We start from the raw sequence: 55,682 nt of genomic DNA on the forward strand, positions 1-55,682 counted from the left end.
CGATGACAAGGTGGCGATCACCGCGCGGCTGACCGCCTACCGCTGAGCGGCCAGGCAGGTATCGCCTCGGGCGGCTCAGGCCCGGTCGCGGGAAAGGATCGTCACTGCCGAGACGGCTGTCGGACCGCCGATGTTGTGCGCCAACCCGATTCGCGCACCGTCGACCTGATTCTCGGCCTCCCCACGCAACTGGTTGAACAGCTCGTAGCACTGGGCGACCCCAGTAGCGCCCGGCGGGTGGCCCTTGGCCTTCAGTCCCCCGCTGGGGTTGATCGGGATCGCGCCGCCAACGTAGTTCTCACGTCCCTCGACGATCTTGTACGCCTCGAAGCGCTCAGCGAAGCCGAGGTCTTCGTAGCTGATCAGTTCGACACCGGTGAAGCAATCGTGCACCTCGGCGACATCGATGTCGCGGGGCGTGAGACCGGCCATCTTGAGTGCCGCCTTCGCGGCCCGCACCGTCGGGGGAAAGGTGGTCATGTCGTCCTTGTGCTGGTGCATGACCCGGTCCATACCCAGGCCGACACCACGCACCCACACCGGCCTGTCGGTATAGCGGTCGACGACATCCTCGGCGGCCAGGATCACCGCGGCGGCGCCGTCGGACTGGGGGGTGCAGTCATAAAGTCCGAACGGCTCGGCCACGATGGGCGCGGCCAGTGCCTGCTCAACGGTGATTTCGTAGCGCAGCTGGGCTTTGGGGTTGTTCAGCGCGTGGAAGTGGTTCTTGACCGCCACCATGGCCATGTGCTCCCGGGTCGCCGGTGACTCATGCAGATAACGGGTGACGTGCAAGGCGAAGTTGGCCGGTGCGACAAGGCCCAGTGGATAGTCCCACGCGTTGTCGCGGGTCATCGCGGCCCACTCCCAGAACGTCGCGTTCGTCGCCGTCTCGCGCACCTTGTCAGCGCCAAGCACCAGCACGACGTCGTAGAGGCCGGAGGCGATGGCCAGGGTCCCGTTTCGGATCGCGTCATTACCTGTCGCACAGGCATTTTCGACACGCGTGACGGGGATGTCGGTGAGATCGAGGGTGTCGGCGAGGATTCCGGACGGGAATCCATCGGTGGTGGACAGCTCCCCGAACCAGGCGGCCTCGATCTCGGACTTTGTGACGCCCTTGTCGACGTGGGCCACCGCTTCGGCATAGGCCATCGGCACGAGGTCTTTGATCCCCAGGCCGAAATGTTCGGCGAACGGGGTCATCCCGGCACCGACAATTGCGACGTTCCTCATGCCCGGGCTCCTTGTGCCGTGTGCCGTTCGGTGCGCCCCGGCCAGAAGGCGTACCCGTAGTCGGGGATGCCTGCACGGGTCGCGATCCTGCGCAATACCACCGCGCCCGCTTGCCCGATGGTGGCCTCCCCCGCCGGCACGCCGGTGACCTTGAGCAGGACGCGCACCGGAGTTTCGTCCAGCTGGACCACCGCCAGCGAGTACGGGCTGGGCAGGTCGGGGACCGGAATCCGGATCGTGGTGTGAGTGTAGACGGTGCCGGTACGCGGCAGCGGCTCGAGCCGGTAGTGGTCAGACAGTACGCCGGAATCGTCGACACGGACCCGCGGCGGGAACTGAGGGGCTGCGTCGATTCCGGGACGCTCGTCGAAAACCGCTGCTTCCCAGCGAATTTTCGGCTCGAACGCACGTGCGTAGGCCGGTAGCGAGATCGGGATGCCCACACCGTCTGCCACGCGTGTCTTGGGCAGGTCACGGGCGGGCACCTCGTCGCGGACGATCCGCGGTGGCGTGTCGGCGAGCGTCAGCTCGCCGACGCTGACCGCGGATTGTTCGATGGCGAACAGCAGGCCGGGGGTGCGGTTGTCGATCACGTCGGCCAACAACCGGATGACCGCGGCGGCCGACACCGTTGCATCGTCGAGTGCGGCGGACGTGTCGAAGCCTCCGCCGAGCTGTCCGGCCTTTGCCCCGGCGACCGCGGCCACGACGGGAGACCCGGTCAGACCCAGGCGTGCGACCGTGGCCCGCACCCCGACCTCGCGCTGCAGCCGGGGATCAACATATACGTGGCGGGAACCGTCATCGACGCGGGCCAGCATGGGCAGGCTGCGGGCCTGACGCGCCGCGGCGGCCAGCGTGGTGCCGGCCGGGCCGGTCAGCACCGCCGACGCCCCCGCCGTGGCCTCGTTGTCGTCGGCGGCGATCACCAGTGTGTCGTCCGGGGCGCTGACGAGTTGGTCCAGCAGCGCCGGCGCCCCGCCGAGGACCTCAGCCACCGGGGTGTCGGCCGGCAACGAGAGGCCGGCCAGCAGCACCGCACCGTTGCCGCCCTCCAGCAGCGGGAAGTTGCGCGACACCATGATCACCCGGTGCGCCGATGCGTCGGGATCGGCGGCCCGGCCGGCCGCCACCGCCATGGTCAGCGCATCCTCGTCGGGCCCTTTGACGCGGCGGTCACCGACCTGCCATGGCGGCAGATAGGTGCCGATCGAGACGACATGGGTCATAGTGCCTCGCTTCAATCCGGCGGGGCGGCCGCATCTGGTGCCCCATTAATAAGCTATATAGTTATAGCATTTCAGGACAAGGTTCAACCGAGGCAGAAGGAGATGCATCGTGGCCGACGGCGGCTTGCGCACCTTGAAGGATCGTGTTGTCGTCATCACCGGGGCGAGCCGGGGTATCGGCCGCGACATCGCAGTCCGCGCGGCTGCCGATGGGGCCAGTGTGGTCTTACTGGCCAAGACGGACACCCCGAATCCCAAGATCGCGGGTACCCTCGCCGAAACCGCCGAGGCGGTGCAGGAGGCGGGCGGTAAGGCGCTGCCCCTGATGTGCGACGTGCGCGACACCGAGGCCGTCGCCGGTGTTGTCGCACAGGCCGCCGAGACCTTCGGCGCCATCGACATCGTGGTGAACAATGCGGGTGCGCTCGATCTGCGTCGCACCCCCGCGCTACCGCTAAAGATGTTCGAGCGTCTGCTCGCGGTAAACGTTGAGGGTCCGTTCGCGGTGGTGCAGGCGGCTTTTCCGCATCTACGAGCCTCGGACAACGCGCACATCGTCAACGTGTCCCCGCCGCTGGACCTGGCGCCAGCATGGGTCGGCGCGCATCTCGGCCACACCGTCGCCAAGTACGCCGAGAGCCTGCTGACCCTGGGCTGGGCCGCGGAATTCGCGTCGATTCCCATTGCCGTCAATTCGTTGTGGCCAGCCACCACCGTCGCCAGCACCGGGATGATGGCGGCGATGGGCGAGGACGTCGTGCGGGCGCAGGCGCGCAGTCCACGCATCATGGCCGACGCGATGCACGCACTGGTAACCCGCCCCGCCGCGAACTGCAGCGGTCACTTCTATACAGACGAAGAGGTGTTGCGCGAGGAGGGTATCGAGGATCTGGCCCAGTACCGTCTCGCCGCACGCGAGGAAGACCTGACCCCTAACTTCTACCTGCCGTCCACACCGCGGCCGGCTCTCTAAAGGCCGTGTGCGGCTGTGGCCTCCACGCGGAGCTGCCGGCACGGCAACCTAACCCAATGAAAAGTTCTGTTATCAAGGAGGACTGTTGAACCTACAGCAATTCGACGGCGCGTCGGCCATAGTCAGTGGCGGCGCGGGAGGTTTGGGCGAGGCGACCGTGCGGCGTCTACACAACGACGGCCTGGGCGTGGTGATCGCCGATCTCGCCGACGACAAGGGTAAGGCGCTGGCTGATGAGCTGGGCGACCGCGCCGTTTTCGTCCGCACCGATGTCACCAGCGAGGACAGCATCCTGGCCGCTATCGAGCAGGCCAATCAACTTGGTCAGCTGCGTTATGGGGTCGTGGCACACGGTGGTTTTGGAGTCGCGCAACGAATCGTCCAAAGGGATGGCAGCCCAGCGGATTTCGGCGGCTTCACCAAGACGATCGACCTATACCTCAACGGCACCTACAACGTCGCTCGACTGGTCGCCGCCTCGGTCGCGACGGCCGCACCGCGCGAGGATTCAGAGCGCGGCGCGCTGGTGCTGACGGCGTCGATCGCCGGCTACGAAGGCCAGATCGGGCAAACCGCCTACGCCGCGGCCAAGGCCGGTGTCATCGGGCTAACACTGGCCGCGGCCCGTGACCTGGGATCGGTGGGTATCCGGGTCAACACCATCGCCCCGGGAACGATGAAGACGCCGATCATGGAGTCGGTCGGCGAGGAGGCGATCGCCAAGTTCGCTTCCAATGTGCCCTTCCCCAGGCGACTCGGCGCTCCCAGCGAGTATGCCGACGCGGCGGTGTTCCTGCTCACCAACGGCTACGTCAATGGCGAGGTGCTGCGCCTCGACGGCGCTCAGCGTTTCACACCGAAGTAGACCAGCGGCACACGCAGCCAGGTCGGCGAACGAGCGCCGACCTGGCTGCGCTGCAACTGCATCCAGATGCGCCGGCCCGATGTCGGCCTACAGACGGCCGGCGACGCGCAGGCCGGGATGCACCCAGCTGGGTGACCGCTTCTCCTTGAACGCACGAAACCCTTCCCGCGCTTCCTCACCCGCCAGGCTGGTCTGCATTCCGATGCGGTCGAATAGTCCCAGGTAGTCGTCCAAGCTCGCCTTGATCACGCTGCGCGCGCCCGGTGCAGTCCGACAGCACTGGGCCAGTAGGTCATGTGCGACGTGCAGCACGTCGTCGTGGGCAACCACACGACTGACGATTCCCCAGTCAAGCGCCTCCTGGGCGGTCAGTGTCCGCCCAGTCAGCATCAGGTCCCGAGTCCGGACGGGCCCGATGATGCGCGCCAACATCTGGCTGTAGTAAGTGTCGGCGATACCGCGGAACAGCTCGGGTACCCGGAACGTCGCGCGCTCGCTGACCACGGCCACGTCGCTGCACATCGCGATCTGCAGACCGCCCCCCTGACACAGGCCGTTGACCGCTGCCACAACCGGTTTTGACGACGTGCGAAGACTGTCAAACGGCGTCACATCCATGCCCAGGTTCGCCGCGAAGTCCATCCAATCATCCACGCCCCCCTGACCCAAGTCACCCCCAGGCGCGAACACATCACCGGTCCCGGTGATGATCAGACCAGCCAGCCCGGGATCAGCGTTGACTCTGCTGACGGCATACCGGATCCCGAAGTACATCGCCGGAGTCATGGCGTTGCGGGCTTGCGGCCGGTCCAGGGTGCATACGGCAACTGGTCCTTCCCGCTTGAACGAGAGATACGGAGTCCCGAGCCAATCCCCGTGCGGCGGACGCGGAGCGGCGGTATCACTGTTGTCCGGCATGTCGATCTCCTATCACTGCAGTGGCAAGGTCACCCCCAAGGAAATAACAAAATAGTTGTATGATTCAACCCGCCGGGGGTAACATCCCCAGGTAGATCTGAGCCGGCTGATCACAGAACCGCACCCTCAAGCCGCGTACCTCGATCACCAGCAGGCGACAAGAGGAGCAGGTCATGGCCGTACTCGATGGCCGGGTCGTTTTCATCACGGGTGCCGCACGGGGACAGGGCCGCTCGCACGCGGTCATGTGCGCCGAACAAGGCGCGAACATCGTCGGGGTGGACATCTGCCGTGACCTTGACGCGGTGCCCTACACGTTGGGAACTGCCGACGAGCTTGACGAGACAGCACACCTGGTCGAAAAGACCGGCCAGACTATGCTAGTCGGGACAGCGGACGTGCGCGATAAGGAAGCGCTACAGCAAGCCTTCGACGCCGGGGTGGCCCGTTTCGGCCACATCGATACGGTGATCGCCAATGCCGGTGTGATCCTGACCAACCCAGACGAGCGTGACGCTGCCGAATCGCTGCGGCTCGGAATCGACATCATGTTGATCGGTGTCTGGAACACCTTCCAGGTGGCGATCCCCCATCTCCGGGCACGCGGCCTTGGCGGCAATCTCGTGGCGACCAGCTCGACGGCGGCTCTGCTGGACCTCACCGACGGCCGTGGCGGCTCAGACGCCTACCTGATGTCCAAGCTGGCGATCACCGGCCTGGTGCGTGCCTACGCCAAACTCCTTGCACCCGAAGGCATCCGCGTCAACGCGGTGGCACCAACCGACTGCGCAACACCGATGATCACCGAAAACCCGGCACTGTTCAAGATGATCGAAGACAACCCCCACCTTGCCAATGAGATGCAGACAGCCCTATCAGACCTGCCGATGATCGAACCGCGCGACGTCAGCAACGCGATCCTGTCCTTGATCTCGGACGCGGGGCGCTGGTTCACTGGCAGCGTGCTGAAGGTCCACGCCGGCATGGACGTCCGCCGCTAGCGCAGCCCCCGTATCTGATGCCGAACTCGCATGGTCAGAGAGCGCGTACTCGATTGCGGCGCAGTCGACTAACTTCGACCCCAGCCCTAGCAACTCCAGATACACCTGAGGATCTCAATGTCACCATCGCCGCTCACGCCTGACGATCCCGCGACTGTCGCAGTAGTGTGCATCGAATGCCAGCAAGGCGTTCTCGGACCAAAGTCGGTCTTGCCGGCTTTGGCGGCCGACATCGGCGGACTCGTTCCGGCTCTGGGCCGAGTGCTCGACGCCGCCCGCGGCGCAGGCGTGCACGTCGTTCACGCCACCTACGTAGGCCCGTTGCCGGGAAGCTCCCCCACCGGGACCGCGCGGATATGGCGGGCATTGGGACCGGCCACCTCTGGGTGGACGCCCGATAGCCCAGAGTCACACGTCATTCCCGAATTGCTGGCAGCAAGCGATTTCGTGCTGCCCCGCCACCACGGTCTGTTTCCCACCCTGGGCACCGAACTGCTACCCCTGCTGCGGGATCTCGGTGTCGGTACGATCGTCCTGACCGGTGTATCGCTCAATTTGGCGTTACCCATCACCGCGGGGCATGCCAGCCAGGCCGGATTCAACCTCGTCGTCCCGCGTGATGCTGTCGGCGGAACCCCGACCGGCTACGCCGAACAGGTACTGGAGAACACTATCGGCCTGCTGGCACGGCTTACGACGGTCAACGACCTCGTCGCGGAGTGGGCCCGCCACTAGCCGGCCCGCGACATCCCTCGGCGGCCGCGCGGTGTCGCTGTGACGCTTCAGGCTTTTCAGTCGTGGTCAGGCTGGCCCGCGAGCAGATCGCGCATCTGCGAGTAGACGATCTTCGCTGATCGGGCGGGCATGAGCCGGGAGAGTTTGTCCAGTAGGACCGAATCGGCACCGATGAACACGTGGTAGGAACACTTTTCGATGCCGCGGACGATCTTGGCCGCCGCGACCGGCGATGGGGTCATCCTCATCGTTGCCGCCGTCGCCGCGTTCTCCGCCGCTGTCATCGCACCCGAATTGACCGCAATGCTGGTGGCGATGGCTCCCGGGAAGACCACGCTGACGCCAACGTTGGTGTCGCGCAGTTCGGAGTTGAGTCCTTCCATCAGTAGCTTCACTGCGGCCTTCGAGGCGCCGTAGATCGTTTGCCCCGGTACCGGCACGAATGAACCCATGCTCGACACCGCCGTGATGTGAGCCTCGGGACGCTTTAACAACACAGGCAAGAATGCCTTCGTCATGTTCAGAATGCCGTAGAAGTTGATGTCCATGATCCGTTCGATCTCGGTGAACTCCAGGTCGTTGACGCGCGCAAAGCGATGGATGACGCCGGCGACGTTGACGAGACCGTCGACGACGCCGTGCTCCTGGGCCACGGAATCGGGCAGCGACGACACCGCCATCCGATCGGTGACATCCAGGATGTGGGTGGAGATCCGGTCAGAGTGGTTGCGGCCGAGCGCGGCCGTCTCCTGCAGCGCAGTTGCGTTGTTGCCGACGGCGGCGACTCGTGCGCCCTTGCCTGCCAACGCGAAGACCACATCGCGACCAATGCCGCTCCCGGCCCCGGTCACGACAAATACCTTGCCCTTGATGATCAAATCCCGGCCACCTCACGACGTTTGGCCTTGGCGCACCTCGTCTGGTGATGTACGCGCGATCACTGCATCATACGGAATTGTGCCCCTGCGCCAGTGCTGATTTCGAGTGGCCCGAGACTCGGGTATCGGTCGAGACGTCGGGCGCGACGGGAAGTTGACGACACTGCGAGTAAGCGGCTACCCGGTTGTGAGACTCAAGAAGCCGGTGCGCAGCGGGTCGGTCCGCAACCGTCGCCGCGGGATGGGGGCGATGGACGCCCGTTGTGGTCCTGGCGATCACCGGTACTATGCTCACGTAGCTTACTAGGTTAGTCAGCACCGATGGATTGAGAATCGAGAAGATGAAGTGGGGATTGCCCTGGCCGGGCCCGCAGCGTGCCGCTGAGGCGGAGACCGCCGGAGCCGGCGCATTCTGCGCGGGTGAATTCAGCGACCTCAACGCCTACGTCACTTCGGCCGAAATGGCGCTGGCGACAACTGAGGCGGTGGTCGGTCCCGGTATCGCCTACGCGTTCGCCCGCTCACCGTTTGTGCACGCCTCCGCCGTCCGCCATCTGTCCAAAATCGCCCCCGGAAGGGTGTTCTTGGGCCTCGGCTCGGGAACATCGCGGATGAACCGGGATTGGTTCGGTGTACAGGCCGACCACCCAGCACCTCGGATGGCCGAACTCGTCGAGGTGATCCGGGCATTCCTGGAGGCCGAGAACGGCGAGACGATCCACTACTGCGGCCAGTACTACAACATCGAGGCCGACATCCGCGCGCCGGTCCTCGGCCGGCTCGACGTGCCAATCCTGATCGGGGCCTTCAACAAGATCATGTTGCGCACCGCGGGCCGCACCGCCGACGGCGTGCTCGGTCACGGCATCTTCACCGACCGCTGGTGGGACGAAGTCGTCGACCCTGAGCTTGCCCTCGGTGCGGCGTCGTCGGGGCGGGACGCCGCCGCCCTGCAGCGATGGGGCTGGCTGATAACCGCGATCGACGACAGCGACCCGCAGCGGGCCACCCGCGAAGCCCGCCTGCAGATCGCGTTTTATCTCACCGTCCGCACCTACGACTCGCTGGTCGAATTGCACGGATGGCACGACCAGGTCGCCGCGATCCGCGGCGCGTTCCGCAGCGGCCGCCCGGACACGATCGCCGAGCACGTCACCGATGACATGCTCTGGGCGATCGCGGTCTGCGGCGACACCGGCCAGGCCCGCGAGATGCTGAAGTCCCGCACCGCGTTGCCCGACACCGCTTTCCTGTCGCCACCGAGTTTTCTGGTCGGCCGCCGCCGGCGATCTGACTACGACGCTGCCGCGGTTCGCTTCGCCGCCGCGAACGTCGGGTAGCTACGGTCGCCAGGACCGGTAACCGATGCCGAGCGGTGCAGCACGACGAACAAATCCCTCGGCCTCGACGTGTACCTCGTCCGTCATTGCCCATTTTTCTGGCAGTTAACTGCCATTGCACGTGAAATATTATTTTTTATAGTGGGTTAGGTCGCTGCTGGTCTATTGACGTATGACATGCGACTGTCATATTTTGAGCGCGACAGTCCTGATGGGATCCGGACCGACATTTCGCAGTGCTGCGGTAACACCGCAGCCGGTGTGCTGGTTCACCCAGCGGTGCCGGGTGAATCCGGTGTTGGGTGCGGAGAAAGTGAGAGCAGAAATATGGGTCGACTGGACGATCGGGTCGCGTTCATCACCGGAGCCGCGCGGGGTCAGGGTCGCGCACATGCCGTACGGCTGGCCGGCGACGGTTGCGACATCATCGCGCTGGACATCTGTGCCGACATCGACACGATCGACTACCCGAACGCTCGGCCGTCGGATCTGGAGGAGACAGTCAAACTCGTCGAGAACACCGGCCGCAGGATCGTCGCTCATCAGGGCGACGTGCGCGATCATGATGCCGTCAATGCCGTTGTCGCCGCCGGACTCGCGGAATTCGGTCGCCTTGACATCGTGATCGCCAATGCCGGCATCATCCGCCTCACGTCGGGGGGAGACGACCGCCAGGTGTTCCGGGACGTCATCGATGTCGACCTGATCGGCGCGTGGAACACGGTGCACGCGGCGATTCCGGCGCTAATCGACGGTGGCCGTGGGGGTTCCATCGTCATCACCAGTTCCAGTGCCGGCCTGAAGGGCACCGGAACGGACGTGACCGGCGCGCTTGCCTATACCGCCGCAAAACGTGGCCTTGTCGGCATGATGCAGGTGTGGGCAAACGACCTGGGCAAGCATTCCATCCGCGTCAACACCATTCACCCCACGGGCGTGGCCACCGGGATGGTGATGAACGAGACGATGCAGAAGATGTTCGAGTCTGGCGATCCCGGTCTGGCCGCCATGCAGAACGTGCTGCCCATTCCGGTGCTTGCGCCCGAGGACATCGCAAATGCGGTGGCATTCCTGGTCTCCGATGAGGCCAAGTTCATTACGGGTACAGCCTGGCCACTCGATGCCGGTTTCGCCGTGCGCTGAGGCCGACACGCGGTCCGGTCCGCTCGGCCTGACCGCGCCCGCCGATCGGCTAACCGTTGCTGACCTCGGTGCGGATGCGCTTCTTGTCAATCTTGCCGCTAGGTAGCACGGGCAGTTCGTCGACGATGACGAGCCGGCGCGGCACCTTGTAGGACGCCAGGTTCTCGCGGACGACTTCCTGGGCCCGGACGAGGCTGAGCCCGGCGCCGGGCCGGAGCACGACGACAGCGGTGACCGCTTCTCCCCAGCGCGGATCCGGCGTTCCGACCACGGCGCAGCTCACCACCTCGTCGAGGCCAGACAATACGTCCTCGACCTCGGGCGAGTAGACATTCTCACCGCCGGTGATGATGACATCCTTTTTCCGGTCAACCAAGTACAGCAGTCCGTGCTCGTCGAACCGTCCGATATCACCGGTGTGGCACCACCCGTCCCGCAGCGTCGCGAGGGTGGCCGGTTGATCATTCCAGTAACCACGAAACACCGTATCGGCCCGCACGACGATTTCCCCGGGCTCACCCTGCGTCACGTCGGATCCGTCCGCACCGAGGATGCGCACCGAGATACCCGGAAACGGAAACCCGACCGATCCCAACCGGCGTACGCCTGCCGGCGTGTCCGGCGAATGTAATTCACGCGGCAGACTCGACACGATGCATTCGGTTTGGCCGTAGAGGTTGAGAAATCCGGCGTCTGGCATGGTCTGTATCGCTTGACGCAGCGTTGGCGCGGGCATCGGCGCGGCCGAATAGAGCACCGTGCGCACGTTTTCGAGTCCGGCCTGGGCGCCGCGTTCGTCCAACAGCGTCTGCAGCATGACCGGGGCCAGGTGCAGCAGGGTGATGCGTTCGGTCTTGGCCAACCCGATCGCTTCACGCGGATCGAACTGCCGTTGCAGCACCACCGATCCCCCGCGGGCGTGCAGCGCACCGATGATCGCGATCGCGCCGAAGTGAAACATCGGCATGTTGATGAGCGCGCGGTCGTCGCAGCCGGTGCGCATCTCAGCGTTGGCCGCGAAGGCGATTCGGCACAGCTCCTTCTGCCCGAGCATGCAACACTTCGACGGTCCGGTGGTCCCACTGGTGAAAAGCAGGCACGCGATGTCGTCGGGCCGCGCCACCAACGGCGGATCCGATGCGACACCTTGGGCGATGAAATCCTCGTACCCCACCATTCCCGACGCGGGCTGCCCACCGATGGAAACGACCTGGCGAAGTCCGCTCAATTGGGCAGCGCAGTCGTTGACGAGCGGGGCGAATTCCTCATCGCAGAACACGATCGACGGCGTCACCCGGCGCAGGGCATCGAGTACTTCTGACTTGGAGAACCGAAAGCTGACCGTTGCCAGCGTGATACCGCTGAGCTGAGTCGCGGCCAGCAACTCGCCGAATTCAATACTGTTGCGTCCAAGCACGGCAATCCGGTCCTGGCGTCGAACACCGAGGTCCACCATCGCCGATATCAGTTGAAGACTTCGTTGGCGTAACTCGCGGTGGGTGACCGCACGCGAGCCGAGCCGGTAGGCGGCAACATCGGGGAACCGCTCGGCGTTGTCGGCGACGATGTCGCCCATCGTCATCCCCGCCTCAGCTACGAGACGACGCGGTCTCACCCGTGGGGTTGCAGGCTGGGCGGGACTGGTGCCCGCGGGAATCTTCTGAGCTGTGTGGTGATCACGCCCGCTCAGTGCCCTACCGCCGTATTGTTGGTCCACAGTTCCTACTGTCGTGAGATATCGCGTGCGAGCACATCGGGTGGAGTTCGGCACATCCGACCCGATGTACCTGGCATTTTCGTCGAGTTGCTAGTAGCGTGCTGGCTGCTCGACGGGTCGCTGGGCTTCCTCGCGACAGTCCCCGACCCGCGCGTCGTATGAGCCGCGGTACGGATCCGGGGGCTTTGGAGGGAGCTCGAAATGGTTGACGTCACAGGCGATTCGCAGCACACCGACACGGTGACGCGGCTGTTGAGCCACTTCTCGGCGGGTGACTTCGACCAAGCCATCGCCTTATTCTCCGACGACATCGAAGTACGGCTGCCATTCCAGGATGAACGCACCGGGTTTTGGTCACATGCCGGTGGTAAAGACAAGGTTCGGCAGCTTTTCGCCGGGGTGGCTAGTCTGTTCGACCCCCATCCGCTGTACATCGACGAACTCCTTTCGGCAACAGACGGCAAGACCGTGATCGCCAAATATCACGGCGATTTCGCTGCCCGGAAAACCGGGAAGCCGTACCGGAACTCCTACATCGCCGTGTTCGAATTCAATGACGGCATGATCCGGTCGTGGACCGAATTCCACAACCCCATCGTGTTGGCCGAGGCGTTGCGCCCCTAGGGGGGTGGTGCTACGTCGCACGTGTCTCACGTGGCAGCCCGAGAATGCGCTCCGCGATGATGTTGCGCTGGATCTCTGAAGTGCCGGCATAGATGGTGCCCGCCATCGCATTGCACAGGTGAACAGATAGCCACGAGCTGGAATCGTTAGGCGCACCGGCGTCGTCGGCTCGGTAAAAGCGCATAGGAATGTCGCCCTCCCAATACAGCGCATCACGGCCGAGTATGTCGACCGCCAACCGCGTCGTGCCCTGGTGGTATTCGCTCCAATACAGTTTCGACACCGACGCCTCAGGGCCCAGGGTTCCGTCGCGCATGTAGGAGGCAAGGATCTTGTCCCCCATCGCCTTCATCACCGCAACCCCGAGATAGGCGCGCCCGAGGCGCTCCCGAGTACCGGGCTGTTGGTCGGCGCCGCGCTGCTTGGCCATCTCAAATACCCGCCCCAGCTCGTGGGCGAACAGGATCGGGTTGACCGCCGCTTCCTCGCCCCGCTCGTGGCTCAGGAGGGAATTGGCCACCCGCCAACCGTCGTTGACTTCGCCCACAACCAGATCCGCCGCGGTGCGCGCGTCGTTGAAGAAGACCTCGCAGAACTCCTTGGCGCCGTTGAGCATGGTGATCGGTCGAACATCGACACCCGGCTGATCCATCGGCATGAGCAACATGGAGATGCCTTTGGTCTTCGGCGCATCCGGCTGGGTGCGCGCCAGCAGGAACATCCAGTTTGCATTGCTCGCGTTTGACGTCCAGATCTTCTGGCCATCGATGTGCCATTCGTCCCCGTCCAGCGTGGCGCGGGTGCGCAGGCTGGCGAGATCCGAACCCGCCTCGGGCTCGGAGTACCCTTGGCACCACACATCCTCGCCGCTGATGATTCGTGGCAGGAAGCGAGACTTCTGATCGTGAGTTCCCCACGCGGCCAGCGTGTTTCCGATGAGCTTGACCGACACGGTATCCCCCGGCGTCCCGACAGGGACCCCTGCCCGGGAGAACTCCTCGACAACCACGAGGTGGTCGATTTTGGTCAGGCCGCGCCCGCCGTATTCGACCGGCCAGGTGACGCCGATCAGTCTGGCTTGCCCGATGAGCCGCCGCCAGCGGCTGACGAACTCGCGCCGCTGCGGTGCCAGGAGGGCGCCGACCCCGGCCCAATCCGCTGGCAGGTTGTCGTGGAGAAAGGCGCGGACCTCATTACGGAAGCCAGCGGTTTCGCCCGGCCGTTCCTGAGTCATCGATACCCCAAAGCATCCCGTCCAATAATCATCTATACATTAGACTATATTCGCCCTATCGCGGGCCGACGTCGCACGAGGAGGAACCGGTGGCCGTGCTTACCGACGAAGACCGGATCGAGTTCCGGCTCTGGGTTCGCGATGGCCTGCAGCGACTGGCTCCGCTGCCGCAGACCCGCAGTCTTGCCGAGTGCGGGCGACGTGCCGACCCTGACCTGGTCAAGAGCCTCGCGGAGCTGGGCATCTTCGGATTCGCAGTTCCCGAACAGTACGGCGGCGCCGATGCCGGGGCGTCGGGGTTGGCCGCGTTTCTGATCGAGGCGGGGCGCTGCCTGTTGCCGGTGCCGTATCTAAGCAGTGCCGTGCTCGCGCCCGCTGCGATCCGATGGGCCCAGGCCGAGACACAGTTCGCCGAGTTGCTGGCCGGCATCGCCGAGGGTGCGGTGCGGGTGGCACTCAGGGTAGGGCCGCTTGATGACGCATCGCCGCGGGTCACCCGGGAGGGCGATGTGTGGCGGCTGACCGGGGACGAGCCGACAGTGCTCGAGGCCGACGTGGCCGACTGGTTCATCGTTGCCGCCCACACCGACACCGGTGTCGGGATCTTTGTCGTCGACCGCGCCGACTCCGGGGTTGAGGTCACCAATCTCGGCTCCCTCGATGTGACCCGGCCGGTGGCGGCCGTGAGCTGGCGACAGGCGCTCGCCGTTCCGCTGGGGCCGATGGGCAATAGCGCGCCGGCGGGGACACTGCTGACCCGGCTGCAGGACCTCACACGCTTGGCCGTGGCGGCCGACGCCGTCGGTGGCGCCCAGCACCTGCTCGACATATCGGTCGACTACGCCAAGACTCGGATCCAGTTCGGCCGTCCGATCGGCGCGTTCCAGGCCATCAAGCACCGCTGCGCCGATCTATACGTGGCGGTGCAGGCCGCCACCGCGGCCGTGGAAGCGGCCTTCGAGGGGCTCGACCAGCCGCGGTCGTCGGTGCCGGTGCCGGCAGCCGTTGCCGAGATCACCGCGCTCGAGGCGTACTGGCAGGCGGTGCGTACCGCCATGCAGATACACGGCGGCCTCGCCCTGACCTGGGAACATGAGATAGGGCTCTACGTGAAGCGGGCCACCGCGTCGCAACATCTGTTGGGCAACCCCGACCAGGAACTCGCGCGCCTGACCGACCTGGTGCTCGCCGCAGACTACGACGTGGTGCAAGGACTCATCGGATGAGTGCCCGCGGGCGCTGGACCGACCTGCAAGGGCGACAGCTATGACCGATCAACGCAATTCGACGAAAGGTGTGCCGTGCGCACAATAGAAGGCCCCGACGAACTGCGGTCCCTGGTGGGCCAAGAGCTCGGCGTCAGTGACTGGTTGGCCGTCGATCAAGACCGGATCAACCTGTTCGCCGACGCCACCGACGACCACCAGTGGATCCACGTCGATCCGGCGAAGGCCGCCGAAGGGCCGTTCGGCACAACGATCGCCCACGGTTACCTGACTTTGGCATTGCTTCCCCCGTTGATGAACAACATCTTCGAGGTGACCAACAAACGGATGGGCGTGAACTACGGACTCAATAAAGTCCGATTCCCGGCCCCGCTGCCCGTTGATTCCCTGGTCCGGGTTCGGCTCGGCATCGCCGCTGTCGAGGACGTGCCCGACGGTGTTCAGGTCGTGTGGCAGGCCACCGTGGAACGTCAGGGTGGTGACAAACCGGTCTGCGTCGCAGAGTCGATCACCCGCCTGTACTTCTGAGTGCTCCTGCACCACCGACACCGAAGCCATCAAGGAGGAATACATGTCAAACCCGGTGCGACTCGCTGACCGAGTCGCCGTGGTAACCGGTGCGGGTCAAGGGTTGGGCCGCGCGATCGCGATCCGTTACGCCGCCGAGGGCGCCCGGGTGGCCGTCGTTGACATCAACGAGTCGACGGCGCAGGGTGTAGCCGACGAGATCACCGCCAGCGGCGGTACGGCGATCGCCGTACCCTGTGATGTGTCGCAGCGCCGCGTCGTCAACGACGCCGCGGCGCGCATCGCCGCCGAGCTGGGAACGATCACAGTGCTGGTCAGCAATGCAGGGCTGACGCGCCCGGCGATGTTGTGGAAAATGACCGACGAGCAGTGGTCCACGGTGCTCGACATCCACCTCAACGGTTCGTTCTACTGGCTGCAGGCCGTCGTCCCGGGCATGCAGGAAGCCAAGAAGGGCCACATCATCTTCACGACCTCCTCGGCGGGCATCAACGGGACAATCGGGCAGATCAACTACGCCTCGGCCAAAGCCGCACTGCTGGGCATGACGCGGTCGGCCGCCCGCGAGCTCGCCGCCTACAACATCGTCGTCAACGCGGTGGCTCCCGCGGCGGCGACTCCGATGACCGAGAATCTGCGGAGCAACGAGAAACTCAATGACAATTACCTGCAACGGATTCCGTTGAAGCGGTGGGCCGATCCCGAAGAGATCGCCGGCACCTACGTATTCCTCGCCTCCGACGAGACCGATTACATGACCGGTCAGGTGCTCGCCATCGATGGCGGCCTAGTGATGGTCCGGTGAGCGGGCAGTGAGGCTGGAAGCAACCGACCTCAGCGTCGAGGAACTACGGCTTCGCGACGAAGTCCGCGCCTTTCTGGCGCAGCGACTTCCCGCCGGCAGCTACGACATCGGCCTCGGCTTCGCCGCCGCCAGCGACCCGGCATTCTCGGCTGACCTGGGTTCGCGGGGATGGCTGGGCATGGCGCTGCCCCGCGAGTACGGCGGCGGTGGGCGCACCGCCGTCGAGCGGCTCATCGTGGTCGAGGAGTTACTCGCGGTGGGAGCGCCCGTCGGCTGGCACTGGGTCGCGGACCGCCAATCGGGACCCAACATCGCCGCCAACGGCACCGAGGAGCAGAAGCGCTACTTCCTGCCGCGCATTTCCAGTGGTGAATTCTCCTTCGCGATCGGGATGAGCGAACCCGACGCGGGATCGGATCTCGCTTCGGTGCGCACCAAGGCCGTCCAGGTCGGCGGTGGGTGGATGCTCAACGGGACGAAGATCTGGACCTCGGGCGCCGCCGAGGCCACCCATCTATTGGGGTTGTTCCGCACATCCGAGGACCGCTACCGCGGGCTGACTCAGCTCATCGTCGATCGCAACGCCGAGGGCCTGACCGCCTCGCCGATCCCGTTCATCGATGGCACCCGCCACTTCTGTGAGGTGTCCTTCGAGGACGTGTTCGTTCCCGATTCAATGCGATTGGGCGAGGTGGGCGCCGGCTGGGGCCAGAACACCGCCGAGCTCGTGCTCGAACGCGGCGGCGTCGACCGGTGGATGTCGGTGATGCCGGTGCTGCAGCACTGGGCAGAAAACCTGTACGGCGCGGTGCCCGGGTGGGCACAGGCCGAATTGGGTTCGGTTACTGCACGCTGCTGGGGATTTCACGGATTGTCGCTGTCGATCGCCCGGGCGGTTGACCGAGGCGAGTCTCCCACCGTGGAGGCTGCCCTGGCCAAGGAGATGGCCACCCGATTCGAGCAGGAATGCATCGAGATCGTGCTGCGGCATTTCGGGCGCACACCCGAACTGACGTCCTCCGACCCGTATGAGTCGCTGCTCGCCAGGGCTGTCCTCACCGGGCCGGCGTTCACCATCCGAGGCGGCACCACCGAGATCCTGCGCAACATCATTGCGAAAGCGTTGGTCAAACCATGAGCCAAACCGTCCATCGCGATTCCGACCTCGTTGGGCTGGTCCGGGATTATTTCTCCAAGACCTTCACCCCCGAGGTCATCGCCGGCGTCGAACGTGACGGTCCCTCACCACAGCTTTGGCGCTCCGTCGACGAACTCGGTTTGCCCCTCGTCGGCATCGACGAGGACAGCGGCGGCTCTGGTGGATCACTGCTAGACCTGCTCGCGGTGATGGAGGGCGCCGGTCGCTATGCGGTGCCCCTGCCGCTGGCCGAAACCAGCCTCGCTGCCTACCTGTTGGCGCGGGCGGGGGCCGAGTTACCTGCCGGACCGCTTGCCGTCGTACCCGATCCGGGTGAACTCGCCCTTGCCGGCGGGCGACTGACCGGAACAGCAGCCCATGTTCCCTGGGTGCGTGGCGCCACCCGCATCGTGGCGGTGGTGCCCGATGAATCGGCCCGGGTACAGGTGGTCTCGATCAACCCCGAGCACCTCGATGTCACCGCGGGAGCCGACCTGGCCGGGATGCCGCGCGACACGATCCGGGCCCTCGACGTCGCGGTCAACTGCTACCCCGCCGAGACGGGTGTCGACGATGTCCTGCTGCGCGGAGCATTGCTGCGCGCAGCACAGATGGCCGGTGCGATCACTGCGGTGTTCGAACTGACCAAAACCTACGTTGGACAGCGGGTCCAGTTCGGCAAACCGATCGGTATCTTCCAAGCCGTCCAGGCGCACGTCGTGGAACTTGCCCAGGCGTCGGCGCTGACAGCACTGTCTGTCGACCGGGCCGGGGCCGCCGCCCTTCGGGGGCCGGGGTCGTTTGAGATCGTCGCGACGAAGTCGCTGGCCAACCGCCATGCCGGCCTGGTGACAAGGGCCGCCCACCAGGCGCACGGCGCGATTGGGATGACGCAGGAGTACTCCCTACAACTGTTTTCACGGCGCCTGCACACCTGGCGTGGTGACTTCGGCGACGAGACGACGCTGAACCTGCGCCTTGGCGCGGCCATAACTGAACGGGGCGGATTGACCTCTGCCGTGACATCCGCCGGTTCCACGATCGGAGTTTGACATGACCCGCAACATCACTGTGAGTACCGACGACCATGTCGCGGTGATCGAGATCAACCGGCCTCCGGCCAACTATTTCGACCGTCAGCTCATCTGCGAGATCGTAGATGCGACAGGCGAACTGCACGCCCATGGCACACGGGCGATCGTCCTGTGCTCAGAAGGCAAGCATTTCTGCGCCGGGGCGAACTTCGCCGACGGCGAGATGGAGGGCGATCGGTCCCGTTCTTCGGGGCTGCTCTACCGCGAGGCGATTCGGTTGTTCGACGCCAAGGTGCCAATCATCGCGGCGGTGCAGGGCTCCGCCGTTGGCGGAGGCTTGGGGTTGGCCTGCGCAGCCGACTTCAGGGTGGCCACCCCATCGAGCCGGTTCCACGCGAACTTCTCGATGTTGGGCTTCCACCAGGGTTTCGGGCTCTCCGAGACGTTGCCCGCCATCGTGGGCGCCCAACATGCGATGGACCTGCTCTACACCAGTCGACGCATCGATGGTCAGCATGCCTTTGAGATCGGACTGGTCGACCGGCTGGTGCCGGACGCGGAACTGCGGACCGAAGCGCTGAACTGGGCAGCCGAGATCGCGGCGGCCGCTCCCCTTGCCGTGCAGTCGATCCGGGAAACGCTGCGGGCCCCACTAGCGAACCGTGTTCGCGTGGTGCTGGAGCGTGAGCTCGATCAACAGCAGAAGCTGTGGGCCACCAACGACAGCAAGATCGGCATCGCCGCCAACCTGGCCCGCGAAAAGGCGGTATTCACCGGTCAGTAGCGGCGGCGCGTACCGGCGCCGGTCACAGCATCTCGAATGCGGCGTCCACCTCATCGCCATCCAAAAATGCGCTGCCGACGACTTCGGTGAGCGCTTGGTGACCACCGAGAAGTGCGTCCAACGCGGCGGCGCGCTCGACGTATCGGTGAATGTCGCTTTCCCTGGTCAGGCCGATCGCACCGAACACCTGCACCGCGTGGCGCATCAGCACCGCTTGCGCGTGCCCGGCGCGGATCTTGGCGATCAGCGCCGCCCACACCTCTGCGTCGCTTCCCGCGACCGCGTAGGCGTTGTCGAGCACCGCTCGGGCGCCGGCCATGGCTACGTAGGCCTCCGAAAGCCGGTGGCGGACAGCCTGAAAGGAGCCGATCGGACGTCCGAACTGGACCCGGGCCGCGGCGTGCGAAGTCACCAGGTTAAGTGCGGTGTCACAAACCCCGAGGATCTCAGCCGCCAAGGCGCGCCGTCCTGCCGCCACGGCGCGATCCCAGTGCGCTGCCGCGCAGATGGCCTCAACGTCCTTCGGCACGACGGCGGTCACGATACGCCAGCCGCTGTCGAAGTCGAAGCCCCCCAGGGACTCGGCCGACACGCACAAGTCGGCGGCCGTCAGCGCAATGAGTCCCACTGCTCCACCGGGCAGCGTCGCGGCGATCACGGCCTCGTCGATGTCGGTGAGCGACCCGAGGCTCAGCCCGACGATCGGCTCGTCGCAGCGCAGCGCCACCGATCCCTCCGGTGGATGCGGATAAATGACCGCCCGACGCCGGCCGGTCGGCAATACCTCGGACAGCTCTGCCAGCATGACGTCGTCCAACGCGCGCGAGGATGCCAGTGCCCGACCGTGTTCGGTGAAAAGCAGCGTGACGGCGGTGGCGGGATCCTCGGCCAGAACCTCGGCCCAGCCCAGCTCGGCGAGCAGCGGCGCGATGTCCTGGGCCCCGGTCCGCTTTTCGAAGAGCTCACGCAGCGACGCGGCAATCTCCTCGCGGGTGGCGGCGTCGAATCCCGGTGTCTGTACGGCGCTCACGCGGTTCGTTCCTTGGGCAGGTTCAACACTCGGTCGGCGATGATGCCGCGTTGCACTTCGGCGGACCCGCCCATGATCGTCGAGGCCCGGCTATACCACCAGTCGTCCCGCCATCGCGCCGCCAGAGGACCCTCGCCGAAGAGGAATTCACTGGGCAAAAGGTCGCGGGCGGCGTCGTGCAGGCCGGTCTCAACCGTTGCCAGCAGAATCTTGTCCACGCTGGCCTCCGGACCGACGCTGTCCCCGGCGGCGAGCCGGCGCACCGTGTTGGCGCTGCGCGCTTTGAGCGTGGCGATGTCGGTGTAGCACTCACCAAGCCGGCGCACGCCGCCATCGGGCAGTCCGTCGACAGCGTCACGCAACTCTCGCAGCTTGCGACCAGCGACAGTGGCACTCAACCAGGCATACATCGCCCGTTCGAACTGCAGCAGAAACATCGCGACCTGCCAGCCTTGTCCCTCATCGCCCAGCAGGCGAGATGCGGGCACCTCGGCGTCATCGAAGAACACCTCGGACAGTTCGTTCTGTCCACTGGCCATCGCGATCGGACGGATCTCGACGCCGGGAGTGTCGGTATCGACCATCACCATCGTCAGCCCGCGGTGCCGGCTCTCCAACGACCCGGTACGCACCAGGCAGATCAGACGCCGGGCGGTAGCCCCATGGCTGGTCCAGATCTTCTGGCCGGACAGCACATAATGATCACCCTGCCGGCGGGCCCGGCACCGCAGCCCGGCCAGATCGCTACCGGCGTCGGGCTCAGAGAACGACTGGGCCCACCATTCCTCACCGGCGAGATAGGCGGGCAGGAACTGCGCGCCCAGCGCCGGCGCGAACCGGAGTACCGCCGGCCCCAGGGTCTCCAGCAGCATTTGCTGCTCGGGTACATCCACACCCGCCGCGCTCAGTTCGTCATACAGCACGGCGCGATGCCGCTCGTCGCCGCCGCAGCCGCCCGCATCGACGGGCCAGCCGTACCGATTCCATCCACCCTCGAACAGCCGCGCCATCAGCGCCGCATGCTCGGCCATGTGCGTCTCGGTCGAGGGGTAGCAGGAATTGCGCCACCGCTGCAGACTCGGGTCCTGCCCCAAGTACTCACGCACGGCGCGCCGATAGGCGGAGACGTCGGCGGTCAGCTCCGTCCGCATTGCAACGCTGCTCGAGGTCACTATGACGACTTCGCTTCCGCCGCCCTGGCCGCGGACCGTTCCAGGAAGCGGTTGACCAACGCCTGGTGCTCGGGGGTCTCGAACGAGTCGTACTCCTCAGACAGCGCGTACTCCAGCACCCCGGCAACCGCGCGCTTGATGTGCATGTTCAGCGCCCGCTTGGTGCTTTGCACCGCTTGCGGAGGCAGCTTGGCGATGCGTTGCGCCACGGCCAGCGCCTGATCGAGCAGGTCCGCGTCGGGCACCACCCGGTTGGCCAGCCCCAGCGCCACGGCCTGTTCGGCCGGGATGGGCTCACTGGTGAGCAGGTACTCCTTGGCCCGTAACATGCTCATCAGCAGCGGCCAGGTCGGTGCGCCGCCGTCGGCGGCGGTCAGACCGACGCTCACGTGCGGGTCGGCCATGTAGGCGCTCTCGGCGATCAGCACCACATCGCTGAGCACGGCCAGGTTGCAGCCCAGGCCCACGGCGGGACCGTTGACCGCGGCCACGACGGGCAGCGGGAAGTCGACCATCTCGGTCAGTAGCCGCCGGGCGCCCTCGATCTCACGACGGCGCCGGGGCCGGTCGTCCCAGAGTTCGACGAAGTGCTGGAAATCGCCGCCTGCGCTGAACGCCCGACCCGCGCCGGTCAACACCACCGCGCGCGCATCCTCGTCGGCGGCGAGGTGGCGCCACACGGACTGCAGCGCGATGTGCAGGGGTTCGTTGGTCGCGTTCAGCGCTTCCGGTCGGTTGAGGGTGACCACGCGAATGGCGTCGCGTTCCTCGATCAGCAACTCAGGCTCGAATGGATTGTGCATGTGCTCCCCACTTATGGCGCCATCGGCAATCGGCATGAGCGCCCGCCGGAACGGTCTTTGGGAATCCTAACCCTTAACTTGACGCCCTTGTCAAGTAAGGATGTTGCTAGTCCCTAGATAGATCGTGATTACCCGTATTTATCCAGCTCAAGATGGCAATGGACAAGAACCGACGCTTATGTCAACTCCTCCCGTATTCCCGCGGACTGTGCGGCGGTGAAACGGGACACCGAGCACTCCGCGCGCAGCGCGGTCTCTGCTGCCACGCCTGCCACCGCGTCGCCCACTTCAACCTCATGCCTCGACGCCCACCGGCGCCTTCGTGGCGTACGCCGCGAAGTCCGGCTTGCGTTTCTCGGCGAACGCCCGGGCACCTTCCTGCCCTTCGGGCGACTCGTAGAAGAGGTCGACCGCGGACAACCCGAGGTTGCTCAGCCCCGCCTGATGATCGGTGTCGGCGTTGAACGACTGCTTAAGGAAGCGGATGGCCGTGGGGCTCAGCGCGGCGATCTCGGCCGCCCAGGACTTGGCTTCCTCGAGCAGCCGATCGGCTGGGACCACCGCGTTGACCAGACCCCAACGCTCGGCCGTTTCGGCGTCGTACTGCCGGCACAAGAACCAGATCTCGCGAGCCCGCTTCTCGCCGACCACGCGTGCCAGGAAGGCTGAGCCGAAACCCGCGTCGAAAGACCCGACCCGTGGCCCCGCTTGACCGAACGTGGCGTTGCCGGAGGCGATGCTGAGATCACACAAGACATGCAGCACATGACCGCCTCCGATTGCGGCCCCGTTCACGGCGGCGATCACCGGTTTCGGGATGTCGCGAATCAGCTTGTGCAGATAGCCGATTTCGAACAGCCCGCTCTCGGTAGGGCCGTAATCACCGGTCTCCGCGCGCTGTTTGACGTCACCACCCGCGCAGAATGCCTTGTCACCGGCGCCGGTCAGGATGACTGCGCGCACGGAGTTATCGGCCCAGGCCGAACGAAAGGCTTTGATCAGTTCCTCGACCGTCTGGCCACGAAAGGCGTTGTAACGCTCGGGTCGATTGATGGTGATGACGGCGGTGGCGTTTTCCACCGAGTAGGTGATGTCGTCGTAGTCGGCCATTGGCATTCGCTTTCGGTCGTGGATCAGTGGGAGGGCAGTACAAGGTCGGCGGCCAGCGCCTGCAGGCGGTTCTTGTCGACCTTCCCGCCGGGATTGATGGGAAGTTCGTCGACGATCAGCAGGCGTTCGGGGAACTTGAATTTCGCGAGACCGTGGTGGTCGAGAAACTCGGTGAGATCCGACAGCGTGGGCGGTTGGGCGCTGGCGACCACGACAGCGCAGGCGCGTTCGCCCAGTCGCGCGTCGGGCACGGGGACAATCGCTACCGCCGCCACGGCATGGTGCTTGATCAGAACCGTTTCCACCTCGAGCGGAAAGATGTTCATTCCCCCGCGCAGGATCATGTCCTTGGCTCGTCCGACGATTCTGAGGTATCCGGCATCGTCGAACTCGCCAAGATCTCCGGAGCGGTACCAGCCCTCGGGATCCCAGTTGGCCAAGTCGTAATCCGGCTGGTTCAAATATCCATACGTGTTGTTGGCGCCGCGCCAGACCACCTCACCGGTCTGGCCCTGAGGCACCACGGAGCCGTCGGGTCCCCGCAACTGGACTTCCTCGCCCTCGCAGACTCGGCCGACGGTGTTCCATCGCGCCCACTCGGGATCGTCGAGGGTTGTCATGGTCGGCACACCGCCATCGGTGGTTCCGTAGACGTTCTGGACTTTGCAGCCCATCCGCCGTTCGACCTCCTCGGCGACGCGGGGCGGCAGGGGTGCACCGGCATTGTTGAACCGCGTGAATGCCGAGAGGTCGGCCGACTCCAGATCGAGGTCGAGCATCATCACCATCTGGGTCGGTATCGCGGTTGCGAAGGTGCACCGCTCGCGTGCGATCAGTTCCAGCGCCGGCTGCGGGCGCCAGTGCTCGAGCATCGCGCTCGTCGCACCGATCAGCAGCGGCATCAGGATCGCGAAGATGTAACCGGTGGATCCCTGCCCGGCCGGTGCGATCGCGGCCGCCACGTCCTCGCGGGTAAGGCTCAACGCCGGGGCGGTCTGGTGCACCAGCAGCGTGATCATGTCGTTGCCGCTCCACAGCGACGCCTTCGGCACACCGGTGGTACCCGACGAGCACATCACGTGCGCCGGCTCATCCGGATCGGCACGCAGTCGGTGCGCGGTGGCTGCGTCCAGCGGTTCGGTGGCGCGGATCAGCGCTTCGAACCCATCGGCGGCTCCCGTCCGGGCGTAGAGCACCTCGCGTAGATCCGGCAGCGTCGACCTCAAGTCGTCGTGCAGCGCCCGGACGTCGATATCACCATCGGATTCCACGCCGATCAGCACCTGCGCACCGATCGTGTCGAGCAGTGCGCCGACCTCAGCGCGGCGCCATCGGGTGGGCATGGCCACGATGTAAGCGCCGATGCGGTTGGCCGCCAGGTGGACCAGGGGTATTAGGCCGCAGGTCGGCAGCTGCACAGCAACCGCGTCACCCGGTTTGACGCCGAAGTGCAGCAGCAGATTGGCCGCCCGCCGGCTCAAATCCGCCAGCTCTGCATAGGTCCAGCGCACATGGTCGTCGATCAGCGCTAGTCGATCCGGGTCGCGGGCGACATGCTCGTCGAATACCTCAGGCAGTGTTTGGTCGCCCCAGATACCGGCTTGGCGGTACCTGCGTGCCTGCTCCTCGTCATGCCAGCGGTGGATGACCTTGTTCTTCATCGGGTGAATCCCGCTGCCACCATTGTGTTTCGCAGTCGTCCCACACCCTCGACTTCGGTCTCAACGATGTCTCCGACCGCGAGGTAGCGAGGCGGCTTGCGGATGAAGCCGACGCCGGACATGGTCCCGGTGAAGATCAGGTCGCCGGGATAAAGCGTGCAATACATGGATAATTCGGCCACGATGTCAGGCACCGAATAGATCATCCGTGACGTGCGGGCGTGCTGGACTTGCTCACCATTGACCCAACAGGTGATGCCGATGTCGTCGGGATTAAGAAATTGATCCGGCGTTACCAACCACGGCCCGGTTGGGCCGAAGGCCGGGTAGGACTTGGCCAAACCCCATTGGCTGGCGGCCATCTGGCGCTCCCGCTCGGAATAGTCTTGGCCGCCCATCACTCCGGCGACTTGATCCCACACCTCGCGTTTGGCCACGCGGTGTGCCAGCGTACCCATGACAACCACCAGTTCGGCTTCCCAGTCCACCGTGTTCTTGGGAAGCGGGACGTCGGCGTTCGGCCCGACGATCGAGGAGGGGAACTTCGAGAACACCTCCATCACCTCGGGCAGGGTGAAGTCGGCTTCTTCGGCGTGATCAGGATAATTTGCACCGATCGAGAACACCTGGCGCGGCCTTGGTGACGGCGCTCCCAGGCTCTGCTCGTCGATCGGGTCGGCGGGAAAGTCGACACCCGACGCCGCCCAGCGCCGGAATTCCGGCCACCGGTCGTAGACGGCCGCCGGATCGGCCGAAAACAGGCCGTTGCTGGCCTTCTCGACGTCGATGCCACCGCCGGCGACCACCAACGTTAACCTGCCACCAACATTGGCTACACGCACCAGGATTCACCTCCGCGGCCGATTGGCCGATCGATTTCGGTCTTCACAGAATGAAACTGACCTTTCCCTGCGGCCGGAGTTCCTCGCAGTCCAGCGTGGCCCGACGCTCCCGGATGCGGAAGCCGCCGTCTGCGCCGCGTACCAGCACATGGCGGTACTCACCGGTGAACAGGTGTGACGCGCTGCGCCGGTACCGGTAGACGGCGAAGTTGGACAACACCTCGAAGCCGTTCGCGCCGTTGTCATGGACGCGCACGTTGGTGATCAACCGGCGGGTCCGGGAGCGTGGTCGCTCGACGAACGCCATCTCACTTTCCAGGCGCTCCACTCTTCCCACGATCTGTGGGTAGGAGTCGGCGATGATGAAGACGGTCTTGTCGGGAGTGGTGGAATCGATTGCGTCCGTGGACGGAACGAGGTATGAACAGTCCTCGGTCAACAGCTGCAACCATTCCGGTAGCTTCCAGGCGTCCAGTAACTCGGCCTCGTGATAGAGGAATGATTCGACTTCGTATGCGGTGTCGCGGTCAACGGTCGCCGGATGGGAAGACAGCATCTTGGTCATGACTGCTCGGCCCCTGCCATGGCGACCTCGTCCGTCCCGACAACGTCCGTCTGCCACTGCCGCCAGAATCCACGCATCTGCTCCTCGTCGGTCAGACTTGGAACGTCCTTGCCTATCCCCTTGGAGACGATGTTCCACTCCGTGCCGCGCACGCGTCCGTAGGCTTCCTGGCAGGCTTCGATGACCTCGTTGTCGTCCGGAGTCGCGAAACCACCCGGCCCTAGGAATTCCAGATACCCCTGGATGCGGTGTTTGCGCAGTTCTGGGTCCTCGCCGACGGGGGCCAAGCACCACGCCGTGACATCGGTGTGGTCGACGGCGACCGGGTCGAGCACCCGCAACTGCAGCGATGCGGCGTCGATGATCAAAAGGTTGGGATAGATCAGAATGTTCTTGGAGGTCTGCCCCACGAGTTCGGCGGTCTCGTCGCCGAACTTGTCCACCAGCTCCGCGGCGATGGTGCGGACCCGCTGCTTGGCCTCTTCGCTCATCACCGCAACAGTTTTCGCGACCGACCGGCCGAAAGGCGCCTTGTAGCGCATCATTACGTGTCCGTTGCCAAGGCTCAGACCCACTCCGTCCAAGCCTCCGCCGAGATCGTAACCCCGGCTGTTGAGGTAGGCGAAATACGTCTTGTGCACGGCCATGCCGTGGTAGCCGTCGAGACTGTTTTCGACGATGAGCTTCCAGTTGCCGCCCATCCGGTAGATATGTGTTCCCTCAACCACTTCCATCTGTCCGGTCAGTGATTGGTCGATGACGGCATCCAGGTATGGCAGCACCGGACCGAGGTAGTCGCGCAACGGCTGGGCGTCACGGTTGAACGTGGCGAAGACGAAGTCCCGGTACACCTCGAACCTGGGCGAATCCAGGCTGAAGTTCGCGGGATCGAAACTGGGTGGGAACGATGCGCGCTCGGCGACACCGATCAACTCTCCCGAGTTCTTATACGTCCATGCGTGATACAAGCAGCGGAATCGCTCGGCATTTCCCTTGGGCTCGCGACAGACCAGCGCACCCCGGTGACGGCAGGTGTTGAAGAAGACCCGAAGCTCACCGCTGTTATCCCGGCACATGATCAGCCGTTCTCCGACCACCGTCCGCGCGACGAAGTCACCCGGGCGAGCCACCTCGGTGGCGTGACCCACGTACAGCCACTTATTGGCGAAGATGGTCTTCTGCTCGCGTTTCAGATGTTCCTCGTCGGTGAAGACCGACCGATGTACCCGGAAATCCACACCCGGGGTTTCGACGACCAGATCCTTGTATCCGTTGCCAGTCATGCGAGCGTCGACCCCCCATTCACACCGACCACCTGGCCGTTGATGAATCCCGCCTCATCGCCGGCGAGAAACTCGACGAGAGCGGCAACCTCACTGAGCTCCGCAGGCCGGCCCATCGGGATCTGGGAAACGAAGCGCTGGGTCAGTTCGGGCTGCTCCCGCAGGAACCGCTCGAATTCGGGCGAGCGGACAGCCGGAGGCGCCACCACGTTGAAAGTGACACCCTGCTTGCCGAATTCGCGGGAAAGGCTGCCCGCCACCGCATGCACGCCACCCTTGGCCGCGTTGTACATCGCATGGTCCTCGAGGCCGTTGCGCACCGAATCGGCGCCGATGAAGATCACCCGGCCCTTGCCGGCCTCGAGCATCACCGGCAGCGCGGCCAGCGTCGATCGCAGCGCCGTCCACAAGTTGCGATTGATGGTGGCTTGCAGGGTTTCCTCGGTGTGGCTGAGCGTCGGCCGGATGACTCCTCCGCCGGCGTTGTTGACCAACACGTCGAGGCGACCGAAGACCGAGACCGCTTGCCGTACCATCTGTTCGGCCGCTTCCCGGGTGCTCAGGTCACCGACGCTGGTGATCACCGGCGCGGCGTGGTCGCCTTCGAGCTTGGCGGCCAGTTTGGCCAGGCCCTCGTCGTTGGTGTCGGCCAGCACCAGCGATGCGCCCGCCGTGGCGAATCGCTCACTCAACGCCGTCCCGATACCGCCCGCGGCGCCGGTGACGATGACACACTTGCCGGTGAATGCGCCCATCTCAGCTGTCCCCTGCCACCTGGTAGACGCCGAAGACCTTGTTCGAGGTGAACAGGTCGGTTTCGATCATCTCCATCCACTCGGGACGAACGCCGAGGCGGTCGACGGCACCGGCAAGGCAGAACCAGTTCAGCATCTCGTGTTGCCCGGCCCGCTCGACCTCCTGAAGGGTTACATCGCGCCAGGCGGCCGGTTTGTCACCGTTAAGTTGCGCGAACAGCTCCCGGTCCCGGGCCGTGTCCGGAAGCAGGAAACGGCTCGCCTCGTTGAGGAAGGCGTGCGACCAGCTCGACGAGGCGACCAGGGCCACCCGTGACTTGCTTTGCAGACAGATCTCGGCCACCACGGCACCGAGGTCGAAGCAGCGAGCCGGCGCAGGTGCCGGTGGATCCAGTTCGGAGATGTCCTTGGGCATGCTGCTCAGATAGGCCAAACCGCCCTTGTGTTTGACCAATCGACGGCCATAGCAGTTGATGGAGAAGAACAACGACGCATAGGGGAAGCCGTCACCGGCCCAGTCGAGGTAGCGCAACGTGTTTGCGAACGCGGCCGGCATCGGACGGTCGGGCAGGGGCTGGTAGCTGTAGGCGATATCGAAGCCGCGGCTTAGCAGTTCGGTGGTGAGTTTCTTGCCGGCCCGAGGCGCGCCCTTGATCGGATACGGCGTGTCTTCTGGCTCGCCCCACGCATTCGGCCGGCCCTTGTAGAACGGCCGTTGCCATAACCGCGTTTCCAGGTCGTCGAAAGCACATACCGCGAACGGCGGCACGCAGTCCTCATGGAACAACTCATACTGATCGTCACCCCAGATCAGCACGACGTCGGGCGCGAAGTCGTCGAGAGCGTCACGCACGCGTTGAAAGTTCTGACGCAGCTCCTCGCGGTGGGCTGCCGCCGCGGCCAGGCCGTTGTCGTCGCCCAGTTCGCGCACAAGCAGACTCGAGAGCGCGGCCGGGTCGCGCTTCTCGTCCGGCAGCTCAGGATCCCGCAACGCCCACCGAAATACATCGGCCATCCGCTCGTCGGGCAGCGCGAGCGGCGGGAAATGTGTGGCACCTACAGCCAGTACAGCACCCATGATTCGGTGATCCTCCTTGATCGCTGTTCAAGCCCCTGCGCCGCAGCGCCGAACAGATCCAGCTCCTCACCAAACTTGCGGCGGTGTGGGGAGCGCTGAATCTGATGAACGAATAGTATCGATAATACACATATTCTACAATATGTTTCATAATGCTGAGTTGTATTACCATCGTTGTTACCGAGCACGCCTGTCCAGCAGGGCGACTGAGTGCCAGAAAGGGAGGCGATACCTTGGCTACCAGGGCGACGACCGAGGCGAAGATCTTCAATGGAGCTTTGCGCGCGCTTGCGCGTCAGGGACCGAAGAAGCTGGCAATGAGCGACATCGCGGCCGAGGCGGGGGTATCGGGTGGCACGCTCTACCGGTACTTCAAGAACAAGGAAGACCTCCTCGAGGCGCTCGGGGATCACTTCGTCATGAGGTTGCGCGGGATCTTGCAGGGGGCGATTGCCGAACAGCCCGATCCCGCCGATCGTCTGCGCTTGGTCGTGGACATCATGTTGCGTTATTGGCAGGACAATCCGGCGACGGTCCAACTCGGCCAGCTCGAGCCCGGTTTCGTGATCGCATATATCAAGCAAGTTTCACCGCAGCTGTCCGCCGTCCTCCATGACGCTTTGGAGCCCGCTCTCGCCGAAAGCCCGGCAGTCCGGCTCGGCTTGGCGACACCGGACGAGATCGTGGACCTCATTGTGCGAATGGCTTTTTCGCATTACTTCATGCCTGCCAAGGACTATCGTGAGCTGCGCGACCTGCTGGTCGCGCTCGGGAGTTCGGCCGGGCTGGAACCGAAGAAGGCCCGGACCAGGGCGGGTCGCAAGGCCGCCAGCTGACGGTTACGACTGCTTGGCGCCGACGACATTGCGCAGCACACCGATGCCTTCAATTTCCGCCTCGACGACATCGCCTTCTCGGAGGAATCGGCCGTCCTCCATCCCGACACCGTCCGTGGTGCCCGTGAACACAATGTCACCCGCGTTGAGGGCGACCCTCGCGACGACGTAGTCGAGACACTCATCGAGGTTCCAGATCATCTTCGCGGTGCGATCATGTTGGCGCTCTTCACCGTTGACGCGTAAAGAGATGCCCACATCGATCTGGCCCGGTCCGCCGAACTCATCCTTGGTGGTGATCCACGGCCCCACTGGGGTCGCTCCGGTGAGCGCCTTCATCGTGAACAGGTCCAGTCCGCCCATAGGCGACGCGGCGTCCCTGGCACTGACGTCGTTGCCGACGGTGTAGCCCAGCACGGCGTCGGTGAGGTGCCCGTCGGCCTTGCTCGCCGGCCTGGCCATCACAGCGACCAGCTCGACCTCGAAGTCCAGCTGGTTGGTGATCGCGGGATTTGCCAATTCGTCGTCGTGCCCGATGATGGCCGCTTGCGGTTTGAGGAAACCCACGGTGCTGGGTGGGCGCTCGGTGACACCGAGCTTCTCCAGGTGAGTCCAGTAGTTCATTCCGACCCCGACGATCGTGGACGTTGGGGTGATGGGCGGCAAGAGGCGCACGTCCTCAAGCGCCACCGGTGGACCCGCGAACTCGAAGGCCGCTTGGCCCTCGGATGCGGCGGGGCCCCAATCAGCTATCTCACCGCGGACCGGCTGTACCGTACCGGCTCCGATATCGACCAGCGCCCACGAATCATTGTCCTGGAAGCGGATTCTCGCGATTTTCAGGGTGACCCCTCCAGCCGTATGTCCACGTGCACTGTCTGCCCGATCCCGCGATCAAGGAACCGCGGGCGGGCGCGGTAGACCAACCCGAAGTCGCTGCGGGTGAACTGCCCTCGTCCGATGAAGATCGGCCTCGCAGCGCCCCCGTCGTGGATGAACCGCTCGGCCTGAATCCGCAGTGGTACGCGGCGGGTAACGCCCATGAAGGTCAGTTCTCCGTCCAGCAGGAAGCCTTGCGGATTGCCGCCGGTATCAGGGGTGACTCCCGTCGAATGGTATTCCGCGGTCGGATGGTTCGCTATGTTTAGCAGCGAAGCTGCGCGAATCGCCTTGTCACGGCCCTTGCTCTTCGTATTGACCGAGCCAAGGTCGATCGTTGCGATCACGGCCGAAGCCGTCGGGTCATCGGCGACAACGATCTGTCCCTCGACCCGCAGGGTGCCGCGCACTGTCTGCACACCCAGGTGCTTGACCGTGAACCTCAGCGTCGACCGGACCGGATCGATCGCCCATGTACCTGCCACATAACCCGGAATCTCTGTCGCAGAAGGCAATTCGTAACCCTGCCTCACAGATAGATGGCGAGGTTTTGCACGCCAAGCGTGGCCTGCTCGAAATAGATGGTGCGCGACGCGATTTTCCATTCATCGCCTCCGCGGAGGATGTCGACCCGCCTGGCCGGAAGTATCTCGAGCTTCGGGTCGTCGTAGCGAGATCGCAGCAAGACGATGGAGCTGTGCACTTCGTACTCGCCTGCCAAGCCCGTCTGGTAGGCCCGCACCTTGTGCACGATCCGTTGGGTGCGTGACAGCGGATTCTCAGCCCAGGCGCTGTCGGTCTGCGTCATCCGCATGATCTTGAGCATCAGCGTCATGATGTTCTCGTTGAACAGATACATGTCTGATTCGAAGACGCCCATGTTCCGGTGATCACGTGTGGTGCGCACCGGTGCCCGATAGACGATGTCGGGCGCGAGCAGACCGGCCCAACCGGTCAGGTCATCGGAGTCCAGCAGTGCGGACTCGTCTTCGAGAAACGCTACGATCTCGAAATGGAGCGGATCGGTCATCGGGATTCGTGCCCCGCGCGGTATCGGGTAGCTGACACCCGATTGGGACTGGGTTTCGATGTCCGGTGCGGCCTCTGCAGTCACCACGGTCTCCCTTCCATGAACTCGCTGTAGCGCAGCCAGAAGTTCCACTGCGTGTCGTCCTTCGGGAACCCGGCGTAGACCTGCCCGGGCCCCGGCCAATCGGCGGGCTTGTTCTCACCGGTGATCGCCTGATAGCGAAGTTTCGACTGGCGGCCCAGAGCACCGCGTGCGGCATGGCTCTGCATCGGCCAGGTGTCGGTGTCGTCGGCCTCGACGAAGCCGCTTATCCCGAACGTCGCAGCGGTCATCAGATTCATGGATTCGGCGAGCTCTTTTGGTGCGTCGCGTTCGACCAGAGTCCAATGGAACAACTCGAAGTGGTCCGGTCCCTTGGGAACCCACACCCGCCAACTGAAGAACGCCGAAACGGTTCCGTCCGGGAACTGGAACGGCATCGCGAAAACTGCGACGTTGGGAAACAGCTGACCCACCTGCGGGGTGAACTGCGTAAGCACTTGGAGTTGCCCCTCGTCAAAGCGCTGGGGCAAGTCCTCGACCATGTCGGGCGACATTCCCGGCGGTGGCGCCAGCCGTAGCCGCTCCATCGGTGACATCGCGGCGAGATTCTTGCCCTTCATTGCGGTGAGGTAGTGCTCTTCGGTCAGGTCGAAGCATCGTACGAAGTGGCCATTGAAGCCGGCGCTCACACCGGCCATCGCCGGCTCTTCCGCCGCCGCTCCCAGCAGCGCCAATTCCTGCATCGAACGGTGCAGCGACAGGGTGTGGAAAATGTCTCCGGCAAATTGCTCGGCAGCGCACTTCCAGTTGGCGGGGATGATGAAGCGCTGCGGATGACCCAAGACTGTCATGCCGCGCCGGGTTCGGTCGAACATGAGGTCCCAGTACCAAGTCATCGGGCCGAGGTATTCGCGCAGCGACGGCGCGCTGTCGTCGAACGTCACGAAGATCATGCCCGTGTAGGTGTCCACCCGCCCGCGGCGCAAGCCCAACTCGCCTTTACTGCGCAATTCGCCGTGCATGCTCTCCCGAGCGATGGGAGACGCCAGGAAGGCGCCGTCCGACTTGAATACCCAGCCGTGGTAAGGGCACTGAAACTGCTTGGCACTGCCGGCTTCGAACCGGCACACGCGTGCGGCACGATGGCTGCAGACATTGAGTACCGCCGTGATGCTCCCGTCGGCCGCCCGGCTGACGATGACCTGGTCCTCCCCGACGTAACGCACCACGTAGTCGTCGGCGTTGGGGATTTCATCCTCGTGGGCTACGACCGTCCAGGCCCTGGCGAACACCTGTTTCAATTCCAGCTGGTAGAGCTCGGGATCGTTGAGCACGCGCAGCGACACCTCGCGATAGTCCTGGTCGATCAGCTCTGACAGTGGGGTCCCGTCCGCGAGGACCAGTCCGGTTCGAGCGTGTTTCACCTCGTCGATAGTCACGACGCTCTCCTTACTTGTTTTCGGACCCGGGGCTGCCGGGCAGTGAGTCGAAGACCGAGGGGTCTGGCGGCCGGGTGTTCAGCCGGGGTACGTGGAGGCCCCCGTCGACCGGGATGGTCGCGCCGGTGATGAAGCGCGCCTCGTCGCTGGCCAGGAACGCCGCCACCGGGGCGATGTCCTCCTCCGGATCACCCATCCGTCCGCAGGGGATCATCAGCGGAACCGCCTCGAGCAGTGCAGGATTGGCTGACACCATCTCTTCGAAGGCAGCCGATGCGGCGATCGGTGCGATCGCGTTGACCAGGATGTTGTGCCTGGCCCACTGGAAACCGGCGGTCCGGGTCAGAGCCTGCACACCGCCCTTGGCGGTGTTGTAGTCGCCATGGACCCAGTTTCCGTTATCGGCATCGATCGAATAGAAGTTGATGATGCGTCCACCACCGCGAGCTTTCATGACGGGGAACGCTGTCTGCATCCCCCACCACACGCTCCACAGGGCGACTCCGAGCATCTGCTCGAACATCTCGTCGGTCTTGTGCTCCAGCGGAACGTCCGGGGTCAGCGAAATCGCGTTGTTGACAAGGATGTCCAAACCGCCGAAGGAGTCTTGGGCGGCCGCGACAGCATCTTCGATGTCTCCCTTACGGGACACATCGGTCTGCACGAACAAGCCCTCGCCACCGAGCGCGCCTAGGTCCTCGGCGACCCGCTTACCCGCGTCGGCATCGAACTCGGCGATGACCACCTTGGCGCCCTCGCGGGCGAACCTGCGGGCGATTCCCCGCCCGATGCCCTTACCGGCGCCCGTAACGACGGCAACCTTTCCCTGCAGACGGCTCACCGGTTAGGCCTTGCTCTTGGCGTCGATAACCTCACGGACGCGCGCCCGGAAGTTGGGGTCGTGGGTGTGGCTGAAGTTCACATTGCCGCTCTCACCGTCGAACTCGTGCAGGCCGGTGAGATCCCGCTCCGGGTCGGAGAAGTCCACTGCATAACCGCCTTCGCGGACCGCCACGATCTCCCACCAGTTGCCGTCGGGGTCGGTGAAGTAGAACGACGTGTCCCCGTGCATGTGTCGTGGCTCGGTGATGGTCTTGAGGCCCCACTCGTCCTTGAGCTCGAGCAGCCTCTTGTGGGCCGCGTACACCTCTTCCTCGCTGCCCACGTCGAGGCCATTGTGGGCCAGCATCGTCATGGAGCTCTCCTTGCCGGTCTCCACCACCGCATAGGCGTGGTTGGTGTTGAGCCGGATCATCATCGAGCGGGCGCTCGGTTGGATCACCTCGAGGCCGAGGACCTCTTCGTAGAAGCGGCGTGACCTGGCGATGTCGACTACCTCTAAGGTGCCGTGACCGAGCCGTTGGACCTTCAGCACAGGTTCGCCGGTGAACTTGTCTGTGATTCCGGGCATTACAGGTTCCTTCCTATTCCTGGCCGAGTTGTTCGGGCCGGTCACACGCCGGCTTGCAGTGCCTGCATCGCCGCGGCCATCTGGGCCGAATCCATGTATTCGTCGATTCGCCGGATCCGACCGCCCGACAGGGAAATGCGCTGAATCGCCGGAATGGCCGCCACTTCGCCGTTCGGTAGCGTCACCCGCACGACGTGTCGCTGAACGCAGGTGTCATCCGTGAAGTCTCGCCCGACGATGTGGAATTCGGCCCGCATGGCCGCCAGCCCCGCAAGTGCAGCAAGGGCTTCGCTTTTCGGTTGTTCCTGCTGGGTGTAGTTGTGCCAGACCACCGCGTCGTCGGTGAACAGTGCTTCGCAGGTCGTATGGTCCCCGGTTGCCAGCGCGGTGAAGAACTTGTCCACCGTGGCCTGCACGCCGTTGTGTTTGTCGGCCATGATTCTCGCTTTCTGTGATCAGGGCTGTTACGGCCACACCTTCGGGGTGAAGATCGCCCGTGCGATTCGTTCCGAAATTCGCCAGCCCTCGGGCGTTTTGGTGTACTTGTCGTGGAACTCTATGACGCGCCCGTTGTCGGTGGCGTAGACGACCGGCTCACCATGTTCCGACGGCGGTCCGTGGTAGACCATCGAGCAGACGACGGCCTGGGCCGAGTCCGGACGTACGTTCGTGAAGTGGAAATTGGTGAGTAGGTGCCGCGTGGTCGCCTTTGGCCGTTCTCGCATGCCCTGGCGTAGCTCGTCGTGGCCGTGGTGGACGTTGCCGGCGCGGTCGAAGACTGCGTCGGGGGTGAACAACCCGATCATCGATTCGAAATCACCGTTGTCCATGTAGTAGGCGAAATCGTTGTTGAGGCGAACCAGCTCCCACTCGGTCGTCATCGTCTCGGTAGAAGTCATGTGCTCTTGAGAGCCTGACTCAGATCAGGGCCGACGGAGGGACGGGTTCCTCGACGAGCAGAGCGCCGACGATCTGGTAGATCTCCGGGCTCGCCGCGACGTGCTGTGCCGCGGTGCGGATATCGCGGAAGCGTCGCTGCAGTGAGGAGCTGCTGTACATGGCATTGCTGCCGGCCAGGCCGAAGGCCTCGTTGACGATTTCCACGCACTCGGTGTGGGCCCGCGCCACCATCGCGCGCTGGCGCACCGCGGCCATCGTCGTGATCGGTTCACCCGCGACCGCGGCGTCCCACATCAACTGGGTTTCCTTCTCGGCGAGCGCACGCACGGCCGCCAGACGGACGTCGAGCAGACCCAGTCGGAACTGGAAGACGGTGTCCTCGGCCAGTCGCATGCCGGGGTTGAATGCCGGCCGTTTGGTCTTGGCGAGCTTGCGCACGTCATCTAACGCACCCTGGGCGATGCCGAGCACCACCGCGACGTGGGTCGGCCCGAGCGCCAAGCGGGTCGGTAGCCGGAACATCGGCGTGTCCACACCGGAAGCGCCGAAGAACTCACCGGTGTGGTGCTCGGGCACGAACACGTCCTTGAGAACGAAGTCGTTGCTGTTGGTCGCCCGTAGCCCCACCGAGTCCCAGGTATCCAGGAACTGGGCCTGCGCGGTCGGCACCATGGCGAGTTTCATCTCGGGGACGCCCATGTCGGTCATCCGAGGCTGGCCGTTGTCCAGGACGATGCAGTTTCCCATCACCCACTGGTGCTCGTAGCTGCCGCTGGCCAGCGGCCATTGGCCGTTGACGATATAACCGCCCTCGGTCGCGACGGCGACGCCCTTCGGGGCAAAAGCCCCGCGTGCCATAGTGTTTGGCCCGTCGGGATAGATCTCGTTGTCGAGCACCTCTTTGGAGAGGCGGGCGAATACCGGTGCGAAGTCGGCGCCGATCATCACGGTCCATCCCGTGGAGGCGTCCGCCCGCGACACCTCCTCGATCACGGCCATGGCCTCGGGCAGGCTCATCTCCTCCCCGCCGTATTGACGCGGGACGAACATGCGGAAGGCACCGGCATCGGCGAGCCGCTTGAGCAGGTCGGCGGGCACCACCTTGGCCTTCTCGATCTCGTCGGCCCGCTCGGCGATTTCCGGGGTCAGCGCCCGGACGGCTTCGAGCACGGTGGTCGTATCCGCCGCAACGGTTGTCATGCAGTACCTCCAGGTTGACAAGGTCCACCCCGTCGACCACCAACGCAGCCGCGGACATTGTTGAATAAATATGTTGGGTTGAACACTAACCGTATTATGTGTCCCGAATCACCGCGCAGTCAAGTAGCAAGTGCTACGGACCGATGACTGTAGTGCCAGTATCCCGCAGCACGTGGCATAATTGGAACAAGTTGGTCACAGAAGACATAATCTTCACATTTTGTCTTAACCAATGCTCTAGGCCTCAGCGGTCGGAGCCCATCGTGGAGGGGCCGTAACCATGGCAGAAAACGAGCAAACCTTGATGATCACCGTCGACCGGTCCAAGTGCTGCGGCTATACGCTTTGCGCCGCTGAGGCGGCTGACGTGTACTCGATCGACGACGAGGGCTTCGCCGTCGCACCCGCGAGCGTGCCGGCCGAACTCGAGGATCAAGCCCGCCGTGGCGCGGCCGCATGCCCTGACAGCGCAATCATTCTCAAGCGCAAGAACGCCACCGGCGAGGGCACGGACAGTGCGTAGCCCGGCGGCCGCGGAGGAATTCGAACGTGACCCAACGGTGCGACGCACGGGCTTGCCGGGTGGCCTGCCCCACGGTGGTCGTCACTCGGACGTCCCATCACGGGTCCACCCCTGCGGCCTCCTAACAGGGAATCGCGCCACCCTGGATGCTTACTGCCGAGCGCCCGCCGTGGCACCAGCCTGCGGCAACTGTTCGAGTTCGTGCAGAGCCGACGCGGCGCTGGTCTCAGCACCGATCAGTTTGCGGCATATCAAGATGGCTTTCGGCCAGTTGACGGTCACGGCGCCTCGGAGCAGCCCGCTCTCGTCGCTGTAAATTGCTGCAGCACGCGGTTTTTCACCGCGCAAGTTGCCGATGAGCTGTAGGAGTTCGGCTCGGCCCGGTCGGCCGGCGATCTGGATCTTCCAGTCGTACTGGTCGCTCCAGACGTACTCCGTCGGTGCATAAGGATGCAGCTCATCGGGGTGCAGGATGTTGTGGGCTACACAAACCGCCTGCTCGGAGGCGTTGGTCCAGTGCTCAACCCGGACATCTTCACGATGCCGCGGATGATGCCAACGGGCGACGTCACCCACCGCGAAGATATCGCTGTGATCGACTGCACGGCAATACTCGTCGCACACGATCCCGTCGTCGATGAGCAGTCCCGACGATGACAGCCAGGTGTCGTTGGGGCGGGCGCCGATACCCACGACGACGGTGCTTGCCGGTAGCACCTCGCCGTTGGTCAATGTCACGCGCAGCTTCCCGGCCGTGCCCTCGACCGCCTCGACACCTTCGCCGAACCGGGTCCGTACGCCGTGGCGATGGTGCAGATCGGTGAACATGGCTCCAAGTTCCTCGCCCAGAGCCCGGCCGATCGGCGCGTGCAGAGGGTCGATGATCGTGACGTCTCGGCCCGCCGCGTGGGCGGTTGCCGCCACTTCTGCGCCGACGAATCCGCCGCCGACCACCACCACGGGACCCGATGACGAGGTGAGGTCGCGGGCCAGTCCCCGGCTGTCGTCGAGTGTGCGGACAACGTGCACGCCGGATTCGACCGGCCACGGGGACGGCCTCGCGTCAGCGCCGGTGGCCACGACAAGAACGTCGTAGGGCATTCGCGTGCCGTTGGCAAGGACGACTTTCCGATCAGCGACATCGAGGCGTTCCGCGGCACTGCCGAGGCGTAGCTCGATGCCGGCGGCCTCGGCGTCGTCCGCTGTCAACAGTCGCACCCTGTCCTCATCCCATGCGCCGGCGAGGAACTGCTTGGAGAGCGGCGGCTTATCGTATGGGAGTTCGGTCTCCTTGCCGATCAACACGATGCGACCGTCGAATTGTTGTGTTCTCAATGCCCGGGCAGTTCGCACCCCGGCAACTGAGCTTCCGACGATGACGACAGTCCCGCCGGCCATCAGCACGACCCTTCCGAGACACTCTCCTGCAACAGGTATCCCCTGCCGATCCGGGCATTCGGCGTCAATTTCGGCATGGCATCCCCGCAATCCGGCGATTTTGGCGTCGTTGCGGTAGGAGCAGCCGTGATACGGGCAACGGAAATGCGAGGTGCTGCCCATCTCGGCCCGGCATACCTGCATCCCACGGGTCAGAGCCCAAGCGACCGGGCGATGATCACCTTCATGACCTCGCTGGAGCCGGCGTAGATTCGCGACACCCTTGCATCGGCATAGGCCCGCGCGATCGGGTATTCCATCATGTAGCCGTAGCCACCGTGCAACTGCAGACAGCGGTCGATCACTCGGCCTTGTAGTTCGGTGCAGTACAGCTTGACCATGGCCGCATCTGCCGCTGACAGCTTTCCGTCCTCATGAGCCAGGAGGGCCCGGTCGAGCAGTGACTGACCGGCCTCGATTTCGGTGGCGCAGGCTGCGAGTTCGAATTTGGTGTTCTGGAATGACGATACTGTCGTACCAAACGCCTTGCGGCCCTTGGTGTATTCGATAGTGTCTCGTAACGCCTTGGCCGCGGCGGCCTGACTGTTCACCGCAATCGAGAGGCGCTCCTGGGCAAGGTTTTCCGTCAGGTAGGCGAACCCTTTGCCCTCCTCCCCTAAAAGGTTCTCGGCGGGCACCACTACATCGTCGAAGATCAGCTCCGCCAGGTCCTGTGACTTCAAGCCCAGCTTCTCGAGCTTGCGGCCGCGGATGAGCCGAGGGCTGTCGCCTTCGATCACCAGCAGGCTCAGGCCTTCCCGGCCGGCTTCGGGATCGGTCTTGACGGCGGTGACGATGAGGTCAGCGTTGGCGCCGTTGGAGATGAACGTCTTTGAGCCGTAGACGATGTAATGATTGCCGTTGCGCACCGCGCGGGTGGTGATCGCCTTCATGTCGGAACCTGCGCCCGGCTCCGACATCGCCAGCGCGCTGACCGCGTCGCCGGATACCAGCCGCGGCAGCCACCGGCTTTGCTGCTCGGCATTGGCGACGTTGAGGAAGTACGGCATCGCAATGTCGGTATGCATTCGCAGCCCGCCGAGCGCGACGCCGGCGTGCTGGGATTCCTCGGTCAGGATGACATTGAACAGATAGCTGTCCTGACCGCCCCCACCGAATTCTTCGGGAACCTGGATACCTAGGAGGCCGAGCTTGCCTGCAGCGGTCCAGAAATGTCGCGGCGGCGCCCCGGCCTGCTCCCACTCGGTGTACTCCGGAACCACCTGCTCGGCGTAGAACGCGCGGACGGTCGCTCGAAACGCCTCATGGTCATCGTTGAACAGGGTGCGCTGCACTTGTTCGCCTCTCTGCCGCTTTGGCAATGCCGGTATTCGGGAAGATTTCAGATCTGGATCCAACGTCGCAGCTGGGAGCCACAACGCGACAAGGCGATGTCGGTGCGCTCGGCCAACCCGACGATCAGGAGTCGATGTCTCAGGACGGACCGCCTCCTTTCGCTTCGGGCCGCGCCATCCGGGCCGCTAGGTGGTATGGATCGAACTGATTATACATAATTACTATTTTCTGTACATTCGTGCAGGCATGCCGAGAAGCGCCGGGTGGCAGCCGATTATGGGGCCGTCATAGTGTCCGACTATGGAGGAGACGACCTCAAGGGCCGGCTCAACGCACTCACCGGAGGCGGCTTGGCGTTGTCGTCGACCCCGGTCGGCGGCCGGTATCCCGAACCCTGCCTGCATGCGATGCGGCTGGGACGGGCGCGACGTCGTGCGCGGCTGCGCCGCGGTCGAGATCCCGTGTATACCGCTGAACCTTGTTCTGCTCAAGGGAATTCGGATGATAGGTTTCGAGAACCGGACCATCATGGATCACCTGCCCGATGTCGTGACACGGCACCTCAGCGAGGTGCTGCAGATGCTCCTCGGCAAAGAGGCTTCATGCCGCGTGCAGTTCGGCAGCTAAGCGCGTCACGGCCTGATCTTGCGCGGAACCAGTATTGCCCTTCCGATCCGCGATGCGATACGCCATCCCTCTGGTGTGCGTGTGTATTTGTCCTGAAACTCCATGAGTCGACACTCATCGACGGCGTAATCCGCCGGCTTGCCGTCCTCCTGAGGCGGCCCGTGGTACACCATCGCGCAGATGACGCCCTCTGCGTATTCGTCGGAAACGTTGAGGAAGTGAAAATTCGTCAGCTGATGTCGCGCGGTCACCTTGGGGCGCTGACGCATAGCCTCCCGGATTTCATCACGGCCGCGATGGATGTTGCCTGCCCTGTCGAAATGCGCATCAGTGGTGAACAACTGGATCATCGATTCGAAGTCACCGTGGTCCATGAAGTAGGCGAATGCGGTGTTGAGCTTCACGAGCTCCCACTCGACAAGCGCCTGGTGCACTCGTTCCGCTGTCGCGGCAGATGTTTCCATGTCACAACCTCACAGATGTTGATTTACGTTGACCTACAGGGATGCTCGGCGAGCGTTCGCCGCAAAAATCCACCTAACGACCACAACACAACCGCCGCAGTGATCGTATGAATATACTCTATTGAACACTACTCATATTATGTGTTCATACATGCCTAATGGTCAAGGACGGGCGCCGGGAGAACGGGCCGGACCCAAGTCATTGCGCCTGCCGCACATGCCATCCCCGACAAGTCTTAAGCCGGCGCTGTTTCTCATCGGCGCCCGCCCATCCTGGCTCAGGACGCGTGAGAGATGCCCGTGCACAGCCCGGCGTGCGACAGCGTACTCGCCGAGAGGGGGCCGCCGATCATCCCGAAATGTGGGCCAGTTGGCAGCCTTGATGGGCGATCACGATGGACTCGCCCGCGGCAACCCGATCAAAGTACCGTCCTGCATGGGATCGAAAGTGACTGAGATCCACGACGACCGGATGCGGTGGCGATACGACCGGCTGTCCGGCGCCCCTGGCCGGCGCTCTTTTTGGCATCGCGTCGATTCTGGCCACGATCCGACCGCGGCGCTTCACATGCAAGCTGTCGCCGGCTGCCACCCGCCGAAGGTAGGCGCACGTAGCACCGCGCAGCTGGCCGATCCCGATCGTGTGTTCCATGACCATCTCCCCAAGTGACCCGGCGGTGCGGGGGTCAACCGGTAGCTAAATATATTCCTATATAGCACCTCGGCGACGCAGGCCCTAACAGCGGCGGGCCATCGGCGCAGCTCGTGCGGTGACGGCACGTTCAGCGTTGGTGATCGGTCTGAAGTCCCTCTCGCACTTCGTCTGTGTTGAATCTGGCAAACATGGCCACGCCACGGGATCGCACACACCCGCATGTGCGCACAGACCCACCGACGCTAACCCAATGACAAGGCACGCAGGTTGTCCCGCAGGGAGGCTCATGTCAACGTGACCCGGCGGAACGCCGCTGACGCGGTGGCGATGATGCGGCCGTCGGCAGCTTCGTCGATCATGGTGGCCTCGACACCGAACCGCGGCCCGTGCGGGTTGACTACGACGGCACTGGCCACAAACGGGCCGGTGTAACCGGCCCGGACAAACATCACCGTGTAGTGCTCTACCTGCAGGTCCGTAGCGCCCAGGATCCGTTGGAGTTGGTCGGTCATCGCCGCTTCCAAGGCGATGTTGATGGGTCCCTGGTGCAGCGCCGAGTGCGGCGAGGCGATCTCAGGTGTCACCTTCGGGATTTCCAGCGTGCCGTCCGCCCGCTTGCTGATGCCGAACACCTCGCGCAGCGGCGGCAGATCCGGGGTGTCGGCCAGGTCATCGATCGGGTTTTCCACCGGGTAGAAGCCGGGCGGTACATCACCCAGGCTCACCCCACTGCCCGTCGAGATCGCGATGACCCGGCTGTGGTCGGCGGCGTCGACGACCCGGGCACGGCTGAAGCCCATGGTGCGACCCACGCTGATCACGTCGCGAATCACCTCTAGGCGCGTGACGTCGTAGGCGGGATCGAGGATGTCGTAGGTCATCGTCACCGGCGCGGGCACGCATTCGTCGTCGCGCCACCACGGTTCGGGCGCCAGGATCGTCAACGGGCCCGCCGTGATACCGCCCGATGAGTTGCGCATATCGTGGCGCAGCGGCATCGCTTCCTTCTCCACGCCGGCATCCAGGTGCGGTGTCGTTTTGCCAAGGTAGGTATAGCTTTTCAGGGCTCGCCAGGACTTCTCGAAGTGCTTCCAGTGCTCTTCGGGCGTCACGGTCCTGATGTCGCCGTAAGAATCGTTACCCACCTGACCTCCTTGTCGTGGGGCGCTAGCTGCCGATCGAGTTCACAGGCCGAGGTCGCGGCCGATCAGGTCTTTCATGATCTCGGTGGTGCCGCCGAAGATGGTCATGATGCGGGTGTCCACGTAGTCGCGCGCCACCCGGTACTCGTTCATGTAGCCGTAGCCGCCGTGCAGCTGCACGCAGGCGTCGACGACTTTCTTGGCGAGCTCGGTGCACCACCACTTGGCCTTGGCGGCTTCCACCGCCGTCAACTCGTTGTCCCGCACCGCCAGCAGACACCGGTCGATGTACTGCTCGGCGATCTCCAGCTCGGTGTCGAGCTCGGCCATCACGAAGCGGTTGTGTTGGAAGCTGCCGATCGGCTGTCCGAATGCCCTGCGGTCCTTGGCGTACTGAAGGGTCTGCCGCCAGGTCTCGCGGGCGCCGGCGACTGCGGAGATTGCGATCGACAGTCGCTCGGAGGGCAGGTTGTGCATCAGGTGGTAGAACCCTCGACCTTCGGCGCCGAGCACATTGGTCGACGGGACCCGGACGTTCTCGAAGTGCAATTCGGCGGTGTCTTGTGAGGGCAATCCCATCTTGTCCAGCTTGCGCCCCCGGGTGAAGCCCGCCATGTCGCGCTCCACCACCAGCAGTGTGAATCCCTTGTGTCCTGCCGCGGGATCGGTGCGCGTGACGACCACGACGAGATCGCAGTTGATGCCGGAGGAGATGAAGGTCTTGGAGCCGTTGAGGATCCAGTCGTCGCCGTCGCGGACCGCGGAGGTGCGGATGCCGGCCAAGTCGCTACCCGCGCCGGGCTCGGTCATCGCGATCGCCACGATGGTCTCCCCACTGATGATCCCCGGCAGCCACCGCTTCTTCTGCTCGTCATTGGCCAATGTGCTGAAGTAGGGGCCCACGACATCGTTCTGCAGGCTCAGCGCGGGAACAACGTTGCCCCACTTCGCGAACTCCTCATTGATGACGGCGTTGAACCGGAAGTCATCCGAACCACCACCCCCATACTCCTCGGGCATATTGAATCCGATCAGGCCGTACTTAGCCGCCGCGAGGTAGGCCGAACGGTCGACGATGCGCTCGCGTTCCCACTTCTCGGCATGCGGTGCAACCTCACGCTCGATGAACTGTCGCGCGGTCTCCCGCAGCTGTTCGTGCTCGGCCTCGAACACCAAACGCCTCATCCTCACACCCACTTTCTCGCCGGTCCGCAGCCGCGACGGGCCGGCTCGGCAACGCCCTGTCGATCACCTATAATCCGATATATGGTTATCTGATTATCGTAGGGTACCTCCGGTGTGAGGACTCGCTGGGGTGCCGGATCGTCAAACCCGGTGCGACCGACGGGACCGGCTGGACTCGTTATCGGTCGCTGAGCAAGCACTTGGAAACTGGCCGAGCAGCCGTTGGCGTTATGTTGGTCGTGATGCCGAGCCAGCGAGTTGCATTGAGCGCCAATGTGATTGTTTTTCGCCGGTTCGCTAGGAGAGCAGGTCGATGACGCGGTCCCGGTGCTGAACCTTCGTGAGATAGCGACGGGCGCTGGTCATGTGGTCCCGCCAGGCTTGTTCGGCGGCTTCGCCGTCTCCGGCGTGGATGAGGGCCGCGATCTTTTCGTAGCTGCGCAGCGCGCGCCGGTTCGCCCGCGCGAGTTCTGGACTGTCAGACCCGATTTCAGCGACAGTCGTGGCCAGTTCGCGCTCGATGATCTCCGAGAGCATGCCGATAACCGCGGCCAGGGTGTGGTTGCCGGACAGCTCAACGAGTTTGAGGTGGAAACTCACCCCGGCACTGTGGAATCCGCGGGGGTCTTCGGCGGCGGCGCAAACCCGGCCGAGTTCGTCGTCGAGCGCGGTCAGTTGGGCCCATGAGGCAGTTTGCGCCAGTCGGCGCACCGCGGGCGGCTCGATGACCAGTCGGGCGTCCCAGACGTCACCGATGGTCGTGCCGGACAGCATCAGCACCATGGCGAACAATCTGGCGGCGGCGTCGGGACCAGGCACCGTCACGCGCGCACCGCCGGGTGGGCCGCGGCGGATGGTGACCAACGCGTCGCCTTCCAACAACCGCAGCGCTTCCCGCAGTGTCGGTCGCGATACCCCGAATCGTCGTATCAGTTCGGCTTCGGGCGGCAGCCAGTCACCGTCGACGAGTTCCCCGCTGACAATCATCCGCCGGACCTGAGCCGCAACCTGATCCGACATCTTGAGCGGACGGACCCGCTGCTCGGCGCCGGCACGTGCAAACGGGTTGCCCTCCGTCACGCACTCCTCCTCGCCCGGTCGTGCGGGTCAATGATAGTCACCCAAGGAAGTGGCGCTAGTTCATCTACAGCAATGATCCCATCCTCATAGCTAAGGGTAGGTTGGCGCCACGCACGCATGTCGTTGCACAACAAGGGATCACACGATGACCTCACATCGGCAGGGCGCGTCGCAGCACCTTGCCCGCCGGTGATCGAGGGAGCTCGGGGATTCGCACCCACTCGTCAGGGACTTTGAAGCCCATGGTTCTCGCCCGGGTCCAGACCCGGACCTCGTCGAAGTCAACCTCGTCGCCGACGACATACGCCCGGATCCGTTGACCGAGCCGCTCGTCAGGAATGCCGACGATGGCGACCTCGTGGATGCTCGGGTGGCCGGTGATGAGGGCCTCGACCTCGGTGGGGTCGACGTTCTCCCCGCCGCGGACGATGCGGTCTCCAGCGCGTCCGATCAGGCGCAGCCGCCCCTCTTCGTCGAGGGTGCCAAGGTCTCCTGTGTGCAACCATGCACCGTCCACCGCTCCGAAGAGGTGGGCGGCGCGGGCGACCACCTCTTCACCGTCCAGCCGCAGCTCGACGCCCGGAAGGGCGACGCCGACCGTGTCCAAGCCAATACCCGCGCGGTGGGCGTCGTCGTCGAGCCAGGTCAGCGGACTGCCCTCGGTCTGGCCGTAGAGCTGGATCAGCCGAACCTCGGGCAGCGCGTCGATGACGCGCCGTACGAGCGCGGGAGCCATTGGGGCGGCGCCGTACTGGATGACCTCCAGCGGTGCATCTGCGAGCGCACCCCGTTCCAGGAGGTCGTGGAGCATTGTGGGCACGAGGATGGTGTGCGTCGCGCCCAGTGCGGCGAGCTCAGCCCAGTGCGCGGCTGCCCCGCCGGGTAGCGGGGCGACCGCGGAGCCGGCGCCGAGCCCCACCAGGAGCTGGCCCAGGCCGGCAATGTGGTGCAGGGGCGATCCCGCTGTGACGATCGAGGCCGGGGTCAGGCCCAGGATCGCCGCGAGCAGTCTGATGCGGGCGACCAGCTCGCGGTGACGTCCGGGCACCCGCTTGGGGACGCCGGTTGTTCCGGACGTGTGCAACACCAGGGCGACGTCGGTGTCCCCGGGGATGGGCAGCGGTGTGGTTGACCGCGGGAAGGACGGAAGCGATACCGGCCGGCATCCGGCACTGCGCACCAGGTCGGCCAACGATCCCTCGTCGACCACGACCAGCGATGTCCGTCCCGGATCCAGCAGGGGTAGTAGGTCGGCTGGCCCGGAGCGGGGGTTCAATGGCGCCACGGGAAGTCCCAGGGCGGCGCCTGCCACGGTGAGGGCAAGGACGTCCGGGCCGGAGGGGACGAGCAGCGGGATGTGCAGCGCGCCTTCGGTGGGCTGTCCGGCGAGCCAGTCCGCGGCTCCCGCGGCGCGCTCGAGCAGTTCGCCTGTACTCCAGCGCATTTGGGGCGTGACCACCGCCAGCGACGTCTGAGGCCTCGCCCGAAGCAGGGTGAGCAGGGTTTCCACCACTGCGTGGCTCCCTTCAGGTGGTGACCGCGTAGGTGGAGGTCGAGGACCCCAGCAGCGCACCGGTCTCGTCGAGCAGGCGGCACGTCGTGGAGACGATCCGGCGTCCGACACGGTCGATCGACGCTTCGCAGCGCACCAGGCATCCGGCCTGTGCCGGCACCGGGCGGAGGTAGCGGTGAGCGTGCCCCAGGGGTGTCACGGTGCGGCCTTGGGAGGCAACCCGGCGTGAGGCGAGCTCCGAGAGCGCCGAGATGAAGCCGCCGTGGATGTGACCGTGGCGGTTGGCCACGCGCGGGTCCGCAGCCCAGCTGGTGACGACCCGATCCGCAGACTCTTCCTCGACGACCAGCGACAGGACCTGTTCGATCGCAGTGCCGTAGACACTGCCGTCGACTAGCGCGGCGAAATCCGAAGGCTCACGGACCAGCGTGTGATACCGCGCGATCCCGTGGGCCAGCACCGTGCCCCGGTCGTCGACAACGTCGCCGTAGGCCACCAGCACCTCCCCTTGGTGGCTCAACACGTGGCCGTAGGAGAGCAGCTCGGTCCCCCTGCTGGGGACCCCGGCGGCGAACCAGGTCTGCAAGGCGCCGCTGATGCTCACCTCCTGCGGAGCCAAGGCAGTCATGGCCAGCATCCCCAGGCCGGAGTCCAGGACCACCTGCAACAGCGCAGGGTGGACGTGGCCGTCGGTGATCCACGCCGGTGCCAGGGCCGCTCGCGCGCAGGCACCACGCTTGGGGGCGTCGGTGAAAGTCATCCCGGTCAACGTGAAGCAGGGCGAGGAGATCTGCCGTACCGGCCCGCGGGGCCGCAACCCGTCACTCACCTGATCAAACGTCGACCGGATCGGCCGCGCGCCCAGCTGCGACGGCCATGGTCAGCACATCCTCATCGGGCCCGTTCACCTGGCGACTGCCCGCTGCCCCGGGCAGCGCATAGCGGCTTATCGAGACGATGTCGGTCATAAAGCCTCGCTTCGCGTAGAGCCCCTGGGGTCGCGGACACAAATACGGTAGATAGTTAGATATTTTTACGCAAACCTGCCGGCCGTCGCACCGCGTCGGTGCCGATCGTGGGCCCTGGACTGGCCAGCTCCCAGCCGGTGCGCACCCTATAATTGAGCGAGTTTATCTATATAAACTCATGCTGCGCCGGAGCCAAGGAGACGCGATGGATGTGTCATTCACCGATGACGACCGGCCGTTTCGCCGCGAGGTGCGTCAGTGGCTGCATGCCGATGTCCTCAACACCAAACGCCCCCAGGACTTCCGGGACGCGCGAGCGTGGGATATGGCGTGGCAGCGCACGCAGTTCGGCGACGGCTTCGGCGGTATCGCCTGGCCGTGCGAGTATGGCGGGCGGGTTCAACCATTGGTGCGCGAACTGATCTGGTACGAGGAGTATGCCCGCGAGGGTGGGCCCGACATCGGCTGCGGGTTCGTGGGCATCAACCACGGCGGACCGACGTTGATCGCTCGGAGTAGCGAGGTGCAGAAGCGACGACATCTACCGAGAATCCTTGCCGGCGAGGAAGTGTGGTGCCAGGGATTCTCCGAGCCAGGCGCGGGATCCAACCTCGCAGCCATCACCACAAGAGGCCGTGTCAACGGCGACGAGGTAGTGGTCAACGGCCAGAAGATCTGGATCAGCTTCGCCCACATGGCCGACTTTGAGGAACTGCTGCCCCGCAACGACCCACTGGAGGACTTGTGAGCAGCACCGAACTGGCAGCCGACATCGTCGACGGTGTCGGCGTGGTTTCACTGAACCGTCCACACCGCCACAATGCCGTCACCGACGCACTGTTCGAGGCGCTGAGTACCACCGTTCGCGGCTATCTCGACGACCCCGCGGTGGGCTGCCTGTTGCTGCGCGGCGAGGGTCCGTCGTTCTGTTCAGGTCGTGACACTGCCGAACTGGGCCACCGCGCGGGCGGCGAGGACGATTTCACCTTCGTGCGGGCTCATCAACGGCTGCGCCTGGACATGCTCGACGCCCCCAAACCCATTGTGGCCGCGGTCCAGGGCGCTGCGCTGGGCGGCGGTTTCGAAATGGCACTGGCGGCCGACATCCGCATCGTCGCCGACGACGCGGTCTTCGGGCTGCCCGAAGTGGAGCTCGGACTGGTACCCGATACCGGTGGCACACAGATTCTGCCGGCGCTGGTCGGTCCCGCCCGCGCCAAGTACCTCGTCCTCAGCGGTGCGCGGATCGACGCGGCCACCGCCTATGCCTGGGGCCTGGCCGAGGAACTGGTGCCCGTCGACATGCTGAGGGCCCGCGCGATGCAGCTGTGTCGGCTGCTGGCCACCCGACCGGCGTTGGCGATGTCGATGGGCAAGATGTTGGTGAATCAGTCCACCGCAGGCGGTATCCGCACCGGCATCGGCCAGGAGTTGCTCGCGCAGACGGCGCTGTTCGGCTCGGCCGACTTTCAACGGATCAAGCAACGCGCGACGGGTGCGCGACAGGAGGGCCACTGACATGGCGCTGCCGGCTCCTCCCCCGCTGGGCACCGCAATGCTGCCACCGAATACGTATGCCGGGCAGGTCGTTGCTGTCACCGGCGGCGGCACCGGACTGGGCCGCGCGATGGCGGTCGAATTCGCCCGACTCGGTGCGGCTGTCGTGGTGGCCAGCCGCAAACCCGACCATCGCGAGATGGGGTGCCGGGCCGTCGAGCAGGTCGGCGGCACAGCCCTGGGTGTCGCGCTGGACGTGCGCGACGCTGACGCCGTCGCGGCGATGTTCGACACGGTCGAGCGCGATCTGGCACCCGTCGATGTGGTGATCAACAACGCCGCGGGTAACTTTCCCGTGCCCGCTGCCAAGATGAGTCCGGGCGCATGGCGCAGCGTCGTGGATATCGTGTTGACCGGAAGTTTCTTGTGCAGCCGGGAATTCGCCGCCCGGGCGATCACTCGGGGTGCTGCGGGCGCGGTGCTCAACATCGGTGCCACCTACTCGTGGACCGGCGGCCCGGGTACCGCCCATTCGGCGGCGGCCAAGGCCGGAGTCACCAACCTGACCCAGTCGCTGGCCGTCGAGTGGGCGCCACACGGTATCCGGGTGAACTGCCTGGCGCCGGGTAAGTTCCCCCACGATGACCTGCCCGAGGTGCTGCGGGCACGCTCGACCCCCGAGCAGGACGCCGCCCGGATCCCCGGCGGGCGCATCGGCCAACCGCATGAACTCGGTTGGGCAGCAACGTATTTGTGCTCGCCCTACGCCGCATACCTCACGGGGCACACGCTGGTCTTAGATGGCGCGAACTGGTTGCGGCGCAGCCTGACCATGCCCGAATTCACCCCGATCGAACAGCAGCTGCCCGAGGGCTAGGCCGCCCGACGACTCATCGGCCGAAGTGGGTCGCGCGCAGGTCGGCCTTGCGGACCTTGCCCAGTGAGGTGCGGGGCAGTGATTCCACGATCACGAGCCGTTCGGGGGTCTTCTGCTTGGCCAGACCCGAGGCGGCGAAGTGGCGCCGCACTTCGTCGAGATCCAGGCATGCTCCGGGTTCGAGCACCACGACCGCGGCGACCACGTCGCCGTAGCGAGGGTCGGGGGCCGCCACCACCGCGGCTTCCCGCACTGACGGGTGGGCGTTGAGGATGTCCTCGACCTGGCCGGACGAAATCGTCTCCCCCGCCCGGATGATCACGTCTTTGATCCGATCGGTGATGCTCAGGCGGCCTTCGGCGTCGAGGTGACCGAGATCGCCGGTGCGAAACCAGCCGTCGGAGGTGAACGCAGCCGCGTTGAGCACCGGATCGTGGTAGCCGATGAATTGGTCGGGGCCCCGCACCACGACTTCGCCGTCCTGGCCTGGCGGCACCGGTGTTCCGTTGGGACCCAGGATCCGCACCGAGGAGCCGCGCATCGGTGTGCCGTCGGTGCCCAGTCGTGTCTTGTCGGGATCCTCGGGGTGTCCACCGGTGACCGTCGGATGCTCGGTGAGCCCATAACAGCGGTAGGTGGTGATGCCGGCGGCGGCAGCGCGCCGTCCCTGCTCGTCGGTGACCGTCGCGGCGCCGACAAGGAACTCGCGCAGGCTCGCCAGTTTCTCCGCGGTGTCACCGAGATCCAGCAGGCCTTCCAGGTGAAAGGGCGTTCCCGCTGTCGAGGTCACCCGGTAGCGCGCCACGATGTCGGCGGCCTTAGCCGGATCCCAGCTGTCGACGAAGACCGCGTGGGAGCCCGACATCAGCGGCCGCAGCAGCGAGCCGACGCCGGCGATGTGGCCCGGCGGGAATGACACCAACTGAACGTCGCCGGGCCGGCCGGCGATGAGGTCGGCCACGGTTGCCTGCTCGGCCAGCAGCGAATTATGGCTGTGCCGAACCCCTTTGGGTGCTGACGTTGTCCCCGAGGCGTAGAGCAACAGACAGACGTCGTCGGCCGACGGCGACGGCTCGGCATAGCCGGCCGACCGCGCCGGCAGTGCCGACCAACCCAGATAGCCCTGGCCGGATTCGGCGCCGACGAGCACGGTGTGCTGCAGGGTGGCGACGCGAGCGTAGTCATCGAGGCGGTCCAGATTCGACGTCGACCGGGACGTCGCCGCCATGATCAGGACCTTGGCGACGCTTTCGCCCAGGATGAAGCCGACCTCGTGCGGACCGTAGATGTGGATGATCGGGACCAGCACGGCCCCGCACAGCAATACCGCCTCGTAGGCGACTGCGCACTCCAGGCGATTGGTCAGCTGGACCGCCACCACGTCGCCGCACGCTACGCCCAGCCGCTGCAGCCCCGCCGCCAGAGCCAGTGCCTGGCCGTGGATATCGGCGACACTGGACCTGGTCTCGGTTTGCCCGGTGACAAAAACCACCGGGCTCTCGCCATGCCGGGCTGCGCCATCGTGCAACGCATCGATACACGTGCGCGTCGAGTACCAGCCCTGGCGGTACCACTTGTCCCGTAACGGTGCGTAGTCGAACCCGGTCGATGGGGTGGTGTCGGTGACCATGTGACCGGGCTTATCCGCAGCGACCGACAAGTCGTTGGGAGTACTTCTTGACCAGCTCGTGCTTGTAAAGCTTTCCGGTATCCGAACGAGGCAGCTGCGCCTCAAACGAGATCGACCGCGGACACTTGAAGTGCGCCAGGCGTTCACGAAGCCATGCCAGGAGTTCTTGTGCGAACTCGTCGGTGGCGTCGGTGGCATCGACGGTTTGCACGGCGGCTTTCACAGACTGACCCATCGACTCATCGGGGATGCCGAACACCGCGGCGTCGAGCACCCGCGGGTGGGTGATCAGCATGTCCTCGGCTTCCTGCGGATAGATGTTCACACCGCCCGAGATGATCATGTGGTGGCGCCGGTCGGTCAGGTAGAGGTAGCCGTCATCATCGAGGTAGCCGACATCGCCGACGGTCACCCATCCGTGGACGTCGCGCGCTGCGACGGTCTTCGCCTCGTCATTGAGATAGGTGAACGGATGCCCGCCGCCCTCGTAGTAGATCTCACCGGTATAACCGGGCGGAAGTTCATTGCCGTTCTCGTCGAGGATGTGTGGGGCGCCGACCAGCGGCTTGCCCACCGACCCGGGGTAAGCCAACCAGTCTTGCGCCCGGATGAACGAGGCGCCGACAGCCTCCGAGGAGGCGTAGTACTCATCGACGATGGGCCCCCACCACTGGATCATCTGGTGCTTGATAGCGACCGGGCACGGCGCGGCGGCGTGGACCACGCGCTGCAGGCTGGAGACGTCATACGAATTGCGCACGGAATCAGGGAGTCTGAGCATCCGGACGAACATCGTGGGAACGAACTGGCCGTGCGTGATCTGATGACGCTGGATGGCGTCCAACGCCTGTTCGGCGTCGAACTTCTCCATCACCACAGTGGTGCCGCCCAGCGCCTGCACCGACATGGACCAGAATGACGGGGCGGTGTGATACAGCGGCGCCGGACTCAAATACACCGACTGGTCATCGATGCCGACCGCGTTCAGCAATGGGGTCAAGATGTTGGGGGCCTCGACCGGAGGCAGGTGCGGCAGCTCGCGCCGGATTCCTTTGGGGCGTCCGGTGGTTCCCGAGGAGTACTGCAGCAGGTCGCCTTCCCGCTCATCGGCGATCGGGGTGTCGGGCTGGTCGGCGACACAGTCGGGATAGCGCAGCCAGCCCTCGAGTTGGTCGTCGGCCAGGATCCTCAGCTCCGGCAGACCGTTGCGGAGGTGTTGTGCCAGTTCGTCACACACCTGCCGCAGCGCTCGCGAGCCGATGACCGCGGCTGCGCCGCTGTCCTCGACGATGTAGGCGGCTTCCGCCGCGGTCAGATGGGTGTTGATCAGTGCGTAGTACAGACCGGCGCGCCGCGCCGCCCACATCACCGCGTGCACGTGCTCGTTGTTCTCCATGAGCACCGCAATGGTGTCGCCCTCGCGCAGGCCCGCCTGGCGAAAGTAATGAGCCAGCCGGTTGGCTCGCGCCTCGAGTTCCGCGAAGCTGAGCCGGATACCGGACGGGTGCAGAACTAATGCCGTCTTGTTGGATTCGATCCAGTCACGAATCTGCATGCGCTCAACTCAGTGGTCGTTGCCGCGGTGACCGACCTTGGCTGGACGCACCGGTCGGAACAACGGAATCCACACCCGGCTCTCGTCATCGCCGGTTCCCGTCGGCCAGTCTTCGAAGAACACCCCGACCTCAAGGCCGACGTGGACGTCCTGGACCGCGATGTCCACGACGTTGGTGATCAACCGGACATCGGGCTCGTCAGCAAGCTCGACGATCGCGACGACGTAAGGCGGCTCGAAGCCGGGAATCCAGGGCTGGCGGTTAATGGTGTAGGCGACCACCGTCGCGCGGCCGGAGACCTTCTCCGGGGCGACGTCGAAGCTTCGGCAGCGCCAACAGACCGGTCCGGGCGGGTGGTAGAAGTGTCCGCAGCCGTGGCAGCGGAAGATCCGCAACTCGCCGTCGCGCCCGCCGGTCCAAAACGGGGTCGATTCGGCCGTTGGAGTTGGGGCCAAACGCAACTGGGGGCGCCGATACCCCGAGCCGACGGTCGCGGTATCAGTCACGGTGACTCCGCGTGGTGATTCTGTGGTCGGACATGATCTGTGGGCCTCCGGTTGATCGATCGGTGTCGTGAAGGTGCGGTGTCACACCGTGGTGAAGTAGACGACGATTCCCAGCAGGACGATGCCGAGCAGGCAGCCGCCGACGAGACAGATCGTCTCTGTGCGCAATTCACGTCGCGACGACGGGGGCAGAAAGGTCATGGTTCCTCGTTTCGCAGCATCGGACGGTGGTCAGGGAACAAAGATGCTGTCGTTGCCGGTGATGATCCGCATCAGCACCAGCGGTGCGACGAGCATGACGAAGAAGCTGACCTGGAACACGACGAACCAGGACGCGAAACGGGCAAGCTCGAACTTCCAGCGCGGGATGGTGACCTCGTAGTTGAGCAGGTCGTCGTATTCCTGCTGCTTACTGCGGCGCTGAGCAGCCGGCGCCAACGTCGCCGTAGCAGTCTGGGCGGAGTTGACCGCCGCGTGACCCGTGCCGGTCTGCGCCGGTGTGGGTTTGGGCCGGGTGGCACCCTCGAGGCGAAAGAAGCGCTCGAAGTGATTGAGCCCGCGCACTGGTGGCTTGCCGGCCCAGTAGGCGATCAGATTGGGCCAGAAGCACATCAGGCCGATGGTCCACAGCAGCGTGATCTGCCCCCCGTTGGCGAATCGGAGCACCGGCCCCATCCCGGGGTCGTAGGTCCACCATCCCATTGCTGCGGCGATGCCTTCCACGAAGAAGTCCCACGCATAGTTGACCGGGATCGCAAGCACGAGAATCGCTTTGAGCATGCTCCAGTCGAACTTTTTGGCCAGCAACTGGCCCAGCCACAGCACCACCAACGCGTGCACGGTCCAATACACCGCGTAGGCGAACGGCATGAACAGCGGATCGTGGGGGGTTTTCAGCGGAAGCCAGTCCAGCAGGTGGTGCGTCCGGAACGTGGGGCTGTACACAAGTTCCTGACCCCAGTCGCCGATCGTCTCCATCCAGTACACCAGCATGCTGTTGATCAGGAACAGAAATCCCCAGGTGAGCCGGCGCCGGCGGACGGAGTCAACCACTGCCAGGACAATGATCAGACCGCCGACGATAGGCATCCCCCAGTTGAAGAACCACGTGCCCGCCGGGGCGACGAGCGCTGGCGGCGTTGGAGTTTCGGCTAAGGCCACACAAACTCCCGCCTTCGGTCCATCACGGTCGAGATAGATAACTTAGTTGACGTTATCAGCAGCATCCCCGGTGGGGAAGCGTCACACTGTCGTATCGACTAGCACGTGCGTGCCCCAGCCC

60 protein-coding genes (1 of these 60 only partly in view) are annotated in these 55,682 nt (G+C 64.8%); 21 read left to right on the plus strand and 39 right to left on the minus strand.

All coding sequences use genetic code 11. The features are described from left to right. Window positions 1-46 carry the 3' portion of a PaaI family thioesterase gene (locus tag AWC03_RS22430; protein ID WP_085242895.1) on the plus strand. Its footprint begins 782 nt before the window's first position, so the window shows 46 of its 828 coding nt (coding positions 783-828); the start codon falls outside the window, past its left edge; the stop codon is at window positions 44-46. Between the two features lie 29 nt (window positions 47-75). Here the strand turns inward: AWC03_RS22430 and AWC03_RS22435 are convergent, their stop codons facing one another. Both AWC03_RS22435 and AWC03_RS22440 read right to left on the minus strand, forming a co-directional pair. Further along, a complete protein-coding gene (locus AWC03_RS22435) occupies window positions 76-1,236 on the minus strand; it encodes a thiolase C-terminal domain-containing protein (protein WP_085242896.1) in 1,161 nt (386 codons plus the stop codon). After that, complete coding sequence (locus AWC03_RS22440; protein ID WP_085242897.1) at window positions 1,233-2,465, minus strand: Zn-ribbon domain-containing OB-fold protein; 1,233 nt, start codon at window positions 2,463-2,465, stop codon at window positions 1,233-1,235. Before AWC03_RS22440 ends, AWC03_RS22435 begins: the two co-directional genes overlap by 4 nt. A gap of 109 nt (window positions 2,466-2,574) precedes the next feature. On the opposite strand from AWC03_RS22440, the gene AWC03_RS22445 reads away from it, so the two are divergent. Continuing rightward, a complete protein-coding gene (locus tag AWC03_RS22445) occupies window positions 2,575-3,438 on the plus strand; it encodes an SDR family oxidoreductase (RefSeq protein ID WP_244275327.1) in 864 nt (287 codons plus the stop codon). Window positions 3,439-3,523: 85 nt separating this feature from the next. Further along, window positions 3,524-4,303 carry an SDR family oxidoreductase gene (locus AWC03_RS22450; RefSeq protein WP_085242898.1) on the plus strand — a complete coding sequence of 260 codons (780 nt, stop codon included), beginning with the start codon at window positions 3,524-3,526 and terminating at the stop codon, window positions 4,301-4,303. A gap of 87 nt (window positions 4,304-4,390) precedes the next feature. On the opposite strand, the gene AWC03_RS22455 is transcribed toward AWC03_RS22450, so the two are convergent. Further along, window positions 4,391-5,221: an enoyl-CoA hydratase/isomerase family protein gene (locus AWC03_RS22455; protein WP_085242899.1), complete on the minus strand. Its 831-nt coding sequence runs from the start codon at window positions 5,219-5,221 to the stop codon at window positions 4,391-4,393. A gap of 173 nt (window positions 5,222-5,394) precedes the next feature. Between AWC03_RS22455 and AWC03_RS22460 the strand changes: the two genes are divergently transcribed. Both AWC03_RS22460 and AWC03_RS22465 read left to right on the plus strand, forming a co-directional pair. After that, a complete protein-coding gene (locus tag AWC03_RS22460; RefSeq protein WP_085242900.1) occupies window positions 5,395-6,222 on the plus strand; it encodes a mycofactocin-coupled SDR family oxidoreductase in 828 nt (275 codons plus the stop codon). Window positions 6,223-6,339: 117 nt separating this feature from the next. Then, on the plus strand, window positions 6,340-6,957 hold the full coding sequence (locus AWC03_RS22465; protein WP_085242901.1) for an isochorismatase family protein: 618 nt from the start codon (window positions 6,340-6,342) through the stop codon (window positions 6,955-6,957). A gap of 56 nt (window positions 6,958-7,013) precedes the next feature. Here the strand turns inward: AWC03_RS22465 and AWC03_RS22470 are convergent, their stop codons facing one another. Beyond that, window positions 7,014-7,835, minus strand: a complete 822-nt coding sequence (locus tag AWC03_RS22470) for an SDR family NAD(P)-dependent oxidoreductase (RefSeq protein WP_085242902.1) — start codon at window positions 7,833-7,835, stop codon at window positions 7,014-7,016. A 341-nt stretch (window positions 7,836-8,176) separates the two neighbouring features. Between AWC03_RS22470 and AWC03_RS22475 the strand changes: the two genes are divergently transcribed. Together AWC03_RS22475 and AWC03_RS22480 are read left to right on the plus strand one after the other, a co-directional pair. Further along, complete coding sequence (locus tag AWC03_RS22475; protein ID WP_085242903.1) at window positions 8,177-9,175, plus strand: LLM class flavin-dependent oxidoreductase; 999 nt, start codon at window positions 8,177-8,179, stop codon at window positions 9,173-9,175. 327 nt (window positions 9,176-9,502) lie between these two features. After that, the gene (locus tag AWC03_RS22480; protein WP_085242904.1) at window positions 9,503-10,318 is read left to right on the plus strand and encodes a mycofactocin-coupled SDR family oxidoreductase; all 816 of its coding nucleotides are present in this window, start codon (window positions 9,503-9,505) and stop codon (window positions 10,316-10,318) included. A 49-nt stretch (window positions 10,319-10,367) separates the two neighbouring features. On the opposite strand, the gene AWC03_RS22485 is transcribed toward AWC03_RS22480, so the two are convergent. Beyond that, on the minus strand, window positions 10,368-11,900 hold the full coding sequence (locus tag AWC03_RS22485) for a class I adenylate-forming enzyme family protein (RefSeq protein ID WP_085242905.1): 1,533 nt from the start codon (window positions 11,898-11,900) through the stop codon (window positions 10,368-10,370). Between the two features lie 375 nt (window positions 11,901-12,275). On the opposite strand from AWC03_RS22485, the gene AWC03_RS22490 reads away from it, so the two are divergent. Further along, window positions 12,276-12,659: a nuclear transport factor 2 family protein gene (locus tag AWC03_RS22490; RefSeq protein WP_158089996.1), complete on the plus strand. Its 384-nt coding sequence runs from the start codon at window positions 12,276-12,278 to the stop codon at window positions 12,657-12,659. A 10-nt stretch (window positions 12,660-12,669) separates the two neighbouring features. Here the strand turns inward: AWC03_RS22490 and AWC03_RS22495 are convergent, their stop codons facing one another. After that, on the minus strand, window positions 12,670-13,893 hold the full coding sequence (locus AWC03_RS22495) for an acyl-CoA dehydrogenase family protein (protein WP_085242907.1): 1,224 nt from the start codon (window positions 13,891-13,893) through the stop codon (window positions 12,670-12,672). 89 nt (window positions 13,894-13,982) lie between these two features. On the opposite strand from AWC03_RS22495, the gene AWC03_RS27135 reads away from it, so the two are divergent. The 6 genes from AWC03_RS27135 (at window position 13,983) to AWC03_RS22535 (ending at window position 19,408) form a co-directional block, all read left to right on the plus strand. Continuing rightward, window positions 13,983-15,119 (plus strand): acyl-CoA dehydrogenase family protein, encoded by a 1,137-nt coding sequence (locus AWC03_RS27135; protein ID WP_158089997.1) that lies wholly within the window; start codon window positions 13,983-13,985, stop codon window positions 15,117-15,119. 75 nt (window positions 15,120-15,194) lie between these two features. Continuing rightward, window positions 15,195-15,647, plus strand: a complete 453-nt coding sequence (locus AWC03_RS22515) for a MaoC family dehydratase (RefSeq protein ID WP_085242909.1) — start codon at window positions 15,195-15,197, stop codon at window positions 15,645-15,647. A 43-nt stretch (window positions 15,648-15,690) separates the two neighbouring features. Further along, window positions 15,691-16,452, plus strand: coding sequence for an SDR family NAD(P)-dependent oxidoreductase (locus AWC03_RS22520; protein ID WP_142278482.1), 762 nt, complete (start codon window positions 15,691-15,693; stop codon window positions 16,450-16,452). A 7-nt stretch (window positions 16,453-16,459) separates the two neighbouring features. Further along, on the plus strand, window positions 16,460-17,590 hold the full coding sequence (locus tag AWC03_RS22525) for an acyl-CoA dehydrogenase family protein (RefSeq protein WP_085242910.1): 1,131 nt from the start codon (window positions 16,460-16,462) through the stop codon (window positions 17,588-17,590). Beyond that, on the plus strand, window positions 17,587-18,642 hold the full coding sequence (locus AWC03_RS22530) for an acyl-CoA dehydrogenase family protein (protein WP_085242911.1): 1,056 nt from the start codon (window positions 17,587-17,589) through the stop codon (window positions 18,640-18,642). Before AWC03_RS22525 ends, AWC03_RS22530 begins: the two co-directional genes overlap by 4 nt. A 1-nt stretch (window position 18,643) precedes the next feature. Then, window positions 18,644-19,408, plus strand: a complete 765-nt coding sequence (locus tag AWC03_RS22535) for an enoyl-CoA hydratase/isomerase family protein (protein ID WP_085242912.1) — start codon at window positions 18,644-18,646, stop codon at window positions 19,406-19,408. A gap of 22 nt (window positions 19,409-19,430) precedes the next feature. Here AWC03_RS22535 and AWC03_RS22540 read toward each other — a convergent pair whose 3' ends face one another. The 10 genes from AWC03_RS22540 to AWC03_RS22585 form a co-directional block, all read right to left on the minus strand. Further along, window positions 19,431-20,438, minus strand: a complete 1,008-nt coding sequence (locus AWC03_RS22540) for an acyl-CoA dehydrogenase family protein (RefSeq protein WP_085242913.1) — start codon at window positions 20,436-20,438, stop codon at window positions 19,431-19,433. Then, entirely contained in the window at window positions 20,435-21,469 is a 1,035-nt protein-coding gene (locus tag AWC03_RS22545) for an acyl-CoA dehydrogenase family protein (RefSeq protein ID WP_338067438.1), read from the minus strand. Before AWC03_RS22545 ends, AWC03_RS22540 begins: the two co-directional genes overlap by 4 nt. Window positions 21,470-21,609: 140 nt before the next feature. Beyond that, window positions 21,610-22,413, minus strand: a complete 804-nt coding sequence (locus AWC03_RS22550) for an enoyl-CoA hydratase/isomerase family protein (protein ID WP_085242915.1) — start codon at window positions 22,411-22,413, stop codon at window positions 21,610-21,612. 294 nt (window positions 22,414-22,707) lie between these two features. After that, entirely contained in the window at window positions 22,708-23,523 is an 816-nt protein-coding gene (locus tag AWC03_RS22555; protein WP_085242916.1) for an enoyl-CoA hydratase-related protein, read from the minus strand. Window positions 23,524-23,546: 23 nt separating this feature from the next. After that, complete coding sequence (locus AWC03_RS22560; protein WP_085242917.1) at window positions 23,547-25,184, minus strand: AMP-binding protein; 1,638 nt, start codon at window positions 25,182-25,184, stop codon at window positions 23,547-23,549. After that, window positions 25,181-25,990, minus strand: a complete 810-nt coding sequence (locus tag AWC03_RS22565; protein ID WP_249025949.1) for a fumarylacetoacetate hydrolase family protein — start codon at window positions 25,988-25,990, stop codon at window positions 25,181-25,183. Before AWC03_RS22565 ends, AWC03_RS22560 begins: the two co-directional genes overlap by 4 nt. Window positions 25,991-26,069: 79 nt before the next feature. Beyond that, the gene (locus AWC03_RS22570; protein WP_211279272.1) at window positions 26,070-26,591 is read right to left on the minus strand and encodes an aromatic-ring-hydroxylating dioxygenase subunit beta; all 522 of its coding nucleotides are present in this window, start codon (window positions 26,589-26,591) and stop codon (window positions 26,070-26,072) included. Further along, window positions 26,588-27,874 carry an aromatic ring-hydroxylating oxygenase subunit alpha gene (locus AWC03_RS22575; RefSeq protein WP_085242919.1) on the minus strand — a complete coding sequence of 429 codons (1,287 nt, stop codon included), beginning with the start codon at window positions 27,872-27,874 and terminating at the stop codon, window positions 26,588-26,590. The genes AWC03_RS22570 and AWC03_RS22575 overlap by 4 nt, the downstream gene beginning before the upstream one ends. Further along, window positions 27,871-28,629, minus strand: a complete 759-nt coding sequence (locus AWC03_RS22580) for an SDR family NAD(P)-dependent oxidoreductase (RefSeq protein WP_085242920.1) — start codon at window positions 28,627-28,629, stop codon at window positions 27,871-27,873. Before AWC03_RS22580 ends, AWC03_RS22575 begins: the two co-directional genes overlap by 4 nt. Before the next feature lies 1 nt (window position 28,630). Next, on the minus strand, window positions 28,631-29,707 hold the full coding sequence (locus AWC03_RS22585) for a class III extradiol ring-cleavage dioxygenase family protein (RefSeq protein WP_142278483.1): 1,077 nt from the start codon (window positions 29,705-29,707) through the stop codon (window positions 28,631-28,633). Between the two features lie 317 nt (window positions 29,708-30,024). Here AWC03_RS22585 and AWC03_RS22590 point away from each other — a divergent pair, with 317 nt between their 5' ends. Continuing rightward, entirely contained in the window at window positions 30,025-30,543 is a 519-nt protein-coding gene (locus AWC03_RS22590; protein ID WP_249025950.1) for a TetR/AcrR family transcriptional regulator, read from the plus strand. Window positions 30,544-30,546: 3 nt separating this feature from the next. Here the strand turns inward: AWC03_RS22590 and AWC03_RS22595 are convergent, their stop codons facing one another. From AWC03_RS22595 to AWC03_RS22635, 9 genes are read right to left on the minus strand one after another with little or no spacing between them, the layout of a single operon-like run. Beyond that, window positions 30,547-31,386, minus strand: coding sequence for a fumarylacetoacetate hydrolase family protein (locus tag AWC03_RS22595; RefSeq protein ID WP_085242923.1), 840 nt, complete (start codon window positions 31,384-31,386; stop codon window positions 30,547-30,549). Next, complete coding sequence (locus AWC03_RS22600; RefSeq protein WP_225601116.1) at window positions 31,383-31,955, minus strand: YceI family protein; 573 nt, start codon at window positions 31,953-31,955, stop codon at window positions 31,383-31,385. The genes AWC03_RS22595 and AWC03_RS22600 overlap by 4 nt, the downstream gene beginning before the upstream one ends. Further along, on the minus strand, window positions 31,952-32,536 hold the full coding sequence (locus AWC03_RS22605; RefSeq protein WP_249025951.1) for an aromatic-ring-hydroxylating dioxygenase subunit beta: 585 nt from the start codon (window positions 32,534-32,536) through the stop codon (window positions 31,952-31,954). The genes AWC03_RS22600 and AWC03_RS22605 overlap by 4 nt, the downstream gene beginning before the upstream one ends. Continuing rightward, entirely contained in the window at window positions 32,533-33,933 is a 1,401-nt protein-coding gene (locus AWC03_RS22610; RefSeq protein ID WP_249025952.1) for an aromatic ring-hydroxylating oxygenase subunit alpha, read from the minus strand. Before AWC03_RS22610 ends, AWC03_RS22605 begins: the two co-directional genes overlap by 4 nt. Before the next feature lie 10 nt (window positions 33,934-33,943). Then, window positions 33,944-34,774: an SDR family NAD(P)-dependent oxidoreductase gene (locus tag AWC03_RS22615; protein WP_085242926.1), complete on the minus strand. Its 831-nt coding sequence runs from the start codon at window positions 34,772-34,774 to the stop codon at window positions 33,944-33,946. Window positions 34,775-34,777: 3 nt separating this feature from the next. Beyond that, the gene (locus AWC03_RS22620; RefSeq protein WP_085242927.1) at window positions 34,778-35,344 is read right to left on the minus strand and encodes a VOC family protein; all 567 of its coding nucleotides are present in this window, start codon (window positions 35,342-35,344) and stop codon (window positions 34,778-34,780) included. 41 nt (window positions 35,345-35,385) lie between these two features. Next, window positions 35,386-35,781 carry a nuclear transport factor 2 family protein gene (locus tag AWC03_RS22625; protein ID WP_085242928.1) on the minus strand — a complete coding sequence of 132 codons (396 nt, stop codon included), beginning with the start codon at window positions 35,779-35,781 and terminating at the stop codon, window positions 35,386-35,388. Between the two features lie 27 nt (window positions 35,782-35,808). Further along, window positions 35,809-36,243, minus strand: coding sequence for a nuclear transport factor 2 family protein (locus tag AWC03_RS22630; protein ID WP_085242929.1), 435 nt, complete (start codon window positions 36,241-36,243; stop codon window positions 35,809-35,811). Window positions 36,244-36,262: 19 nt separating this feature from the next. Next, window positions 36,263-37,444 carry an acyl-CoA dehydrogenase family protein gene (locus tag AWC03_RS22635; RefSeq protein ID WP_085242930.1) on the minus strand — a complete coding sequence of 394 codons (1,182 nt, stop codon included), beginning with the start codon at window positions 37,442-37,444 and terminating at the stop codon, window positions 36,263-36,265. A gap of 280 nt (window positions 37,445-37,724) precedes the next feature. Between AWC03_RS22635 and AWC03_RS22640 the strand changes: the two genes are divergently transcribed. Next, window positions 37,725-37,967, plus strand: a complete 243-nt coding sequence (locus AWC03_RS22640; protein ID WP_085242931.1) for a ferredoxin — start codon at window positions 37,725-37,727, stop codon at window positions 37,965-37,967. A 150-nt stretch (window positions 37,968-38,117) separates the two neighbouring features. Here the strand turns inward: AWC03_RS22640 and AWC03_RS22645 are convergent, their stop codons facing one another. Next, entirely contained in the window at window positions 38,118-39,365 is a 1,248-nt protein-coding gene (locus tag AWC03_RS22645) for an NAD(P)/FAD-dependent oxidoreductase (protein WP_085243125.1), read from the minus strand. 191 nt (window positions 39,366-39,556) lie between these two features. Continuing rightward, window positions 39,557-40,699: an acyl-CoA dehydrogenase family protein gene (locus AWC03_RS22650; RefSeq protein WP_085242932.1), complete on the minus strand. Its 1,143-nt coding sequence runs from the start codon at window positions 40,697-40,699 to the stop codon at window positions 39,557-39,559. A gap of 403 nt (window positions 40,700-41,102) precedes the next feature. Between AWC03_RS22650 and AWC03_RS22655 the strand changes: the two genes are divergently transcribed. Beyond that, window positions 41,103-41,327, plus strand: a complete 225-nt coding sequence (locus AWC03_RS22655) for a hypothetical protein (RefSeq protein ID WP_085242933.1) — start codon at window positions 41,103-41,105, stop codon at window positions 41,325-41,327. A 5-nt stretch (window positions 41,328-41,332) separates the two neighbouring features. Here AWC03_RS22655 and AWC03_RS22660 read toward each other — a convergent pair whose 3' ends face one another. Beyond that, the gene (locus AWC03_RS22660) at window positions 41,333-41,791 is read right to left on the minus strand and encodes a nuclear transport factor 2 family protein (RefSeq protein ID WP_085242934.1); all 459 of its coding nucleotides are present in this window, start codon (window positions 41,789-41,791) and stop codon (window positions 41,333-41,335) included. A 370-nt stretch (window positions 41,792-42,161) separates the two neighbouring features. Here AWC03_RS22660 and AWC03_RS27140 point away from each other — a divergent pair, with 370 nt between their 5' ends. Next, window positions 42,162-42,461, plus strand: coding sequence for a hypothetical protein (locus tag AWC03_RS27140; protein WP_142278484.1), 300 nt, complete (start codon window positions 42,162-42,164; stop codon window positions 42,459-42,461). 269 nt (window positions 42,462-42,730) lie between these two features. Here the strand turns inward: AWC03_RS27140 and AWC03_RS22665 are convergent, their stop codons facing one another. The 6 genes from AWC03_RS22665 to AWC03_RS28155 form a co-directional block, all read right to left on the minus strand. Continuing rightward, the gene (locus AWC03_RS22665) at window positions 42,731-43,591 is read right to left on the minus strand and encodes a hypothetical protein (protein WP_085242935.1); all 861 of its coding nucleotides are present in this window, start codon (window positions 43,589-43,591) and stop codon (window positions 42,731-42,733) included. Window positions 43,592-43,630: 39 nt separating this feature from the next. Then, window positions 43,631-44,773 carry an acyl-CoA dehydrogenase family protein gene (locus AWC03_RS22670; protein WP_085242936.1) on the minus strand — a complete coding sequence of 381 codons (1,143 nt, stop codon included), beginning with the start codon at window positions 44,771-44,773 and terminating at the stop codon, window positions 43,631-43,633. A gap of 297 nt (window positions 44,774-45,070) precedes the next feature. Beyond that, window positions 45,071-45,853, minus strand: coding sequence for a FadR/GntR family transcriptional regulator (locus AWC03_RS22675; RefSeq protein ID WP_249025954.1), 783 nt, complete (start codon window positions 45,851-45,853; stop codon window positions 45,071-45,073). 151 nt (window positions 45,854-46,004) lie between these two features. Further along, window positions 46,005-47,366, minus strand: coding sequence for a class I adenylate-forming enzyme family protein (locus tag AWC03_RS22680; RefSeq protein ID WP_085242937.1), 1,362 nt, complete (start codon window positions 47,364-47,366; stop codon window positions 46,005-46,007). Window positions 47,367-47,379: 13 nt separating this feature from the next. Then, the gene (locus AWC03_RS22685) at window positions 47,380-48,195 is read right to left on the minus strand and encodes a PaaI family thioesterase (RefSeq protein WP_142278485.1); all 816 of its coding nucleotides are present in this window, start codon (window positions 48,193-48,195) and stop codon (window positions 47,380-47,382) included. Window positions 48,196-48,199: 4 nt separating this feature from the next. Continuing rightward, window positions 48,200-48,334 carry a hypothetical protein gene (locus tag AWC03_RS28155; RefSeq protein ID WP_276328782.1) on the minus strand — a complete coding sequence of 45 codons (135 nt, stop codon included), beginning with the start codon at window positions 48,332-48,334 and terminating at the stop codon, window positions 48,200-48,202. Window positions 48,335-48,539: 205 nt separating this feature from the next. Between AWC03_RS28155 and AWC03_RS22690 the strand changes: the two genes are divergently transcribed. The 3 genes from AWC03_RS22690 to AWC03_RS22700 are packed head-to-tail and all read left to right on the plus strand — an operon-like array spanning window position 48,540 to window position 50,708. Then, on the plus strand, window positions 48,540-49,082 hold the full coding sequence (locus AWC03_RS22690; RefSeq protein ID WP_249025955.1) for an acyl-CoA dehydrogenase family protein: 543 nt from the start codon (window positions 48,540-48,542) through the stop codon (window positions 49,080-49,082). Beyond that, on the plus strand, window positions 49,079-49,852 hold the full coding sequence (locus tag AWC03_RS22695) for an enoyl-CoA hydratase/isomerase family protein (RefSeq protein ID WP_085242940.1): 774 nt from the start codon (window positions 49,079-49,081) through the stop codon (window positions 49,850-49,852). The genes AWC03_RS22690 and AWC03_RS22695 overlap by 4 nt, the downstream gene beginning before the upstream one ends. A gap of 1 nt (window position 49,853) precedes the next feature. Further along, the gene (locus tag AWC03_RS22700) at window positions 49,854-50,708 is read left to right on the plus strand and encodes an SDR family oxidoreductase (protein ID WP_085242941.1); all 855 of its coding nucleotides are present in this window, start codon (window positions 49,854-49,856) and stop codon (window positions 50,706-50,708) included. 13 nt (window positions 50,709-50,721) lie between these two features. Here AWC03_RS22700 and AWC03_RS22705 read toward each other — a convergent pair whose 3' ends face one another. The 5 genes from AWC03_RS22705 to AWC03_RS22720 all read right to left on the minus strand — a co-directional run bounded on the left by AWC03_RS22705 (window position 50,722) and on the right by AWC03_RS22720 (window position 55,453). Beyond that, a complete protein-coding gene (locus tag AWC03_RS22705; RefSeq protein WP_085242942.1) occupies window positions 50,722-52,338 on the minus strand; it encodes a class I adenylate-forming enzyme family protein in 1,617 nt (538 codons plus the stop codon). A gap of 10 nt (window positions 52,339-52,348) precedes the next feature. After that, complete coding sequence (fadD4, locus tag AWC03_RS22710; protein ID WP_085242943.1) at window positions 52,349-53,893, minus strand: fatty-acid--CoA ligase FadD4; 1,545 nt, start codon at window positions 53,891-53,893, stop codon at window positions 52,349-52,351. 9 nt (window positions 53,894-53,902) lie between these two features. Continuing rightward, complete coding sequence (locus tag AWC03_RS22715; RefSeq protein ID WP_085242944.1) at window positions 53,903-54,400, minus strand: Zn-ribbon domain-containing OB-fold protein; 498 nt, start codon at window positions 54,398-54,400, stop codon at window positions 53,903-53,905. An 81-nt stretch (window positions 54,401-54,481) separates the two neighbouring features. Beyond that, window positions 54,482-54,601 (minus strand): DUF7156 family protein, encoded by a 120-nt coding sequence (locus AWC03_RS28355; RefSeq protein WP_420845690.1) that lies wholly within the window; start codon window positions 54,599-54,601, stop codon window positions 54,482-54,484. A 30-nt stretch (window positions 54,602-54,631) separates the two neighbouring features. Then, a complete protein-coding gene (locus AWC03_RS22720; RefSeq protein ID WP_249025956.1) occupies window positions 54,632-55,453 on the minus strand; it encodes a hypothetical protein in 822 nt (273 codons plus the stop codon). Between the last annotated feature and the right edge of the window lie 229 nt (window positions 55,454-55,682).

This window comes from Mycobacterium europaeum (assembly GCF_002102155.1).
GTDB lineage: Bacteria > Actinomycetota > Actinomycetes > Mycobacteriales > Mycobacteriaceae > Mycobacterium > Mycobacterium europaeum.

Excerpts from the sequence above, each read along its gene's own strand:
- AWC03_RS22460 (WP_085242900.1), top strand. The coding sequence starts at position 5,395 with ATGGCCGTACTCGATGGCCGGGTCGTTTTCATCACGGGTGCCGCACGG.
- fadD4 (WP_085242943.1), bottom strand. The coding sequence starts at position 53,893 with ATGCAGATTCGTGACTGGATCGAATCCAACAAGACGGCATTAGTTCTG.
- AWC03_RS22670 (WP_085242936.1), bottom strand. The coding sequence starts at position 44,773 with ATGAGGCGTTTGGTGTTCGAGGCCGAGCACGAACAGCTGCGGGAGACC.
- AWC03_RS22520 (WP_142278482.1), top strand. The coding sequence starts at position 15,691 with ATGTCAAACCCGGTGCGACTCGCTGACCGAGTCGCCGTGGTAACCGGT.
- AWC03_RS22660 (WP_085242934.1), bottom strand. The coding sequence starts at position 41,791 with ATGGAAACATCTGCCGCGACAGCGGAACGAGTGCACCAGGCGCTTGTC.
- AWC03_RS22625 (WP_085242928.1), bottom strand. The coding sequence starts at position 35,781 with ATGGCCGACAAACACAACGGCGTGCAGGCCACGGTGGACAAGTTCTTC.
- AWC03_RS22700 (WP_085242941.1), top strand. The coding sequence starts at position 49,854 with ATGGCGCTGCCGGCTCCTCCCCCGCTGGGCACCGCAATGCTGCCACCG.
- AWC03_RS22630 (WP_085242929.1), bottom strand. The coding sequence starts at position 36,243 with ATGACTTCTACCGAGACGATGACGACCGAGTGGGAGCTGGTTCGCCTC.
- AWC03_RS22480 (WP_085242904.1), top strand. The coding sequence starts at position 9,503 with ATGGGTCGACTGGACGATCGGGTCGCGTTCATCACCGGAGCCGCGCGG.
- AWC03_RS22495 (WP_085242907.1), bottom strand. The coding sequence starts at position 13,893 with ATGACTCAGGAACGGCCGGGCGAAACCGCTGGCTTCCGTAATGAGGTC.
- AWC03_RS22455 (WP_085242899.1), bottom strand. The coding sequence starts at position 5,221 with ATGCCGGACAACAGTGATACCGCCGCTCCGCGTCCGCCGCACGGGGAT.
- AWC03_RS22530 (WP_085242911.1), top strand. The coding sequence starts at position 17,587 with ATGAGCCAAACCGTCCATCGCGATTCCGACCTCGTTGGGCTGGTCCGG.
- AWC03_RS22475 (WP_085242903.1), top strand. The coding sequence starts at position 8,177 with ATGAAGTGGGGATTGCCCTGGCCGGGCCCGCAGCGTGCCGCTGAGGCG.
- AWC03_RS22545 (WP_338067438.1), bottom strand. The coding sequence starts at position 21,469 with ATGGCCGAGCATGCGGCGCTGATGGCGCGGCTGTTCGAGGGTGGATGG.
- AWC03_RS22435 (WP_085242896.1), bottom strand. The coding sequence starts at position 1,236 with ATGAGGAACGTCGCAATTGTCGGTGCCGGGATGACCCCGTTCGCCGAA.
- AWC03_RS22535 (WP_085242912.1), top strand. The coding sequence starts at position 18,644 with ATGACCCGCAACATCACTGTGAGTACCGACGACCATGTCGCGGTGATC.
- AWC03_RS22575 (WP_085242919.1), bottom strand. The coding sequence starts at position 27,874 with ATGACTGGCAACGGATACAAGGATCTGGTCGTCGAAACCCCGGGTGTG.
- AWC03_RS22570 (WP_211279272.1), bottom strand. The coding sequence starts at position 26,591 with ATGACCAAGATGCTGTCTTCCCATCCGGCGACCGTTGACCGCGACACC.
- AWC03_RS22635 (WP_085242930.1), bottom strand. The coding sequence starts at position 37,444 with ATGACAACCGTTGCGGCGGATACGACCACCGTGCTCGAAGCCGTCCGG.
- AWC03_RS22655 (WP_085242933.1), top strand. The coding sequence starts at position 41,103 with ATGCGATGCGGCTGGGACGGGCGCGACGTCGTGCGCGGCTGCGCCGCG.
- AWC03_RS22440 (WP_085242897.1), bottom strand. The coding sequence starts at position 2,465 with ATGACCCATGTCGTCTCGATCGGCACCTATCTGCCGCCATGGCAGGTC.
- AWC03_RS22690 (WP_249025955.1), top strand. The coding sequence starts at position 48,540 with ATGGATGTGTCATTCACCGATGACGACCGGCCGTTTCGCCGCGAGGTG.
- AWC03_RS22585 (WP_142278483.1), bottom strand. The coding sequence starts at position 29,707 with ATGGGTGCTGTACTGGCTGTAGGTGCCACACATTTCCCGCCGCTCGCG.
- AWC03_RS22705 (WP_085242942.1), bottom strand. The coding sequence starts at position 52,338 with ATGGTCACCGACACCACCCCATCGACCGGGTTCGACTACGCACCGTTA.
- AWC03_RS28355 (WP_420845690.1), bottom strand. The coding sequence starts at position 54,601 with ATGACCTTTCTGCCCCCGTCGTCGCGACGTGAATTGCGCACAGAGACG.
- AWC03_RS22560 (WP_085242917.1), bottom strand. The coding sequence starts at position 25,184 with ATGAAGAACAAGGTCATCCACCGCTGGCATGACGAGGAGCAGGCACGC.
- AWC03_RS22485 (WP_085242905.1), bottom strand. The coding sequence starts at position 11,900 with ATGACGATGGGCGACATCGTCGCCGACAACGCCGAGCGGTTCCCCGAT.
- AWC03_RS22620 (WP_085242927.1), bottom strand. The coding sequence starts at position 35,344 with ATGCCCGGAATCACAGACAAGTTCACCGGCGAACCTGTGCTGAAGGTC.
- AWC03_RS28155 (WP_276328782.1), bottom strand. The coding sequence starts at position 48,334 with ATGACCGACATCGTCTCGATAAGCCGCTATGCGCTGCCCGGGGCAGCG.
- AWC03_RS22580 (WP_085242920.1), bottom strand. The coding sequence starts at position 28,629 with ATGGGCGCATTCACCGGCAAGTGTGTCATCGTCACCGGCGCCGCGGGC.
- AWC03_RS22645 (WP_085243125.1), bottom strand. The coding sequence starts at position 39,365 with ATGGCCGGCGGGACTGTCGTCATCGTCGGAAGCTCAGTTGCCGGGGTG.
- AWC03_RS22640 (WP_085242931.1), top strand. The coding sequence starts at position 37,725 with ATGGCAGAAAACGAGCAAACCTTGATGATCACCGTCGACCGGTCCAAG.
- AWC03_RS22550 (WP_085242915.1), bottom strand. The coding sequence starts at position 22,413 with ATGCACAATCCATTCGAGCCTGAGTTGCTGATCGAGGAACGCGACGCC.
- AWC03_RS22465 (WP_085242901.1), top strand. The coding sequence starts at position 6,340 with ATGTCACCATCGCCGCTCACGCCTGACGATCCCGCGACTGTCGCAGTA.
- AWC03_RS22555 (WP_085242916.1), bottom strand. The coding sequence starts at position 23,523 with ATGGCCGACTACGACGACATCACCTACTCGGTGGAAAACGCCACCGCC.
- AWC03_RS22590 (WP_249025950.1), top strand. The coding sequence starts at position 30,025 with ATGAGCGACATCGCGGCCGAGGCGGGGGTATCGGGTGGCACGCTCTAC.